The organism is Acetobacter oeni, assembly GCF_011516825.1.
GTDB lineage: Bacteria > Pseudomonadota > Alphaproteobacteria > Acetobacterales > Acetobacteraceae > Acetobacter > Acetobacter oeni.
Genome location: NZ_WOTA01000001.1, coordinates 173,015 through 230,685, shown reverse-complemented (window position 1 = coordinate 230,685; position 57,671 = coordinate 173,015). Strand labels below are relative to the sequence as shown.

Genomic DNA, 57,671 nt, shown 5'->3' with positions numbered 1-57,671 from the left:
GATATAAAATGGTTCTTTTTGCAATCCGGCCTGGAGCGCGACCCATCTTCCGGGGTGGATGGCGATGACGCGTCTGTTTGTCTGGACGACGCCCGGGCAGTCTGTGGTCCAGCCGATTTTATGCTGCACGGTTCCGTGGTGACATACGTAAAAATCAGCTTCATGGACCAGCGATATTGAATCGAGAATATCGAGGCCGCAGGCGGGAAATACTGATTTTTTACCTGGACGGACCGGTGAGGTTGCATACGATTTCAGAAATGTTCCGATAAATTCCTGATCGTTCCGCTCTGTTTTTTCGATGCCGCTGACACGATAATTTGGGTTACTCCTGAAATCGTGCGGATAAGAGACGCCGTCGAGCAGGATAACGGCCTTTCGATGTTTCCTGAAAATCGCATCACAAAACGCCCGCAGAAACTCCGTCTGATTTGTCGCCGTTCGGGAGGATGTTCTGATACTGACCCAGATTATCGGGTGTTTGCCGGAAAGACTGCTGATAAGTTTCCGTATCGGGGCGGACTGGCTCGTTTCAGCGACTTTTCTGACAGCTTTTTTTGCTTCGGGCGTGACCAGCATTCCGCCGGGACAGAATGTGACTGTTCCGGCCCGGTTGAGCGTTTCCAGTTCACCGATGTCGATCCACTCTGTGGGCCAGGACTGAATGGTCGGGCACAGAGCTTTTAACGGCCCCAGAGACTGATGAGTGAAGAACAGGGAAACGTCTTCCCTGCCCTTCCGGATCGTGGCCAGTTCCAGCAGAGCGCCGAGTTGATTCCACAGGTGATGGGCGAAATTTTCGTCGCCCGTCAGAAGCTGTATGGCCCGGGCGGGTTGGGGCGTTTCCAGGTTCTTTGCCCTGACGACTTCGAGATATCGCAGAACGTCCTCGACCTGAATGCCCCAGATACGCTCCTCAAGCTGCAACACGAATCCCAGGTCAAGCAGGACGAGCGCGACGATGGGGTAGCCGCGCCCGAGATTGGCCTGGGCAAGCAGGACGCGCGGTTCGGACGGGAAACGGAAAAAGACTTTTCGCTGTGCTGTGACGATTGAGTCGCCGGAGCGGATCATTTCGCCGGTGTACGGCGATGGAATGAGGAAGCTGCCGTCCGATGCGATGTCGCGCTGGAACCAGCGAAGGGTTGCTTCCGGCAGATGTGTGTAGCTGTCAGGGCTGGTGCGTTGCCGGTCTGTCAGGAAATCCAGCGTGTGGCGGGTATGGGGCGCTTCTTTTTCCAGCCCGGGGTGGAGCGCGCAGTTCAGATCGCTCTCGAATATCGTCTGGAAGGACGGCGCGACAGGACTGTTCTGCATTGTTAAAGTCCTGCTTTCAAATTTACGGGACGCATCTGAAGAACAGACGGCGGGGCGACGATGCGGTTCGTGCCGGCCATTTGTTCTTCGGCGCCGGTTTTTAAGTGGCGGTTTTTATAGCGAGGGGAGCCATGGCTGGAAAGTCTTACACCCGATCGAGGTAGCCCGGGTCTCCTGCGACTTTCAGATAAGCGGCGCGCCATTCGGCTGATTCGGTATTTCTCTGAATTTCTATCGGTTTTGCTGGTTTTCTAAAAAACAGTCCGAGCGGGATTTTGGCATAGCGGGCGATGTCCCGGATGGATTTCGCGGGGGCACGCATGAGCGTCTCATATTCGATGACAAGCGGCGTGAGTCCGTTACGGGCGAAATAGAGTTCCCATCTTTCCCGGTTGGTGGCGATTTCCCTGATACATCCGGTAATTTCGTCCGCATTGAAAACGGGGCGGCCTGTTGCCTCCACATGGGCGTGGTAGCTGCCGCTCTGCCGTGCGCGTGACAGGGAAATGGCCTGTCCGAGGATGTCCCGCCGGATGATCCGCACGAAGCAGGGATTGGGGAAGGCTTCCGCGAAGGTCATTTTGCCCTCCGCCCGCGCTTCCTGAAGTTTATCGAAATGCCAGGGATGGAGTTTGATGGCGAAACACCCGTTCGGTGTGGTGCCGGCTCTTTGAGCGACCGATATTCCGGCGGGCACGTCTTCGGGGTAATCCGGTACGAAACGCCGGAACCAGGGGGCATTCAGATATTCGGACGGGCGACCGAGGCGGCCGGTGGCGCACATGAGCTGGCAGAGCCATTCGCTGCCCGAGCGTTCTTCCGAGGCGACGATAATTGTCTTTTTCGGCGCAACGGTCCGGGGAAGCCCGGCAAGCCATGTTTCGAGATTTTTGTTGTTAAGGCTCTCGAAATGCGGATTCCATACAGTCGACACGTTTTGTTCCCCTGTTAGTCTGCTCTGAGTCTGTGTCGGGCGTGTGGTCCTCATTCTGAGACCGGGCGCCCCGCCCGATACGATGGCGATTCTGTTCGGCTGTGCTGGTGGGCAGGGCGAGCATCAGAACAGGTGGGCAGGTCTGCGGATCATCTTACCGGCAGGGTGGGAAGGTATCCGGCCCCGGGTGTATTGGCGATATATCCGCTGTCTGTTTAATGCTTTTGTTGCAAAAAAGAATACTGGAAAAGGATTTTTTTACACAAAGAAACGATCCGGACTAAAGAAGCGCGGATTTACGTCTCCTTCGCTTGTGATCGGCTGATTTTTACCTGCACGGGAATGAGTCAGAGCGGCAGGGAATGGCAAATCCCTGCCGCCCGATCTGTTATCGACAAACAGGTGTCCGGCGGCCTCCGGTCTTTGATGGGTTTCAGGGCAAAGTCCTGAGAAAAGCGACGACACCTGACGGGAACCGAGCCGGATGACGCGTTCAGGCGCCTGGTTTCATGGCTTCGAAGAGGCGGGCGATGGCTTCGGCGCCGGGGTCGGGAATGTTGTCGAGATGGCCTGACGGGACGTAGGAGGCGCGGCCGGCGGCGGCGGTTTTCATTTTCGCGGTTGCGTCGGCGCCTTTGCGGGCGGCTGTGACGACTGTGTTCCAGTCTTTTCCTTCGTCCAGCGCGTCGATGGCGGGAATCAGGGCATCAAGCATGGTGCGGTCCCCTGCCCTTGCGCCGCCGTAATCCTGCATGGCGGTGAGGCCATCCTTCAGAGCGGCCTGCCAGCGTTTCTGATCGCTGCGGCCTGCGGTGGAGAACATGATGGAAAGGAGCGCGCCACTGGAGCCGCCGGCGTGACGGGCGAGGAGGCGGCCGATGGTCTGCATCAGGGCTTTCGGGTCGTTGAGAGGCAGGCGGTCGAGGTGATCGCGGATAACGCGGGCGGTTTCGGCGAAGGTGGAACCGGCGTCGCCGTCACCGATTTTGGCGTCGAGGGCGTTGAGGGCATCTTCGTTTTCGAGCAGGACGGTGGCGCCCCGCTGCACGACGCCTTTGAGGATCGGGTTGGCGGAGGGGATGGCGGAGAAGACATCCGGGATGGCCGGGACCGGAACGGTGGCGGGTTCGTGCCACGGCGCCATGCCTGTCCAGGCGGTCGGGCCGACGGGGGACCGGAGGGCCGCTTCGATCTCGTCGGTGAGTTCAATGAGGGAGAGGGAGAAGCCGTTCATGTCGAGGGCGGTCAGGAAGTGTGACGGTCCGGCGACGAGCACGATTTTCGACGCGAGCTTTGTTTTCGAGAATGCTTCGAGCAGCAGGAGCATTTCCAGGATGGATGTCGTGCCGAGATTGTTGAGCATCAGGGCGTGTTTCGCGTCGCCGCTCTCTGGCAGGATTGCGGTGAGTTCGTCGGCAGCGAGGCGCATCAGTTTATTGGCGTCGGCCATTTCGATGCGTTTGGCGCCGGGTTCGCCGTGAATACCGAGGCCGAGTTCAACTTCGTCTTCGCCGAGCCTGGTCTCGAATTCCTCGTCATAGGTGTAGCAGTCGCTCAGGGAGAGGCCGATGGAGCGGATTTTACCGATGGCCTCGCGAGTGGTGCTGGTCACTTTTTCGAGATTCGCGCCGCTTTCGGCGAGGTGGCCGGCGATTTTATGGGCGAGCACGGTGCCGGCGACACCGCGGGCATGGCGGTGTTCGGGCAGGGAGATGTCGTCGCCCACGATGACCATTTCGACTTTCAGGCCGAGATCACGGGCCTGTTCAGCAGCGAGACCGAAATTGAGGCGATCGCCCGTGTAGTTTTTGACGACGAGCAGGCAGCCCGCCTTCCCCGTGACGGCGAGGATGCCGGCGAGGATGGCGTCCACGCCGGGCGAGGCGAAGAGGGAGCCGCAGACGGCGCCGGTGAGCATACCTTTGCCGACGAAGCCGGCATGAGCGGGTTCGTGGCCTGAGCCGCCGCCGGAGAGGACGGCGACTTTGCCGCAGTCTTTATCCCAGTCTTTTCTGATCAGGACGCGGATATCGGGGTAGCCGTCCAGGCGGCAGAGGCTGGCGCCCGCGGGGGAACGCAACAGGCCGTCGAGCGCCTCCGTGACCAGCGTTTCGCGACTGTTGAGAAACCGTTTCATGCGGCAAAATCCTCTGCGAGCTTCGAACTGGTCGGGGATTGCGCCCTCCCGGCCACGAAAAAGCAAGGCTTCGGGGTGAAGTTAATGAGCTTATCTGATGTCCGGAGCGCAGGAATTTCGACCGGAGGCCTGGTTCCGGACTCTCTGTGCGTGTCATAAAACGATCATGCTTCATTGATCGCAATAGCGGTCCTGCTGCCGTAAAGCCCGGACTGGTTAACAAAATATGGATCAGTCATGTCTCAGACGATCATGGGGTCTGTTCGGGAGACGCCACCGTCATCTCGTCCCGATATGGGAGGCGGCAACAAGCCCCTTCATGTTGCAATTTTTTTTGGCGTGCTGCTCGGCGCGCTTGGTTTTGCGGCGTTCAGCATTCTGCGTGACATGCATGCTGTTGACGAAGGCACGCTGGCGACCGGGACATTTGTCCTGCTGGGAATCGCGCTGCTGATTGCGCTCGGGTTCGAGTTCGTGAACGGCTTTCACGACACGGCGAATGCGGTTGCGACGGTGATCTACACCCGCAGCCTTCCGCCGCTGGTTGCCGTTATCTGGTCTGGCTTCTGGAATTTCCTTGGTGTTGCGACCTCCACGGGCGCGGTGGCTTACAGCATTGTGACGCTTTTGCCGGTGGAACTGATTCTTCAGGCGGGCAGTACGGCAGGGTACGCGATGATTTTCGCGCTGCTGCTCGCGGCCATTATCTGGAATCTGGTCACGTGGGCCTTCGGCATTCCCAACAGTTCGTCTCACGCTCTGGTGGGTTCGATCATGGGGGTGGGTCTGGCGAATCAGCTTCTGGCGCCGGATGGCGCGGCGACGCAGGGCGTGGACTGGGGCCAGGTGGAGAAGGTTTTCTCGGCGCTGCTGTTCAGCCCGATCTGCGGGTTCGTGATGGCCGGTCTTCTGCTTCTGGTGATGAAGTTTTTTATTAAAAACAGGTCTCTTTACAAGTCACCTGAAGGCGACAGGCCGCCGCCGCTCTGGATCCGCAGTCTGCTGATTTTCACGTGCACGGGCGTGTCTTTCTCGCATGGTGGTAATGACGGTCAGAAGGGCATGGGTCTGATCATGCTGATCCTGATCGGTGCGGCGCCGACGGCGTATGCTCTGAACCGGGCGATGCCGGAGAGTGCGATGCCGGCGTTCATTCAGTCGGCGGATCATGCGCGTCAGGTTTTCCAGGCTCATGCGGGCGATGTGCCTGTGACGATGAATGAGATGAAGGCGCGTGAGGCTGTGGGCGCTGCGCTGCGGGCGAAGTCGGTTTCGTCTCCGGACACGTTTGCGGCCCTGGCTGTTCTGAGCAGCGACATTTCCTCTTCGGTTCGCACCTATGGTTCGATGAAGTCGGTTCCGGCGGCGGCTGTGCCGAACGTTCGTACTGACATGTATCTGGTTGCGGATGCGATCCGGGTGATGGGCGAGAAGAACGAGAGCTTCAGTGCGGATGACAGGAAGACGGTGAAAGCTTTTCAGTCCGATCTCTATGCCGGCACGCGGTTTATTCCGCTGTGGGTCAAGATTTCGGTAGCGATTGCGCTGGGTCTGGGCACGATGGTTGGCTGGAAGCGGATTGTCGTGACGGTTGGCGAGAAGATCGGCAAGACGCACATGACTTACGCCGAAGGGGCTTCGGCTGAGATTGTGGCGATGACCACGATTGGTCTGGCGGAACGCTTCGGTCTGCCGGTTTCCACGACGCATATTCTGTCGAGTGGTGTTGCGGGGACGATGGCGGCGAACGGCTCCGGCATTCAGATGGCGACGCTCCGGTCCATGGCTCTGGCGTGGGTGACCACCCTCCCCGCTGCCATGGCGATTTCGGGTTGTCTCTACATTGTGTTCCGCCAGCTGTTCTGAATGTGATCAGCGACATCCCGATGATGCTTTACAGGCGCCATCGGGATGCGTATCTAATTGCGAATGGATCTCAATAACCGACAACCTCACAATCCTGATGATGTGCCGGTTTCCGGGGTCGCCACGGCTCCGGAGTTCCGGTTTTTTCTACGCTTGCTGATGGTGGCGGCTCCGGTCTGCCCTGCTGCGCTGGCAATTCTGGTGCTGATTCCGGCGATCCTCCAGATTTCTCATGTTGACGCGCTGTTTGTCGCTCAGGCGGAAGCGGTGGCGATCGTGCCGCTTGTCGTGCTGATTATTTTTGGCGGGCAAACATTACCGCGTGGCGTTCTGGCGGCCTTCAGCGCTGTCTTTGCAGCGATCATTCTGGTGTTGCCGTATCTGGCGTTTGGCGGGCCTTAGGTAATATGCCGCTTTTTTGTGGAACCGATATTTTTACTTCTGTTACTTTATCTGTCTGTAAGTATTTTTATCTGTTTTGACAGGTCAGCAACTATGGAAAAGCTGAACTCAGTTCGTGAAATCTGGTGATGCGAAGTTTCCGGCAGGCGTGATCGCCGGTTTCTTTATCATTCTGTGATCTGACCACAGAAACGGTGCCGCATGGGCACGGGTGGGGATCTTAAAGGTCTCGCGGGGACTGACCCCGCTGCTGTCCGCGAAGACACGATCAGTGCCAGCATCGGAAGATCCGCGAACCGTGCAGTTATTGTGGTAACGGCACGGATCTTTCATTCAGATGCAGACGGCCTCAGCTTTTAGGCGCGGGCGTAACGTCGTTTGCGGGTTTTTCCGTGCTGGTCAGGACCGAGGTGATTGTCGAGCGCAGGACCTGGACGCGCACGTTTGGTGCGATTTCAAGTTCGACTTCGTCAGAATCGGCATCTGTCTTGCGGACCAGGCCGATGATGCCGCCGGCTGTCAGCACGCGGTCGCCGCGGCGCAGTTTGCTGAGGCTTTCGCGCAGTTGCTTCTGCTTCTGCTGCTGGGGGCGGATCATCAGGAAATAGAAAATTCCGAAGACCAGAACATAGGGCAGGAACTGGACGTAACTGCCGAGCGCGCCTGCGGCGCCTCCGACGCTCTGGGCGTAAGCCGGGGAAATCAGGAAATCTGGCATCGTGCTCACTTTTTGAAGGACGGCTTGCGGGCTGTCCGGGCTGACTGATACGCCGGGACCATAGATTTCAGGCGGCGTGCGTCAACCTGTGCTGAAGGCCGGGAGGCGTATGTCGCGCTTTAGCACATTTCGTTCCGGAGATCCGACGATGACGACCGAGCTGCACCCCATTCTGGAACGGATCGCCTCCGCGCTGGAACGTCTGTCACCGCCGCCTGCCACGCTGGGTGGTCTGGACGCGGCCGATGCCTTTGTCTGGCAGCCGGAGCGGGGCCGGCTCGATCCGGTTGCTCACGTTGCTCATGTGCCGATCGGGCTGATCCGGGGGGTCGATTCGCAGCGGGATCAGTTGCTGGAGAACACCCGTCATTTCGGGCGGGGGCTGCCGGCGAACAATGCGATGCTGTGGGGCTCGCGGGGGATGGGCAAGTCGTCTCTGGTCAAGGCCTGTCATGCGGCGATTAATGCGGAGAGGCCTGCTTCTGGCCCTGTGGTGCTGATTGAGATCGAGCGCGAGGATCTGGCGACGCTGCCTGAGCTGCTGGCGCTGCTGCGCGGCTCTTCCCGACGGTTTATTGTGTTTTGCGACGATCTGTCGTTCGAGCGCGAGGACCGGGATTACAAGGCGTTGAAATCGGTACTGGATGGCGGGATCGCGGGGCGGCCGGAGAATGTTCTGTTTTATGCCACGTCGAACCGGCGGCATCTGATGCCAAGGGACATGATCGACAATGAACGGTCGACGGCGATCAATCCGGGGGAAGCGGTTGAGGAGAAGGTGTCACTGTCGGACCGGTTCGGGTTGTGGCTCGGCTTTCATGCCTGTTCGCAGGATGTCTATTTCGACATGGTGCGGGCTTACGCGAAGGAGCGCGGGCTTGAGATTGCCGATGATGAGCTGTGCCGGCGGGCGAATGCCTGGTCGATTTCGCGGGGAAACCGGTCGGGGCGTGTTGCTGTCCAGTTTACCGATGACCTGGCGGCGTCGCTTGAAACGAAATGAGAGAATCTGAAACGGGTTGTGCTGCGGTAAAGGCTTTTGTCGTGCGCAGGCCCGTTTACAATCCGCATTGATCCGTGTCAGGAACATTCCGCAGCAAGAGCACGCTATTTTCTGATCACTTAATAGGAACGATGCATGGCAGACGCTTCTCAGCAAACGGCGCCTACTCGCCGCCAGTTGCTGACCCGGATCGGACTTCTCGCGGGCAGCGCGGGTCTTTATCAGGCGATGACGAGCCTCGGGCATGCGATGGGGACGGATTTCAGGGGGCCGCCGAATCTTGCCGGGGCCCGGAAAGGCACGCGGGTTGTGGTTCTGGGCAGCGGGCTGGCGGGAATGCTGGCGGCCTATGAGCTGCGCAAGGCCGGTTATGCCGTTCAGGTGCTCGAATTTCAGAACCGTCCGGGCGGCCGCAATATCACGCTGCGTGGTGGCGATACGGTAACCGAGATGGGCGGGCACACGCAGAAGGTCGGGTTTGCGCCGGGGAACTATATCAATCCGGGTCCATGGCGGATTCCTTACCATCATCAGGGGCTGCTGCATTATTGCAACGCTTTTGGCGTGGCGCTGGAACCGTTTATCGAGCTGAATCATAATTCGTATCTGCATTCACCGGACGCGTTTGGTGGCAAGCCGGTGCGTTACCGCGAGTTTGCGAGCGATTTCTTCGGCTACACGGCGGAGCTGATTTCCAAATCGGTCGAACAGCACAAGCTTGACGATGTGATGTCGCCGGATGAGCGGGAGCATGTAAAGGCGGCCATGCAGGCCTGGGGCGGGCTCAGTGATGACGCGACCTGGACGAAGGGAAACCGGAGTTCGCTTCGCCGTGGCTTCGAGCGGGCGCAGGGGGGCGGCATTGACGGAGCGCCGATCCCGTCCGGTCTGATGTCGCGTGACGAAATCATGAGTTCGGGTCTGTGGCAGTATATTGCCTTTCATGAGCGTCTGGACATGCAGACGACGATGTTCCAGCCGGTTGGCGGCATGGACAACATCGGCAAGAGCTTTGCCCGGCAGGTGCATGATCTCATCACGCTGAACTGCAAGGTCACGTCGATCCATCAGGACGATCATGGCGTGAAGGTCACGTATAACGACATGGCGGCCGGAAATGCCGTGCGGACGGTGGATGCGGATTACTGCGTGTGCACGATCCCCCTGCCCGTTCTTTCGCAGCTCGATGTGCAGGTTGGCGCGCCGCTGAAGGCTGCGATTGCAGCGGTGCCTTATGGTTCGTCGGTAAAGCTCGGGCTGGAATTCAAACGTCGGTTCTGGGAGCAGGATGAGCAGATTTACGGGGGGATCAGCTTCACGTCGCAGCAGATCAGCCAGATTTCCTATCCGAGTTCGGGGATTTTCTCGAAGGGACCCGGGGTTCTGCTTGGTGGCTACATGTTCGGGCCGGCGGCGCTCGATTTTGCCGGGATGACGCCGGAGCAGCGCGTGGAAGAGGGTCTCCGCCAGGGGAGTCTGCTTCATCCGCAGTATCGAAAAGAATTTTCCAACGGCGTCGGTTTTGCGTGGAGCCGTGTGCCGTGGACGCTTGGCTGTTGCGGCGCATGGACGGAACAGGCTCGCAAGGAGCATTACAAAACGCTTGTCACCATGGATAACCGGATCGTTCTGGCGGGTGAACACGCTTCTTATGTCGGTTGCTGGCAGGAGGGCGCGATTCTGTCCTCGCTGGCGGCCATTACGACGCTGCACAAACGCGCTGTGGGAGGTGCGTGATGCGCTTCGGGACTTATTTTCTGGCGGTGGCGGCTGTGTCCGGCGCCATTGCGACACTGGCGGCGCCGGGTGTGGCGCGGGCTGACTCGGCGTCATCGGTCGCGGGTCCGATGCAGCCGCTGACGACGGGGGCCGCGATTTATCAGCATGTCTGTCAGGGCTGTCACATGGCTGACGGCAGAGGCGCTGCGGGGGCGAGTTCGGGATTTCCCGGTTTTGCGGGAAATACGAAATTGCAGACGGCGGATTTCCCGATTTATACCGTTCTCAACGGGCATGGTGGCATGCCATCATTCGCCGGGCTGCTGACTGACAAACAGGTTGCCGATGTGGTCAACTTTATCCGCACTCATTTTGGCAACCACTTCAGCGGTGCCGCCACGCCGACGGATGTCGCGCCGATGCGCCCTGAACTCACTAAGGAAGATGAATAGCCCATGAGCTTTTTCTCACGTCACGCATTTGTCGCGCTCGCCTGTGCCGGTGTGGCCGGGTTCTCCGGCGTCAGCGGCGCGTCGGCTGCGGATGCGGTCCTGCGTCATGTGGACCCGGCCAGTCATTTCCCGATTGCCGAGGCGATTGAGGTGCCGCCCGGTGCCACCACAATTTATCTGAGTGGCATGGGCGCGCCGCCGGTCGATAAAACGGCTGATGCGCATTCGCTTGCCGCTTATGGCGACACGGAAACGCAGACGCGCGGGGCGCTGGAGAAGATTCAGGATCAGTTGTCGAAGCTGAATCTGACCATGGGCAGCGTTATTCAGATGCACATGTACATGGCTGCGGACCCGAAGCTGGGAAAGATCGATTTTCCGGGCATGATGAAGGCCTACACGCAATTTTTTGGCACAAAAGCACAGCCGAATCTCCCTGTTCGTTCGGCTTTTGAAGTGGCACACCTCGCCAATCCGGGCTGGCTGATCGAGATTGAAGTCACCGCTGTCCGCACGACGCATCCGTAAAACAGACCGGATTGTGCGAAGAGAGTGCGGGGCTTGATCTGGCTCACTTCGACAGTCCGGAACGGATGGTATAGACGCTATGCGTCCATATTTTCGCCGCTTTGCCGGAGCAGGGGCGGAAACGGATGGAGGAAGCATGAGCAGGGACACGATGGACCAGTCACTTCAGAGCGAATTCCCGGCCCAGCCGGCCGGTATGTCACAGGAGATGGCGACAGAGCTGTCTGAAACCGGCGATAAGCCTGAGGGAGTGATGCCGGGTGTTGATCTCCGGCGGGTTCATTGTGATCCGAACTTCTGGTACCCGGTTGCCTGGTCGCGCGAGCTGAAGCCTGGCAAGACCATCGGGGTGCGTTACGCGGAGCATCCCATTGCGCTGATCCGTCCTGAAAAAGGCGAGGTTTTCGCGCTTGAGGACCGGTGTGCTCACCGTCAGGTTCCGCTCAGCAAGGGCCGGGTCTGCGGGCAGTCGGTTCAGTGCTGTTATCACGGGTGGGCTTACGGGCGCTCGGGGCGGTGCATTGATGTTCCGTATCTTGGCAAGGGCAAGCTGCCGAACGGGGTACGGACGTATCCGGTTCTGGAGCAGGACGGTCTGATTTTTGTTTTTCCGGGCGATCCTGAGAAGGCCGCGACGACGCATCTGCCGGCGGTTCTCGCCCGTGTTGACGATCCCGGCTACAAGACGCGCCGTTTTGGCCGGGTTGTGAACTGCCACTACAGTTTCATGCATGAGAATCTGATGGATATGAATCATCAGTTTATGCACATGAAACAGATGGGTCAGATGCGGCCGCGCTTCCTGGGTCAGAAGCGGGAGCCGGGGATGGTTGAGGCCCGGTATTCTTTCGCACGGACGAGCGGGAAGCAGCCTCTGGGCGAGGCGCTGATTTTCGGCGAGCGTCGTGATACGTCCTCGAAATATGCTGACCGTGATGTCATGACGATCCGGACGGTTTATCCTTATCAGACACTTCATATCCAGACTGGCGATGCCGAACCAGTCATGGATCTGTGGATTGCTTATACGCCGCAGGATGGCGAGCAGCTCACCAACCGCACATTTGGTCTTCTCTCCGTGAAAAAACCGGGGATTCCGGGTCTGCTCGATCTGGCCTGGCCGTTTCTGGTGGCCTTTACGGAGCGGATTTTCGCGGAAGATCGCGAGATCGTCGAGCTGGAACAGCAGGCCTGGCGGGATCTCGGGGGCGACCACAATCTGGAGGTTTTCCCGGTCATCAATCTGCTGCGGGGACTGCTGGCGGAGTCCGGCTTCGTGCCGGAGGACGAGGCCGGAAAAACGGAGACGCAGTCTGAGGCTGTTGTTGCGACTGAGAACCAGCCGCAGGCTGTTGATGAGAGCGCGAAAGTGACCGCTGCGGCTGATGACAGTTCCGGACGGAGCAGCGCGCCGGTAAAAACGGGCCGGACCGCCCGCAGAAAACGTAAGGCGGCGGTGGCGGCCGAACAGAAAGTCTGATTGCATTTTGCCCGGTAACGGAAACGTCGATACCCCGGTCCTGACGGTCGGGGCTTACACGCTGCGGGGCCTTCTCCCGGGAGACGCGAATGCCATTCATCGTCTGGTGAATGACTGGAACGTCATCCGGATGCTGAGCCGCCTGCCCTTCCCTTATCCGCATGATCTGGCTTCGGAATGGATTGCCGGCACGGCGCGGCAGGCGGCGGACGGGACGGCTTATCATTTCGCTGTCATCGATAATCAGACGGGGAGTCTGATTGGATGCGTGGGGCTGACACTCGATTCCAGGCAGGGCTTGCGTTCGGCGTCTCTTGGCTACTGGATTGGCCGGGCGCACTGGGGACGTGGCGTTGCGTCGCTGGCGGCGAATCGCGTCTGCCGGTGGGCGCTGGCGAATCTTCGTCTCGACAGGCTTGAGGCCACGGCGGCGCAGGACAATGCGGGTTCGGTTGCCGTGCTGAAACGTATCGGATTTCGCCAGACCGGCACGGCGACGCGACCGTTCATGGCACGTGGGGGCGAAATTCCGGTTTTTACATTTGAGGCCGAACGGTCGGATTTCGATGCCATTCGTGAGATGACCGGCTCGTCTGAGGGTGGTGCGGAGACTGTGCGGGAGCAACCGGAAGCTTTGGTTTCAGGTCGCAGGCTTGTGCTGGTCGTGGCTGTGGCGCTGATCGATTCAGACGGCAGGATTTTGCTGGCGCGTCGGCCGGAAGGCAAAACTCTGGCCGGATTGTGGGAGTTTCCCGGCGGCAAGGTCGATGCCGGGGAGACACCGGAGGCGGCGCTCATCCGGGAGCTTGATGAGGAGCTGGGCATTGATGTCAGCCGGGCGTGTCTGGCTCCATTTACGTTCGTGTCGCATGCTTATGAAAAATTCGATCTGCTGATGCCTTTATGGCTTTGCCGCCGCTGGCACGGGACGCCGCAAGGACGCGAGGGTCAGGCTCTGGCCTGGGTCAGGGCGGAGAATCTGGAGAAATATCCGATGCCGCCCGCTGATCTGCCGCTGATCCCGTTTCTGCGCGATCTGCTGTAAGCGTGGGGACGGATGCTCCGGTCTGGCGTTCCGTCATCATAGTCCCATAATGGCGACTGGTATCTGCCTCCCCGGCCCTGTCTGACTGGAGCGACTGACATGAATCCCACCTCTGCCCTTGTGGTGATCGGCAACGAAATTCTTTCGGGCCGGACGCAGGATGCGAATATCCGTTATCTCGCTGTTCATCTGGGGAGGATCGGAGCGCCTTTGCGTGAGGTTCGGGTGATCCCGGATATTGCTGAGACGATTGTGACGACGGTGACGGAGATGAAGGCCCGGTATGACCAGGTTTTCACGACCGGCGGGATTGGTCCGACGCATGATGACATTACGAGCGCCTGCATTGCCGAGGCGTTCGGGGTTCCGCTTGAGTTGCATGCCGGGACGGTGGCTCTGATGGAGGCGCATTACGGAAAGGACGAGTTTTCTCCGGCCCGGCAGCGCATGGCGATGCTGCCCCGGGGGGCGACGCCGATTACGAATGCGAAATCGGTCGCGCCGGGGTTCTCGATTGGCAATGTGCATGTGATGGCGGGTGTGCCTTCGATCATGCAGGCCATGTTTGAGTCGGTTGAGCCACGACTGAAGCATGGTGAGAGTGTGGAGTCGCGCACATGGTATGCTCTGAATCTGTACGAAAGCGTCATTGCCGCGCCGCTTGAGGCTGTGCAGAAGCGCTGGCCGGATCTGGATGTGGGGTCTTATCCGTTCCACCGGGATGACGGGCGGCGGGGACTGGCGCTTGTGGTCAAGGGGACGGATCACCGGGAACTGGCAGCGGCAGCCAGGGCGGTGCGTGATCTGATTGCGGCGGCGGGAGCGGAGCCTGTTGAAGGCGAGCCGCCTGTCTGAGGGGCGGCGATTTTAACTGTCTGGTTCTTTTTCTCAGGCTTTGCCCTGAAACCCGCCAAAGGCCGGGGCCTTTGGAAACAGGTTTGTTTATCGGCAAATCGGGGTGCGGGGGGTTCCGGCCCCTGCCGGGCTCGGGCAGAGCCCGGGCGATCACGTAAGCGCGGCGCGGCCCATGGCGAGGAATTTTTCGCGTCGCTGAGCGACGATTGAGGCCGGGCTGACGGTCAGCAGCGGCATCAGTTCTTCCGCGAGCGCCTGACCGAGATGTTCGATCATTGTTTTCGGATCGCGCTGGGCGCCGCCAACGGGTTCGTTGACGATGCGGTCGATCAGGCCGAATTTTTTCAGGTCCTGGGCGGTAAGGCGCAGAGCGTCCGCGGCGGAAGAGGCCTGTTTCGGATCACGCCAGAGAATCGAGGCGCAGGCTTCCGGCGAGATGACCGAGTAAATGGCATTTTCGAGCATCAGGACGCGGTCGGCGGATGCGAGTGCCACGGCGCCACCTGAACCGCCTTCGCCGATAACGGTCGCGATGAGCGGGACCGGGACGGACAGGCAGGTTTCGATGGAGCGGGCGATGGCTTCGGCCTGTCCACGGGCTTCGGCGTCGATTCCGGGCCAGGCACCGGAGGTATCGACGAAGGTAAGGATGGGCAGGCGGAACCGGCCGGCCAGCTTCATCAGGCGGATGGCTTTTCTGTAGCCTTCGGGGCGGGCCATGCCGAAATTATGGGCGAGCCGCGTTTCGAGGTCCGAGCCGCGTTCCGTGCCGATCACCATGACGGACTGGTTATTGAACCGACCGAGTCCGCCGACGATGGCCTTGTCGTCAGCAAACTGGCGGTCGCCTGCGAGCGGGGTGAAATCCGTGATCAGGGCATTGATGTAGTCGAGCGCGTGGGGTCGCTGCGCGTGGCGGGCGACCTGCACTTTCTGCCATGGGGTGAGTTTGGCGTAGAGCGCGCGAAGCTGCCTTTCCACCTTGTCCGTCAGCTTGCCGATCTCGTCGGCCATGCTGACATTCCCTGCCTCGCCCTCGTGGGAGGCGGCTGTATTCCGCAGATCGTCGATCCTGGTTTCAAGTTCGGCGATCGGCTTTTCGAAATCAAGAAACTGACGCATGGGCGATGCCGATAGCACAGTCACCGCCAAAACCAAGCCTTAGGGGACGTCAGGTTACAGATTCTTTTCATCTGTTGCGGCTGTGGCGGAGTCTTCGCTGCGGCTCTGAGGCTGACCGAGGGGGTGATGGGTCTGCACGATATCTCTGAGCCTGTCGGCCTGGACATGGGTGTAAATCTGGGTCGTCGAGATATCGGCATGACCGAGCAGGGTTTGCAGGGTGCGCAGGTCGGCGCCGTGGGCGAGCATATGGGTGGCGAAGGAATGGCGCAGGACGTGGGGCGAAAGGCGATCGGGCGGTACCCCTGCCCTGCCCCCGAGTTCGGCGAGGATTTTGTCGAACCCCTGTCTTGTCAGAGGTTTTTCCGGGGAACGGCCGGAGAAGAGCCATGGGCCGGGACGTGTTTTGTCTTCCTGGAGCAGAGCCTGGATGGCGATGCGGGCGGGTTCGGAGAGTGGCACGAGCCGTTCGCGGCCACCTTTGCCACGGATCAGGAGCATGCGGGTGTTTTCCCGAAAGGAGTCGCGGCGCAGGGCGAGCATTTCCGAGATACGAAGTCCGGTGGCGTAGAGCAGTTCGAGTGCGGCGCGGCCCAGAATGAAGCGGCGGCGTTCGGCGGGTTTTGCACCGGGCGGTGGCAGACCGGCTTCGATGAGGGCGACGACTTCTGCTTCGGTCAGGAATCCTGGCAGCGAGCGCTGTGGCGAAGGGGCATCCAGCTGCGCGGCGGGATTATCGGCGCGGCGGCCATCACGCAGGAGAAAGAGGAAGTATTGCCGGATGCATGAGATGCGGCGGGCGATGGTACGGCGGGCGGCACCGGAGGCGCTCATATCGCTGACCCACGCGCGGAGTCCTTCCGCGCTCGCTGTTCCGAGCGTTTCGCCCTGTTGGAGAAGAGCTGTTTCACAGTCGGTGAGGTCCGCCGTGTAGGCGGCCAGTGTGGCGGGAGCGGCGGCGCGTTCTGCCGCCAGCATTTCCAGGAACGGTTCTGTGCAGAACTGACTCAGGCGTCCGGTTCCTTTATCGGTGCTGGCGACAGAAGCGGGTCCCGGCGATCAGTGCGCCAGGGAGGCTGCCGGTGTGGCCGTGGCCGGCGTTGTCGTGGCCGGAGCGGGTGCCGGGGCGGCGGCAGGAGCCGGGGGGGCCGCGACGGCGGGTGCGGGGGCTGTGGCCGCTGGCAGCGGCGGCATGACGGGGAGTGTCGGAGCCGGTGCGGCCGCCGCGAACACGGCTGGCGGCAGATCCTTATGGACCATCTGTTGCGCGGGCGGCGTGGAGCCTGCGCCGAGCATTGCGATGCCCGCAAGAAGAAGGACTGCGACGGCTGCCGCAGCGATAATGACGATTCGGCGCATTACAGCCTCGATTCCCATGAGGCCGGGGTACATAGTGTTGTCCCTGCGGCCTCGCCTTGACGTGTGTTCGCTCGCTCTATGTTACGATGTGATCCATGTCACGCCCATACCCTTCTGAAGAGCCGGAAAATTCTCCGGCCACATTCGAACAGCACGCCCCGGATGGCGAATCATCATCTGTGTCTGGCTCTGATTTATCCCGGACGGACCCGTTCCCGCTTAATCTCGATGCGCTGAGGATCAGTACCGGCTTCGGGCCGCATGCTGGTCGCAGCATTGTTCTGATTGGCCTCATGGGGGCGGGCAAATCGACCATCGGACGGCGGCTGGCGCAAAGGCTGGGACTCGGTTTTGTGGATGCGGACGCTGAAATCGAGCGGGCTGCCGGGTGTTCCATCAACGATGTGTTCCGGATGTATGGCGAGGCGGCTTTCCGGGATGGCGAGCGGCGGGTCATCCGGCGGCTGCTTGACGGGCCATCGCGGGTGCTGGCGACGGGTGGCGGCGCTTTTATGAATGACGAAACGCGTTCGCTGATCCGGGAACGCGCGATTTCGGTATGGCTTCGCTGTTCGCTGGATATTCTGGTCCGCCGGGTTTCGGGGCGCAGTCACCGGCCGCTGCTTAACAACACCCGGCCGCGGGAGATTCTCGACCGGCTGATGACGGACCGGCATCCTGTGTATGCCGAGGCTGATATCATTGTACAATGTGGAGACGACAACGTGGATAATTCCACCACAAAGGTCATTGAAGCGCTGGCGCTGAACCGTCGTCCGCGACGTCTGCCGGTTGAACTGGGAAACGCATCTTATGATGTGGTGATCGGCGCGGGCCTTATTGAGCGGGCGGGCGCGCTGCTTGCGCCGGTTGTTCCGCAGAAGCGCGCTGTCGTCGTGACCGATGAGACGGTGGCGGGGCTTTATCTCCCTTCCCTGCTGGAATCTCTCGCTGATTCGGGCTTTCAGGTTCAGTCCGTTGTCGTGCCGCCTGGCGAGAAATCGAAATCCCTTGAGGAATTCGGTCGTGTCACGGATGCGATTCTTGAGCACGGAGTTGAACGCCGCACGACGGTTATTGCTCTCGGCGGCGGGATTGTCGGCGATCTGGCCGGTTTTGTCGCGGCGACCCTCATGAGGGGACTTCCGTTCGCGCAGATCCCCACGACTCTGCTTTCGCAGGTTGATTCGTCCGTTGGCGGCAAAACGGGGATCAACACGCCCTGGGGCAAGAACCTGATCGGCGCGTTTCATCAGCCGGCTGTTGTGCTGGCTGATATTTCGACTCTGGCGACTCTGCCTCCGCGCGAGGTTCGGGCCGGTTATGCCGAGATCGTCAAATCGGGTCTTATCGGTGATGAGGCGCTTTTTACGTGGTGCGAGAAGCATGGCGCGGCGGTTCTCTCTCAGGAGCCGGGGGCACTGGCGGAGGCTGTGGAGAAGGCCTGCGCCTTCAAGGCGGCTGTCGTCACGAAGGACGAGTTCGAGCGGAGTTCCGAGGGCGGGCGGGCGCTGCTGAACCTGGGGCACACGTTCGGGCATGCTCTGGAGGCGGAGCTTGGGTATGACGGGCGTCTGCTTCATGGCGAGGCCGTATCGATCGGTCTCCGGCTGGCGTTCCTTCTGTCGGTTCGTCTTGGTTACTGCTCCGGGGCGGATCTCGACCGGGTGACCAGGCATCTCGAGTCTAACGGAATGCCTGTGCGGATTTCCGATATCGGGGAACATTTCTCTGCTGAAACACTTCTTCACCACATGACACGCGACAAGAAAATGCGTGATGGCAGGCTGACATTTGTGCTGGTTCGTGGAATCGGCAAGGCGTTTACATGCCGTGATGTGCCGGTGGAGGCGGTGCGATCTGTCCTTATTGAAGATGGTTGTGCATCTGACGCGGTGCAGCCCCCGAATAACTGAAGGCCATAATGACCTGTGTCATTTCGGCAGCATGTAAAACGGCGGTTAACAGTCCTGAGTCAGTGTGCAACTGGCTTTATTGTTGCTATGAATACCATTCGATCACGCTGAGTTTTTTCAGAGACCGAAATGAACTGTTGCATATAAATCACGCTTATGGCGTCTAATGCCCGAAAGCATGGGAGTATGGGTTCCATTCACGGAACCCCTCGCTTTATAGGGCTTTTAGACATCTTGCAGGGGCGGAATTACCGATGGTAGGTGTCGGCCCCGACAGATGAAGAATGAGGACGAAAAAATGCGTCTCCGTACGGCGTTATTCGCTACAACCCTTATGGCAGCGGCCCCTGTGGCCGCATCTGCCACAACCATTACCGGACCGTATGTTGATATCGGTGGCGGTTATGACCTGACACAGAGCCAGCACGCTCATTTCGCCGGTGATGCCGGCGGATCGGGCGGTGGTTCCGCTACATACCGTCACCAGAACGGCTTTACGGGCTTCGGCTCGTTCGGCTGGGGCTTTGGTAACGGTCTGCGCGCTGAGGTCGAGGGTGTTTACAACTACTCCGAGATCAACCACGCCAGCAACGCTTCGGCGAACCGGACCCGCGGCAGCGACCAGTCCTATGGCGGCCTGGTCAATGTCCTGTATGACATTGATCTGAAGCAGTTCGGTATCGATGCTCCTGTGACACCGTTTGTCGGTGTTGGTGCCGGTTATCTCTGGCAGCATTACAACCCGACACAGTCCAACTATGCGAACGGCAACACCACCCGCCTCGGCGGCACGAACGGTGGCTTCGCTTATCAGGGCATCGTCGGTGCGGCTTATGACACGGGCATTCCGGGTCTGCAGGTCACGACCGAGTATCGCATGATCGGTCAGCCGGGTTCGTTCACGGACGGCGCTTACAGCGGCACGTCGATCACGAACGGTCATCGTTCCACGGGTAACGTGAACTTCGATCACCGCTTCAACCACCAGTTCATTCTGGGTCTGCGTTACGCGTTCGATACGGCTCCGCCGCCGCCGCCGCCGGCTCCGGTTGTTGCTCCGCCGGTTGTAACACCAGCCCGCACGTATCTCGTGTTCTTCGACTGGGATAAGTCGAACCTCACGGCACGTGCGCGCCAGATCGTTGCTGAGGCTGCTCAGGCTTCAACACACGTTCAGACGACCCGTATCGAAGTTAACGGTTACACCGATAACTCGTCGGCTCGTGGTGGTGCTTCGGGTGCGAAGTACAACATGGGTCTGTCCATCCGTCGCGCTGACAGCGTGAAGGCTGAACTGGTTCGTGATGGCGTTCCGGCCAGCGCGATCGACATCCATGGTTATGGTGAGCAGCATCCGCTGGTTCCGACGGGTCCGAACACCCGCGAGCCGCAGAACCGCCGCGTCGAGATCATCCTGCACTGATCCCGTTTTCGGTATCTTTCAGGATAATCAGGAAAGAGGGCGCCATACCGGCGCCCTTTTTTCATTCCGGACCGCGTGGTCTGCCTTAACCTTCCGGAAGAGCCTGCTCGTTTATTATGGCCAGTGCTTCTCACTCTCCTTCCGCCCCCGCAAAAGTATCTTCTGATGAACACTCGGGGTCAGTTCGTCGTCTGCTCAAATTCGGCGTTGTCGGAAGCGCCGGGTATCTGTGGGACACGGGAACGGTTTATGCCCTCATGCCGGTTCTCGGACTGGGAACGGCGACGCTGATCGCCTATTTTGTTGCGGCGACGCTCAACTGGGTGGCCAACCGGTTCTGGACGTTTGGCGATGCCGGGCGACATGAACATCCGGTGCTCCAGTGGCTGCGCTTTCTGACCGCGAACAGTCTCGGGTTTTTCCTGAACCGTGGCACTGTCTATGGGCTCTTCTATTTTGAGCCGTTATGCCGCGAGTATCCTTTTGCAGCCCTCGCCGCAGGTTCTTTTGCCGGGATGTTTGCGAATTTTACTCTGAGCCGACGGCTTGTGTTTCGTGAACGGCCTCCGAGTTCGGCGCTTGATCTGGCGGAAATCGCGACCGGTGTCGTGGACCCGGAGATCCCTGAAACAGAAGACGCGCCCTCTGCGGGTTCCGGGACGGGATCGCAGTAACGACACTTTCGGGACTGTTCCGTCTGCGCTACAGTTGAGCCTGCAAAACCACTGTCTTTATCTTTCTGGTCACCTGCTATTTTTCCGGGCTCTGTGACCGCTATCAGGACTTCTCCTCGCGCCATGCCATCAACAAACGAAATTCGCGCAGCTTTTCTCGATTACTTCGCGTCTCATGGTCATCAGATCGTACCGTCTTCGTCGCTTGTGCCGCGGAACGATCCGACGCTGCTCTTTACCAATGCCGGCATGGTGCAGTTCAAGAACGTGTTTACCGGCCAGGAAACGCGTCCTTATTCGCGCGCCACGACTGCGCAGAAAGTGGTGCGGGCCGGCGGGAAGCATAACGATCTGGACAATGTCGGCTACACGGCCCGTCATCATACGTTCTTTGAAATGATGGGGAATTTCTCGTTCGGCGACTACTTTAAGCCGCTGGCGATCGAACTGGCATGGAACCTGGTCACCAGGGATTTCGGGCTTCCGAAAGAGAAGCTGCTTGTTACGGTTTTTTCCGAGGATGAGGAGGCGGCTTCTCTCTGGAAACAGATTGCCGGTCTGACGGATGACCGGATCATTCGCATTCCGACGTCCGATAATTTCTGGCGGATGGGCGATGTGGGTCCGTGCGGCCCGTGTTCCGAGATTTTCTACGATCATGGACCGGATGTGCCGGGCGGACCTCCGGGTTCGCCGGACGAGGACGGGGACCGGTTTGTTGAGATCTGGAACCTGGTTTTCATGCAGTTTTTCGAAGATCCGCCGGGGGTTCGTTCTCCCCTGCCCCGGCCTTCGATCGACACCGGGCTTGGGCTGGAGCGTTTTGCCGCGATTTTGCAGGGGAAACGCGACAACTATGACACGGACACGTTCCGGGCGCTGATCATAGCGTCGGCGGATGCGACATCCCAGGCGCCGGATGGTCTGTTTAAGGCGAGCCACCGGATTATCGCGGATCATCTCCGGTCCACGGCGTTTCTGATTGCCGACGGCGTGCTGCCGTCCAAAGACGGGCGCGGCTATGTGCTGCGCCGGATCATGCGGCGGGCCATGCGGCATCTGCATATGATGGGAACGACGGAGCCGGTTTTCTACAAGCTTCTGCCAGCACTGATTCAGCAGATGGGCGCGGCTTATCCGGAGCTTGGACAGGCTGCGCCTCTGATCCGCGAGACGATGCGGGGCGAGGAAGAGCGGTTCAAGGTGATGCTGGGTCGTGGTCTTTCGCTGCTGGCGGACGAAACGGAGCAGCTTCCCGCCGGCGGGGCACTGCCGGGCGATGTGGCGTTCAGGCTTTATGACACGTTCGGTTTCCCGCTCGATCTGACCCAGGATGCTTTGCGGGGCAGCGGGCACACGGTCGATGTCGATGGTTTCGAGGCGTCGATGAAGGTGCAGCGGGACCGTGCCCGTGCAGCATGGTCGGGCTCGGGCGATGCGGCCATTGAGACCGTGTGGTTCGAGGCGCGGGATCGTTTCGGGGCGACAGAGTTCCTGGGTTACGGCACCGAGGATGTGGAAGCCGAGGTTCAGTTCATTGTCGTGGGCAATGCGGCTGTGTCCGAAGCAGGTGTCGGCGCTGAAGTGGCTGTTCTGCTGAACCAGACTCCGTTCTACGGCGAGAGCGGCGGACAGGTTGGCGATACCGGTGAGATCACTGCGCCGGGTGTGCGGATCGCGGTCTCTGACACGCAGAAGAAACTTGGCGATCTGCTCGTTCATTATGGAACGGTGACTGAGGGCACGCTGAAAACGGGTATGGCTGTTCGCGCAGTGGTCGATCACCGGCGGCGGTCGGCGATCCGGGCGCATCATTCCGCGACGCATCTGCTGCATGAAGCGCTTCGGCGGCGGCTGGGCGAGCATGTGACTCAGAAAGGCAGCCTGAATGCGCCGGATCGGCTACGTTTCGATGTCAGTCAGCCTCGTCCGATTACCCGCGAGGAACTCGACGAGATCGAGGCGGAGGTAAATGCGCGTATCCGTGCCAATACGCCGGTGACGACACGGATTATGGCGCCGGCAGACGCGTCTGCCGAAGGGGCGATGGCGCTGTTCGGCGAGAAGTATGGCGACGAGGTACGGGTCGTTTCGATGGGTGGCGCTGACGAGGCGGGCGGGAAGCCGGGCTGGTCGGTGGAACTCTGCGGGGGCACTCATGTCGGTCGCACGGGCGATATCGGGTTGTTCCGGATTGCCTCGGAAAGCGGTGTGTCGGCAGGTGTGCGACGGATCGAGGCTGTGGCCGGCGAAGCGGCGGAAGCGGTTGCGGTGGCCAATGAGCAGCGGCTGGTGCAGATGGCGGCGATGATGAAGGTCACGATTGCCGAGGTGCCGGAGCGGCTGGCGACGCTTCTGGAAGAGCGGCGCGTGATGGAGAAGCGGATTTCCGATCTTCAGCGCAAGGTGGCGATGGGCGGGACCGCTGAGACGGCTGCCGAGACGATTGCGGGTATTCCGTTTGTGGGCCGGAACGTGGGAGACACGTCGCCGCGTGAGCTCAAGGGACTGGCCGAGACGATCGGGAAACAGACTGGTCCGGGTGTTGTGGCGCTGGTCTCGACAGCGGACGGGAAAGGCAGCGTTGTGGTTTCGGTAAACCCGGCTCTGCCATCGTCTCTGGACGCGGTGACGCTTGTGCGGGCGGCCAGCGCGGCGCTCGGGGGCAAGGGCGGCGGTGGACGTCGCGATATGGCGCAGGCAGGCGGCCCGGATATCGGGGCGGCCGATGCGGCACTGAATGCTGTCAGAGCGGGGATTGAGGCGGCTGTTCAGGGGTAAAACCCTGACAGAGTTTCTGACCTCTGCTTTTTCCTGAGCGGAAGACTTCTCCGGCGCGTTTCTTTCGGAGCGGCGTCGCGTGAGGTTCTTCTGCCATCGCTGGCGGGAGCCGTAGTCTCGGGATTCAGCCTGTGAGGAGCGTCCGGGCGAGACGGTTATGCGTTTCGGTCAGGTGGCGTTCGTCTGTGCACAGCAATTCACCCTGTCTGACGACGATGCGACCGTTGACCATTGTCAGTGCGGTGCGTCCTGGTGTGCAGAACAGGAGGGCGGCGACCGGATCGGACTGAGCGCCGGCGTGGTCGAGGCCGCTGATATCGAAAGCGACAAGGTCGGCCGCCATGTCAGGGGCGAGGAAGCCGATATCGTCGCGTCCCAGGGTGGCGGCCCCGCCCCGGGTGGCCATGGCGAGCGTTTCCCGCGCGGTCATGAACTGGCGGGTTTGCGGATCGGACTCGAAAGCGGTCCGGACGCGGGCCAGGAGCATAGCCTGGCGGGCTTCCGCAAGCATGTGGCTGCTGTCATTGGACGCCGAGCCGTCCACGCCGAGACCGACACGAATGCCGGCTGACTGCATGGTTTGCACCGGGGCGATGCCGGAGCCGAGGCGCATGTTCGAGCAGGGGCAATGGGCGATGCCGGTGCGGGTGGCGCCGAAGCGGGCGATGCCGTCCGGGTCCAGTTTGACGCAGTGGGCGTGCCAGACATCCGGGCCGACCCAGCCGAGATCCCCGGCGTATTCGGCGGGGGTGCGGCCGAAGACTTCGCGACTGTAATCGACATCGCTGTCATTTTCGGCGAGATGAGTGTGCAGGGTGGTGCCGGTCGCGCGGGCGAGATGTGCCGCTTCCCGCATCAGATCCGTGCTGACGGAGAACGGGGAGCATGGCGCGACCACCACGCGGCGCATCGCGTAGCGGGACGGATCGTGCCAGCGTTCGATCCGCTTCTGTATGTCCCGGAGAATGGAGGCTTCGTCTTCGACAAGGCTGTCGGGAGGCAGACCGCCTTTGCTTTCTCCGACGCTCATGGCGCCGCGGGCGGCGTGAAAACGCATTCCCATTGTATCGGCGGCCTCGATCTGATCGTCGAGCGTGGAGCCGTTCGGGAACAGATAGAGATGGTCGCTTGTCGTGGTGCAGCCGGACAGGAGGAGTTCGGCCATTGCCGTGCGGGTCGAGACGCGGACCATGTCCGGGGTCAGGCGCGCCCAGATCGGATAGAGCGCCTTCAGCCACCCGAAGAGGGAGGCGTCCTGGGCGGCGGGCACAGCGCGGGTCAGCGTCTGGAACATGTGATGATGCGTGTTGACCAGACCCGGGATCAGCACATGGCCTGTCAGGTCGATGATCTCATCGGCGGACCCGGGATCGTCGTTTTTTTCGCCGAGGGCTTCGATACGGTTTCCGGAGATCCGCACCCAGCCGCCGGGAATTTCCCGGCGCTCGTCATTCATAGTGGCGATGTGGGCGTTGATGAGCAGTATCGTTGCCGGCATTATTTCCCACTCAGCTCAGAAGAATTTTGAAACCCGGGAGAGCGGTTCAGTGCGACACCGCCAGAGGTTTTGCCACGACGGCGCCCGCGCCTTTGCCATAATAAGTGATTGCGGATGTGGCTGTCGCGGTCCCGGGCTGAGGTGCCGGCGGGAAGACGGGAGGCAGAACCGACTGCGTGAAATACAGCACACCGTTGGACTGCGGCACGCCGGTGACCCACAGTTTATTCACGGCGCCGGCGGCGTTACTGAGCACCAGCTTGCCGGTTCCGGGTTCGGGAGAAACGGTCAGGACTGCGCCTGAGAGTGTTTGCAGGCCGATGGCGTGCGTTGGCTGTCGGGCGATCGCTTTCCGCAGGGCATCGGGGGACCATCTGCCCCTCACGATGGTGTATCCGAGAAGGGATTTCAGGTCCGGTGTGCTGACTGGCGGCGGGGCGCCTCTGGCAACGCGGGCTTCATACTGCTGGAGAGGACCGTTCGGGATGGCGAACACTGTAAACGGGCCGTTCCGCTGCAGAATACTGAACAGCCCGACCGTCTGAAGTGCGCGGGCATAATTGGCGAGTTCGATGACCGATCTCAGCGATTCAGCGATCGTGCGGTCGCAGTAAACCGGCGTTTCCGGGTCCGGGTAGGCTACGGCGCTGTCCGGTGCTTCCTTAGTGGTGCGGGGCGTATAATTACGTGTTCCCGAGACGGTGGGCGCCATGAAAGAACACACGCTCCCGACCTGTGCGTAGGCGTCCTGCCGGGCCGTGCTCTGACAACCGCCGAGTGACAGAGCCACCATTACCGCGGCTCCAGCCATTCCGTATCGTCCCGCCAAACCTGGCCGCATCCCAGTCTCCGATCCCGAGTTTCAGCGCTCACACCGGACAGAGGCGGACCGCACAGACAAATCTATGCCGTCCGGGTTTCACATCTGTAAATCCGCGACCGGCCCTGCGCGGATTATCGGCTCTTGCCCGCTGTCACAAGTCCCGGGGGCGGGAGCGCCCTGTCAGCACCCGTCTCCGCGCATGGTCCATCCGGTGACAAAGCCGCCCGCGAGTTCGAAGGTCGTCTGACATACCGAATTATAATAGCTGGGCGGGAAGCCGCCGCCCATTCCCCAGCCACCGCCGCCCCAGCCACCGCCGCCGCCCCAGCCGCCGCCGTAACCACCCCATCCGCCGCCCCAGCCGGGACCGCCGCCCCAGCCACCCCAGCCCCAGCCCATTCCCATGCTGCCGGGAGAGTAATTTGTCTCGTTATCGACATAGGCGAGGAAGACGTGCCCGTTGGTCTGATAAGTGCGGGTTGGCACACCATAGGCGCGGATGACATCGACTTCCGTTTTGCCGACCAGCGAATTGAGTTCTCTGCGCTGCTGTTTTGTCGGGCCTGTACAGCCGGCAACAACCAGAATGGCCAGCAGGGGCCAGATACGTTTTGAGACCATGACGACGCCCCTATCTTCTTTCGGCAAATCTGTGAGACCGGCGCCGGGTCGTCCGGAACAGCAGGTCTGGCTAAAGTGACGCGAAATTACCCAAGCCACAAGACGTCTCCCAGTCGGGGGGCGCCTGTTGCGAGCATCACGAGCCGGTCGAAGCCCAGCGCGATGCCCGATGCCGGTGGCATGGCTGATAACGCAGTGAGAAAGTCTTCGTCTATCGCCCAGGATTTTCTGTCCGGGTAAAATTCGGCTCTCCTTTTGCGGTCTGTTTCGAAGCGGCGGCGCTGCTCCGTGCTGTCGGTCAGTTCCTCGAAGGCATTGGCGAGTTCGACGCCACCGAGATAGAGCTCGAATCGGAGAGCAGCGCGCGGATCGGTCGGGCAGGTTCTGGCCAGGGCGGCCTGACTTGCGGGCCAGTGGGTCAGAAAAACGGGGCGCTCACGTCCTGTTGCAGGTTCGATCCGTTCGAGCAGGAGACGGAAGAACAGGTCTTCCCAGGTTTCCTTCTCACGCAGAGTGCTGCCGGCCTGGGCGGCGAGCGCTTCGGCGTTATCGGCGGTGGCGAGGACGTCGGCACCGACATAGCGGTGAAAGGCCTCCGCGACGGTCAGACGTTCGAAGGGTGTATCGACGGGGATCGTGTGGCCCTCGCGATGGATTTCGGGCGGGAGGAGGCGTCGGACGAAGGTTTCGGTCTCATCCATCAGGGAGGCGAGATCGGCGCCGGGGCGGTACCATTCGAGCATGGTGAATTCGGGGGCGTGAAGTGCGCTGCCTTCGCCGTTGCGCCAGACGCGGGCGAGCTGGAAGATCGGCAGGCCGGTGGCGGCGACGATCCGCTTCATGGCGAATTCGGGACTGGTGTGGAGGAAGAGAGCTTCACGCTCGCCGTCCGGCGAAATGCGTTCTGTTTCGAAGACGTGGAGGTGGACTTCCTCGCCGGGAGCGGGCACGGCGCAGGGGGTTTCGACTTCGAGATAGCCACGCTGGCCGAAGAAAGCGCGTGTGGCGTTCAGCATCAGGGCGCGTCGGCGCAGCAACGGGAGCCGTTCGGCGATGCGGGCGGGATCGGGTGCTGGATGCGGCATGGCGCGGTCGGCTGCTTTCATGAACTTCCTCTTCCCGATGGCTCCCTTTTCCGGTCGGAACGGAAATGCTGTTTGCTCCGGAGCGGGCCGGGCCATTAGAACCGCCTGATGACGTCCTCTGTTCCGCCCGTTCCGGCTTCCGTCCCGCGATCGCCCGATGCGTCCGGCGGCTCATCCCGCAAGGGAAGGAGCACGCTTCGTTCGCCCGGGCAACTGGTTGAGGCCGGTCTTATACCGGAAACGATGCGGCATGATGTCGAAGAGGTTGCGGCACGTTACGCGACGGCGATCCCGACAACATTTCTCTCGCTGATCGGGACGCCGGACGATCCGATCGGGCGGCAGGTGATTCCGCATCCGGATGAGCTGATTTCCGCGCCTTCCGAGCGGGCCGACCCGATCGGGGACGATGCTTTGTCTCCGGTGCCGGGCATTGTGCATCGCTATGCGGACCGGGCGCTGCTCAAGCCTTTGCTGATCTGCCCGCTTTATTGCCGGTTCTGTTTCCGGCGGGAGCATGTCGGGCCGGACGGGGGGCTGCTGGACGATGCGGCTCTGGCGACGGCGCTGGACTGGTTGGGGGAGCATGAGCAGATCCGGGAGGTCATTCTGACGGGAGGCGATCCGCTGATGCTCTCGGCGCGGCGGCTGGGGCATATCGTGCGGGCGCTGGATGAGATTCCGCATGTGACGACGATCCGGATTCATTCGCGGGTTCCGCTGGCCGATCCGGAGCGGATTACGGATGAGCTGGTTGCGGCGATGGAGACGGACCGTGCGATGTGGCTGGTGCTTCATGCCAATCATGAGCGGGAATTTACGGTGGAAGGCCGGGCGGCGCTGAAGCGCATGCAGCGGCGGGGGATTCCGTTGCTGGGGCAGTCGGTGCTGTTGCGGGGGGTGAATGACAGCGTACCGGTGCTTGAGGGGCTGTTCCGGGCGATGGTGGAGAACCGGGTCAAGCCTTATTATCTGCATCAGCTTGATCCGGCGCCGGGGACGGCACGGTTTCATGTGCCGGTCGAAGAGGGGCGGACGCTGCTTCAGGGGTTGCGCGGGCGTGTGACCGGGCTGGCCTGGCCGACTTATGTGCTGGATATTCCGGGTGGGTTCGGCAAGGTGCCGCTGGGGCCGGACTATGTGGATACCGGCGCTGATCGGGTGACCGATCCGCAGGGGCGACAGCATGTGCTTTCGGAGCTCTGACGTTTGCCGGGTTTCTGGTGGCGGAGCCGGGAGTCCGGGCTGAATGAAAGAGGCTTCAATGCCGGTTGAGGCATTTCAGGTGTGGGGAATTTCGTTCCGTGATCCGTCTGTTTTGCGACAGATCGCGAGACCGGATGGATAAAGAAAAGCTGAAGCGGGGCGATCCGGAGCGTAAATTACGGTTGTGCTGACATTGCTTCGATGTCGTGAGTGAGACGGAGGCAGTCGTGTTTGCAAGGCATATAAACGCCATAAAAAAGGCCGGCCCTGTTTTTTCAGGACCGGCCTTTTCGACGATCAGCGTTACCGCATTACATCTGGGTGTTGCTGCCGGACTGAGGCTGGGTTGCCGGAGCCTGGGCGCCGGGAGCCGTGCTGCCCTGTGCGGACGGGGTCATCGTGCCGGGCTCGGTCGAGTGTTCGACATCATACGCGGTCGCTTTTTCGGACCACGTTCCCTTTGAGCCGGGGTGTTCCTTGTCGTAGAGGGCAGCTTTCTCTTTGGCTTCCTTGCGGTATCTGTGACGCACATACATGCCGGTCACGCAGCCGCCGAGGGCGCCGAGAACGCCGTGATGGGCAACGTGGCCACCGACTGCGCCGGCGGCTCCGTATTTCACGCAACCTCCGGGTTCAGCCTGCGCGGCGGAGACTGAACCGACGGTCAGCGCTGCGGCCATGGTCGCACAGAGCAGTTTTTTCATAAATATATCCTGTTATATCCTGGCTCCGGGGAGCCGCTCGGGGGTATTCTGCCTGCAAAACATGGCAAAAACCAGCTAACGGCTGCATCCTGACCATAACGTAATGCTTTTGCGGTCAGGGTTCGGGGTTGACGCTCACGGTCATGTGCCGTCATGAGCCTGTCCGGATTGTCGACTGAGAACCATTCTTTTGCCGGAGACCGTGCCAATGTCAGCCACCCGCCGCGCCTTTCTCGCCGCCGCTCTTCCTGTCGCGCTGGCTCCTGGCCTGATCCGTCGGGCTGTTGCGGCGACCGACCCGCGCATGGCGCAACGTTCGATCGGGAAGGCGGATGCGAAAGTAACGGTTGAGGAGTGGTTTTCCCTCACCTGCCCTCACTGTGCTCAATTCGCGATCAACGTGCTGCCGGAGATCAAAACGAAGCTGATCGACACGGGCCGCATCCGGTATGTGTTCTGCGATTATCCGCTGGACCGGGTTTCGCTGATGGCGGCCGAGGTGGCGCGTTCGCTTCCTCCGGAGCGGTATGAGCCGTTTATCATGGCTCTGCTGGCCAATCAGGATCACTGGGCTTTTGTGCAGGACGGGACTCAGGAAGAGCAGCTTCGGAAGATGGCGGCACTTGCCGGGTTGTCGGCTGACAGTTTCGACCGCGCGGTCAACGACGCGCAGCTTCAGAATGAGATTCTCAGCGAGCAGAGCAAGGCCGAGACCGAGTACAAAATCACCGGCACGCCGAGCTTCCGTTTCAACGACACGATTTATCGTGACGGCGAACTGAGCTATGCCGAGTTTGAGAAGAAAGTTGTCGCCGCGGGCGGCTGATTTCTTCAGATCATGCTGGAAATATCGGATCTTTCGTTGGGGTCTTCGGATGTGAGAGGCGCCGGGATGGTGTCTTTCCGCGCGGGAGATGTGTGCCTGCGCCACGGATTGCCGGATGATTCGGGCGCGGCATGACGGCGCGTTTCGTTCAGCTGAGGATCGTGGGCTTCAAGAGCTTCGCGGACCCTGTCACCGTTGATATTCTGCCGGGCCTGACGGGGATTGTCGGGCCGAATGGCTGCGGCAAGTCGAATGTCGTCGAGGGGTTGCGATGGGCGATGGGCGAGACCTCCGCCCGGTCGTTGCGCGGCGGAGAGATGGACGATCTGATTTTCGCGGGGACGGCGAGCCGTCCGGCGCGCAATCTCGCGGAAGTCACGCTCACGCTGGAGAATGCGAAGGGGCTTGCGCCGGGGGCGTTTGCCGAACAGGACGATCTTCAGGTGACGCGGCGGGCCGAGCGGGGCGCGGGCAGCGACTACCGGCTGAACGGGAAACCGACACGCGCGCGCGATGTGCAAACGTTGTTTGCCGATCTGGCCTCCGGGGCGCGGTCCTCGGCGATGGTCAGTCAGGGGCGCGTGGCGATGCTGGTCGGGGCGCGACCGGAAGAGCGGCGGACCATTCTTGAGGAAGCCGCGGGGATTACCGGCCTGCATGCGCGGCGGCATGAAGCGGAGCTGAAGCTGCGGGCGACCGAGACCAATCTGACGCGGGCGGAGGATCTTCGCACGCAGCTTGAATCGCGTCTTGAGGGGCTGACGGGGCAATCCACACAGGCTTTGAAATATCGCGAACTATCGGCGGGGCTGCGGGAAGCGGAGACATCTCTGCTGGCGCTGCTTCATGCACGGGCGCGGCATCAGGTCGAGCGGGCGCAGCTGGCGACGATCGAGGCGCGGAAGGCGCTGGTTGCGGCGGAAGAGGCGGCTGAGACGGCTGTTCTGGCGGATTATGAGGCGGACAAGGCTCTGCCTCCGCTGCGGGAGGCGGCGGAGCTGGCCCGGACGGCGCTTGAGAGGCGGCGCGTGGCGGCGGAAGGGGTGGCGCGGGAAGAGCAGCGCGCGGCGGAGGCGGCGGAGGCGGCCTCGGGCCGGTTGCGGCAGTGTGAGACGGATCGGGATGCAGCGGCGTCACGTCTGAAGGATGCCAGTGAGACGCTGGCGCGGCTTCGGGACGAGGCTCTGGCGGTCGCAGAGAAGCAGGCGGCGCTTCCCGGGCTTCAGGCCGGGGCGGACGACGCGGTTCAGGCGGCGCAGGCTGCGGTGAACGAGGCGACGCTGGTTCTGGAGCAGCGCACGGCGGAAGCGACGGCGGCGAGAACGCGGGCGGAGCAGGCGCGGGCGGCCCTGGAGGTGGCGACCGCGCGGCATGAGCGGATTGAACAGGCGCGGGCAGCGCTTGACTCCGAGATGACGGCGCTGCGGGCTGATCTGCCTGACGAGGAGGCGCTGACGGCGGCTGAGGTCTCCGTGCGCGAAGCTTCGGAGGCGCTGGCACGCTGTCGCGAGGCTGAGGATACGGCGGTGCAGCGCCGGACGGCGGCGCTGCTGGCGCTGTCGATTGCGCGGAACACGGCGGAGTCGACGCGGGCGCGGCATCAGGACTGTCAGACGGCACTGACGGCGGCGAAAACACGGCTGGCGGCGCTGACGCGGGATTGCGAGGCTCTGTCCCGACGTCGGGATGAGGCACGGGGGCAGCTTGTTCCCGAGGAGAAGCGGGCGGCGCTGGTGACGGCGCTCGCGGAGGCGGAAGCCGGCCACGCGCAGGCAATCGTGGCGTTTGAGGCGGCAGAGTCCGGGCGGGCGGCGGCGGCGGCGGCGCTGCTGGAGGCGCGGGCACGGGTTCAGGAGGACAGTTCGACCCGGGCCGCGGCGTCCGAGGCTGTTCGCAAGGCGCGGGACACGCTGGGACGGGCGGAGAAGGAGGCGGCGACGCTGGGCCGCGAGCTGGAGGAAGCCGGGCGTCATGCTGTGCCGGACTCCGTGCTCGAAGAGGCGCAGACGGCGCGGGCGACGGAGGAGCGGCGTCTTGCGGAGGCGGAAGCGGCGCTGACGCGGGCGGAGGAAGAGCTTGCCGTCTGCTCGACGCGGGGCAGAGAGGCGGACGGTGCGCTCGGTGTGTTGCGGGCGGAACTGACGCGGCTGCGGGCCCAGGTGGACGGGCTGGCGCAGGCGCTGGGCGATGAACGGGACAGCGACGGCGAGGCTGCGGTGTCGCCGGTTTCGGATCAGCTTCGCGTGCCGGACGGGCTGGAGGTGGCGCTGGCGGCGGCGCTGGCAGACGGGCTGGATGCGCCGGAGGCGGCTTCGGCTCCCGGCGCGCCGCGGGCCTGGATTGCACTGCCATCGGGGGCTGAACAGGGATTGCCTGCCGGGGTGACGGCGCTGGGCCGTCTGGTTGAGGCACCGGAGGTGCTGGGGAGGGCGTTGTCTCAGGCGGGACTTGTTGATTCGGAGGCTGCGGGAGCGGCGCTGGTTCCGGCATTGCGTCCGGGTCAGTGTCTCGTGACCCGGGACGGCGCGCTGTGGCGGTGGGACGGGTATCGCGTGGCGGCCGGTCAGCCGAACGCGGCGGCGCAGCGACTGGCCCAGCGGCGGACGTTGCGCGAGGGGCAGGCGCGGCTGGATGCGCTGACGGAAGAACTGCCCGCGGCGGAACGGGCGGCTTCCGGGGCGGCTCAGGCGCTGACGATGGCGACCGAGGCGGTGCGCGTCGCGCGGGCCGGGAGGAGCAGGATTGAGGCGGCGCTCGGCAGGGCGCGTGCGGTGGAGGCGGAAACGTCGCGTCGTCATGCGGCGGCGCGGGCGCGGCTGGACGGGGTGCGTCCGCAGCATGAGCGGGCAGAGCAGGCGCTGGTCGCGGCGAAGCAGGGTCTGGCTGAGGCGATGGCCGCCGAAGAGGCGTTGCCGGATGCGGCGGCGCTTCGGGCGGCGCATGAGGCGGCGAAGACTCGGGAACAGCAGGCGACGCAAGCCGAGACGGTGGCGCGGGATGCTCGACGGAAGGCGGAGCAGCAGCTTGAGCGGGTGCGGCGGGAGAAGCAGGAGGCCGAGACCCGGCATGGCAATGTTGAGTCCCGGCTGGCGACACTTCTTCCCGATCTGGCGCGGCTGACGGAAGAGCGGGAAGCGGGTGAGCGGGCTGTTCAGACGGCGGACGCGGCGTTGCGGGAGGCATCCGACCCGGCGATGGCGGGGAAGGCTCTGACCGGGGCGGAAACGGAGGCAGAGGACTCCGCGACGGTGGCGACGGCGGCGCGGGCGGCTCTTGATGGCGCGGAAGCGGAAGTCGGTCGGCTGGATGCGGCGCTGCGGGCGATGCAGGAAAAATCGCTTGAGCGGAAAACGCGGCTTTCGGCGCTGGAGCCGCGCGAGACGGCGTTGCGGGATGAGCTTGCCGAGGCGGCGGAGACACTTGAGGCGGCGCGCGCCGGAGCGGCCACGGTCGATGATGATGCGGCGACGACTGATCCGGGGGCGTTGCGGGAGCGGCTGGCCGGGTTGAGGGCGGACGAGCAGGCGGCGCGGGAGACGCGGGCGGCGTTGCAGGCGGAGACCGGGACGCTGGTGGCGCGGGAGGCTTCGCTGCGGGCTTCGCTCGACGAGTGGGGCGGACGCGAGGCTCTGGCCCGGACTCAGTATGACGAAGCGGCGCAACGGCTGGCCGTGGTGATGGCGGAGCACGAGACGGTCTCGGCCCTGCCTGCTGAAGCGCAGCGGCTCCGGGAGACGAGCGCGACGGCGCTTGGCGAGGCAGAGGCGGCGTTTCTGGCGCATGATGCCGCGCGGGAGGCGGCTGAATTCCGGCAGCGTGAGGCTCAGGAGGCGCGACGGCAGACAGAGAGCGGCCTGGCGGCGGCGCGTGAGACGGTGTTGCGGAGCGAAGGGAAGAGCGAGCAGGCGCGGGCCATTCTCGATCAGTTGCTGGCGGAAACGCCGGAACCGCCGCTGGCGCCGGTCGGGGATCTGACGGAGGCGGCCGAGACCAGTTTGCGGCGGAAGATCGGGCGGCTGACGCGCGAGCGGGAAGAGCTTGGTCCGGTGAACCTTCGCGCCGATATTGAGGCGCAGGAGGCGGAACAGCAGATCGAGACGATCCGGCGCGAACATAATGAGCTGGAGACGGCTATCACGCGGCTCCGGGGCTCGATCGGGGCGCTGAACAAGGAGGGGCGCGAGCGTCTGATGGCTGTGTTCACGCAGGTGGATCATCACTTCCAGTCGCTGTTTTCACGCATGTTCGGTGGCGGGCGGGCACATCTGGGGCTTGTCGGCAGCGATGATCCGTTGCAGGCTGGTCTGGAGATCTATGCACAACCGCCTGGCAAGAAGCTGGCGACACTGTCACTTCTGTCGGGTGGCGAGCAGGCTCTTACGGCTCTTTCGTTGATTTTTGCTGTTTTCCGCTGTAACCCCGCCCCGATCTGCGTCCTGGACGAGGTCGACGCTCCCCTTGATGACGCCAATGTCGGCCGTTTCTGTTCCCTTCTGGGAGATATGGCCGGAGAAGCAGGAACACGTTTTCTCGTTGTGACCCATCATCAGCTAACCATGGCGCATATGGACCGTCTTTATGGCGTGACCATGCAGGAACGTGGCGTGAGCCGCGTTCTCTCTGTCGACCTTGAGCGGGCCTCTGAAATGGCCGGCGAACGGAAGAAGGAGGAGGCTCATGTCTGATCCTGATTATACCGCTCCCTCCGGGGCCGCTGAGACCGGGTCGGGCAGACGCCGCGCGGAGACGATTCTGACGCGCAAGTGCCGGCGCAACGCTTTTATCGGTGTCGCGATCATGGCGCTGGCGGGCGGTGTGTTCGGATGGCGCGAACACCAGTCCGATGCGCTTCTCACCCGGATTCATCACGGTCTGGTTGTATGCGCTTCCGGCGCGGCGGCGGTGGCGTCTCATCCGCTGTCGCTGGCTTCGGCGGCGCAGGCGGCGACGGATACCAGCGCTGTTCGTCCGCCTGATCGGGGAACCGATCCGGTGGTCGTCAATGCGCCTTCCATGGTGCAGCTTGATGTCACGGAGAATACGGACGGTCAGCTCCTGGTGCGCGAAGGTGCGCGCTCTCTGAGTGACGCGCTGATGGAATCGCGGCAGAACCGTGAACTGGTCATGCTTTCGCTGCATGATACGGTGGTGAAGAACGTAGTGAAAGTGATCCGGGCGACCGGGATGCGTCACCGGGTCATTCTGTCGGCGGCGAATGAGACAGGGACCGTGGATGCGCTGAAGGCGGACCGCTCGATTATCGTGGCGATTCCCGTGACTTCGGTCCATGACGAACATGAGGCGAAACGGCTGGCCGGGAGCCATCCTTTTGCGGCTTATCTGCCTTCGGACGCGTCCCCTGCCCTTTTTGCCCAGGCGCACCATGACGCGGCTGCCGTGATTGCGGACAGCCCCCGGTCTCTGGCTGATCCGGCACGGTTACAGGCGTTTCTGAATCAGCCCGTCGATATTGTCGTGACGGATAATCCGGACCGCTTTGTGAAGCTGCTTGACGGCGGCTGATCCGGAGCAGGGCCGGTCGCCGGATGATGGAATGGGCTGCAATGCTGTGTCGATGAGATGCGGCTGGTGGCGGGCTCGTTTCCTGCACCCGAAACGGTAACTGCCGGATGCGCCGGGCGGATTAACTTTTCTGTAAAACCTCAGTGTCAGCATGCGATTCGCTTTATTGAGTGATGACTGCTGAGGATCAGACGATGCCAGATGGCGCGCTTTCCTGTGTTTCGAGGGGCGGCTGGTGTGTTGAACGTGACGATGCCGGCTCTGATCTGCCGATGCCTTTCCGAATGGCATTGATCTGTCCGCATAACATCCGGTCGGATCGTTTTTTTGCAAATTGTAATACGCGGACAGTGACTCCTCGGAGTTTCTCCCTCCTGAGTGGCGATTCCGCGTCCCCTGCCCTCCTCTCCCGGTCCGGTAAGAGCACCCTGGCAGGGCATGTGAGCTACAGAAATATATTCCTTTGAGCCGTTTATTTGCCCTGCTTTTCTCTTTTCTGAGAGCGATGTCCTCCTTTGCCTGCAACATGGCGGCTCTGAGACAGCTACGCGCGGCACGGAGCGGAAGTGTCATTGCGATCGCGGCCGTTTCTCTTGTGCCGCTTATCATCGGGATCGCAGCCACAGTTGATCTCGGGATGATTATCAATACACGCAGCAAGCTTCAGGACATGGCGGACGCTGCTTCATTACTGGCGGCGAAAGCGGCCAGTACTTATCTGGTGGAAGAAAATACGTCTTCCACTTCCGCCGGGGCGCAATCAACGGCGCAGACCGCGGCTGTCGCCTCGATAACGACCAATGCGGCGAATGCGGGTGTGGCTGTTCCCACATCGCAGGTTACCTACACGGCCACGACGGCTTATTCCGGCACGGTGACGGTGGCGCTTTCCCAGACGACGAATCTGCTTTTTTCAGGATTTCTGTCATCCGGAGCCAATACGATTTCTGTCAGTTCGACTGCCACCACCACGGAAGGGAATGCCTATATCCAGGTTATTTTCGTGGTCGATATTTCCAATTCGATGGGCGTTGGCGGCACGGCGGCGGCCATCAGTTCGCTTGAAAGCGGAATCGGGCAATGCGCTTTTGCGTGTCACGACCCCAACGGATATTCCGTGGCCACGATCAGCTGCACGACGAAAACTTCATCGGGACGACATCAGTCGACACTGGCCCCGTGCGATATGAGAGCGGAAGCGAAGACGGAGGGCATTGATCTCAAGATCGATTATGTGAATGAGGCTATTCAGGATTTCATTACGCAACTGACCGAATATGCTCAGAATGACACGACTCACATCAAGGTGGGCATCGATACATTCGGCACGTCGTTTACGCAGATGCTCGCGCCGACCACGGATCTGAGCACGGCCGCGACGGACGCGGCCTCGATTGACCTGGAGGCGGCGACGCCTCTGGCGAACGCTCAGGACAACCCGAACAGCTCTTCAACAAATTACAGCACGTATAACTACGGATATACGAAAACCACTGCGGCGCTGACGCAGGCTATTGCCGGGCTCAGCGGGGTCGGAGACGGGTCTTCCGCTACCAGCATGAAGACGTATATCGTTTTTCTTTCGGATGGTGTGGAAGATATCTATGGCACAACGCCGTGGCACCGCAGCATTGATCTCAGCTATACTTCGCTCTGCACAACATTACAGAATATGGGTGTCAAGATTTTCTCGATCTGGGCGCCGTATTACGCCATTCCGAACGACAATCAGTATGATACGCTGATTGCGCCGATCGCGGGAACCGGGTCCGGAACCATGCAGGGGGCCATGCAGTCCTGCGCTACGAGTTCCGACACGTATTTTCAGGCGGATGACGGTCCGGCCATCCAGAGCGCTGTCGCATCGACATTCGACACGATCCTGGAAGACAGTTCCCTGCGGATCACGCAATAATCCAACCGGGGATTTTGGGCGGAGTTAAGTGCGACAGGCCCGCGGGGCGGGCATCCGGTCTGTTATCAGGGTCAGCTACGGGGCGCGAGCGTTTCTCCCAGCTTTATGACTCTGGCAACATTTCGGGCTGTGCGGCGCACGCTTTCCCGTGACTCACGCAGGGCATCCGCGAGGGTTCCGGGACGTTGCACCGTGCCAAAGACGGCATCGATTCCGGCATCGTAAACGGCATCGACACCTGTTCCGAGTGATCCTGCGATTGCGATCACCGGTTTACCCAGACGTTTTGCAACGCGGGCGACGCCGACGGGCGTTTTGCCGCGCACGGTTTGTCCGTCGATGCGCCCTTCTCCGGTGATGACGAGATCGGCGTCGGCGAGAGCGGATGCGACATCCAGCGCTTCCATAACGATATCCACGCCGGGGCGCAGTTTTGCGTCCGTGAAGGCCAGCAGGGCGGCGCCAAGACCACCTGCGGCGCCTGCTCCGGGCGTGTAAGCGATGTCGCGCCCGATATCGGTGGCAATCTGAGCGGCGTAACGGGACAGGGCGGAATCGAGCAGTTCGACATGAGTGATGCTTGCGCCCTTCTGCGGGCCGAAAACGGCGGATGCGCCTTCGGTGCCGAGCAGCGGGTTATCGACATCGCAGGCGACTTCCAGAGTAAGGCCTGTGAGACGGGGGTCGAGACCTGAGACGTCGATTGCTGCAAGTCGCGCCAGGGCCGCGCCGCCTGGGGGGAGTTCTCTGCCTTCAATGTCCTTCAGGAGGACGCCGAGCGCCTGTATGAAACCGGCGCCGCCATCGTTGGTGGCGCTGCCGCCGAGGCCGATGATGATATGGCGGCATCCTTCGTCCAGGGCAGCCTGCACCAGTTCGCCGACGCCGCGCGTGGTGGCGCCGAGCGGATCGCGGCTGTCTTCCGGGACCAGTTCAAGACCTGAAGAAGCGGCCATTTCGATGATGGCTGTTGTGCCGTCGCCGGTGATGCCGAAGAAGGCATCGACGGGCGTATTCAGCGGTCCGGTGACGATCCGGCGGATGAGACGCCCTCCCGTGCCGACGACAATAGCGCTGACTGTGCCTTCTCCGCCGTCGGCGGCGGGCAGTTTGATGAAATCCGCATCGGGAAAAATGTCGAGAAATCCGGCTTCGATCTCTTCCGCGACTTCCAGCGCTGAGAGACTTTCCTTGAAAGAGTCACAGACGATAGCGATTTTCACAGGTTTTCTCCGTGATACCCGGTGATGAGCGGATATTTCATGATCTGACTGAAGATTTGGGGCTCGAAAGCACGATACTGACGCCGCCGAGCATGATGGCGGCCAGCAGGATCAGGCCATAATCCGTGCTGCCGGTGGCCTGGCGAATCCATCCTACGATCCACGGACTGGCAAAACCGGCGATCTGTCCCATCGAGTTGATCAGCGCGAGGCCGCCGGCGGCAGCTTCGGCGCCAAGGAAGGACGAGGCCAGGGGCCAGAACATGGCCAGGCCTGTCAGGGCACCGGAAGCGCCGAGCGACAGGCCGAAAAGGGCGAGAGACGGATGCTGGCCGATTGTGCCGTTCAGGGACCCGGCGAAGAGGCCGGCGGCGGCCAGCAGCATCGGGCCGGCGAGATGCCACCTGCGTTCCCCGCTACGGTCGGCCAAGCGACCCGTGGCGAGCATCACGAGGGCGGCGACGACATAGGGGATGGCGCTCAGCCAGCCGATGGCCTGCATATCGGAGCCGAAATTCGTCTGGATAATGGTCGGAAGCCAGAAGTTGATTGCGTAAACGCCGCTCTGCACACAGAAATAGACGAGGCCCATGGCCCATATCCAGGGGCTTTGCAGGGCCTGACGAAACGTGGTTGCCGTGGTCTGGCGCGCGGTCCGGCTGTCGGCCACGAGGACTGCCTGCATGGCTTCCCGGTCCGGTTTTTGCAGCCAGGGCGCTGAGGCGATGTTCTCGCTAAGCAGAAAGACGACGGCGAGGCCGAGCAGAATGGTCGGGAGTCCCTGGAGCAGAAACAGCCACTGCCAGGGGGCGAGGCCGTGGATGGTTTCCCCGCCTTTCGTGGAGAAGGAGGAGAGAATCCAGCCTGAAAGCGGACCGCCGATGACGCCGGACAGGGGGATGGCGGCCATGAAGAGGGCCATGACTCGCCCGCGCTGCCGCGAGGGAAACCAGCGGGTCAGGTAGAGCATGAGGCCGGGGAAAAATCCGGCTTCGGCGGCGCCGGTCAGGAAACGCACGACGTAGAATGAGCTGGCGCCATGCACGAAGGCGAGGCCGGCGGACAGAGCGCCCCAGACCACCATGATGATTGCGATCCAGCGTCTTGCGCCGAATTTTTCGAGCATCAGATTGCTCGGGACACCGCAGGCCACATAGCCGAGGAAGAAAATGCCGGCGGCGAATCCGTACTGACGGTCATCAAGCCCCAGTGCACCGAGCATTTGCAGCTTTGCGAAACCGACATTGACGCGGTCGAGATAATTGAAGAGGTAACAGACGAAGATAAACGGCACGATGCGGAGCGTGGCCCGGCGAAAGAGGTCGCGCGTGCCGTCTTCCGGATCGTTGTCCGCAATGACGGCACTCATGACGCTGCCGGTTTCTGACATGGTTACTGTCCAGCTCTTATTATTTACCCCGAACCTTCTCATTCCGTCAGGTCGTTCGCAACCTCGTAAATCATTATTATGCGTTATTCGCATGAACGTGAGTCGAACGGGCGGCAGGTCGCGTTCGGAGAAGCCGGGTGCCTGAACGACAAACAGGACCCGAAGGCCCTGTCAGACGTAGCGGTCCGGTATGACAACCGGAACGAATGCCGGGTACGCCGGGAGGCTCTGTGAGTTCAGGCTTCCCGGCTGGTGACGGCAGGCGTTTCAGCCGGGCATCATCGTGCCTGTTTCGATAAAGCGCTCGTGCCAGGACAGGGCTTCCTTGAGCAGATGAGGCGTATGTTTGCCCCAGGAATCCTTTTTCGCGCGGTTCAGATAATCTTCCAGCATTGGTTTGTAGCTGGCGTGGGCGCAGTTTCTGATCACCTGTTCGGCGCGCTGCACCGGACCGAGACCGCGCATATCGGCGAGGCCGCATTCGGTGACGATGATCTGGCTGTCCTGCATGATGTGATCGACATGGGCCGCCATGGGGACGATGGCGGAGATCTTGCCGTCTTTCGCGGTTGATGTGGACAGGAAGATCGACAGGTAGGAGTTCCGGGCGAAGTCACCGGAGCCGCCGATGCCGTTCATCATTTTCGTGCCCATGACGCGGGTCGAGTTTACGTTTCCATAGATATCGGCTTCGAGCATGCCGTTCATGGCGATACAGCCGAGGCGACGGATGACTTCCTGGTTATTGCTGATGTCCTGCTGACGCAGGATGATCTTCTCGCGGAAGAAGGACATGCGCCGGTTGATTTCCTCGACGGCATCCGGGCTCAGCGAGAAGGATGTCGCGGAGGCGATTTTCATGCGCCCCGTGTCGAGCATTTTCAGCATGCCATCCTGAATGACTTCCGAGTAGCCCATCAGGTTTTCGAAGGGGCCTTCATTCAGACCCTCCAGCACGGCGTTGGCGACGTTGCCGACTCCGGACTGGAGCGGCAGGAGGTTGGCTGGCAGGCGACCTTTTTTGACTTCGTGCTCGAAGAATTCCAGCAGGTGGCCGGCGATGGCTTTTGCGTGCGCGTCCGGCGCGGCGAAGGGGGCGTTCCGGTCCGGGTCGTTTGTGCGGATGATGCCTGCGATCTTGCCCGGATCGACGCGGAGGAAGGTCTCGCCGATGCGCTCGTCCGCCGTGCGGATGGGGATGATGTCGCGGCCGGGCGTACCGCTGATATTGCCGCGCCAGACATCGTGCATGCCCTCCAGCCCTTCGGGCTGCCACTCATTGACCTCGATGATCACGCGCTTTGCGAGATCCATGAAGGTCTGGGAGTTGCCGACGGACGAACTCGGGACGATCCCGCCTTCTTCGGTGATGGCGGTAGCTTCGACGACGGCGAAATCGAATTCGCCATAATTGCCCTGGACGGAGCGGGGCGCGACCTGTCCGAGATGGGTGTCGAAATATTCGGTTTCGCCGGAATTGATGTTGCTGCGCATCGCCGCGTCCGTATTGAACGGTGAGCGGAATGAGACGCCGTGGACTTTGGCGAGCGCGCCGTCCATCTGCGGGCCTGTCGAGGCGCCGGTGACAAGGCGGATTTTGAAATCCTCACCTTTATTGTGTGCCGCGCCGATCCGCTCGGCGAGCGCCAGCGGGATGGCTTTGGGATAACCAGCCCCGGTAAATCCGCTGGTTCCCAGCGTTGCTCCGTTTCCGATGAGTTCGGCCGCGGCTGCGGCCGGCATTTCCTTAGCGCGCAACGCCTGGTTGCGGATGCGATCAGTCATGAAAAAACGGTCCTGTCCAACATCTTGTTTCCCGTCGCCTGCAGCTCATGGGAGAAGCATAATTCTCTCAGCGCGTCACGGCGTGATCCGGCGGAGACAATCGTGAGGGGAGCCGGAAATTCAGGCTCCCCTCACGATTGTTTTGTAGCCGTCGCGATCTTTACCGGCCCATCTACGCTCAATTTCCGGTCTCGTGCGCGTCACATGGTCGTGCACATGCCACGAAGACGGTCATTTGCGATAGAAATCACGTGAACGGGGGGGCACCAAAGAGGGGTGTCACGCGCTATACTGAAAAGAAAGCGCACTGCCGGCCCTCGCTCATTCGTGAGGACTCCCCATATAACAGTGTGATGACGTGGTGGGCTCACAATGTACGACGAGACAGACTTTCGACGCAGGGTTGCCGGTCGCCGCATTCGCGTTGTCGGGGACGTGCATGGTGACATTGAAGCTTTCCGGCATGCGGCCGCCACAGACCGGTTTATTGTACAGCTTGGCGATCTGGTTGATTACGGGCCGGACAGTGCCGGCGCATTACGGCTTATGGCGTCGATCCTCGATGAGGGGCGCGGGCTGTTTCTGCTTGGAAATCATGACCGGAAGCTCGGTCGTGCCCTGCTGGGCCGCAAGCTGCGCCGGGACGCGCCGCTGGAAGCCACGATCGGGCAACTGATCGAACCGGAGAATTCGGATGTTCTGGAGCGGGCTCTGCGTCTGCTTCAGGAGGCGCCGACCTGGCTGAAACTGGGCCGCCGGATTTTCGTTCATGCGGCCTTTCATACGGGGATGCTGGAGGAATCGTGCCATCCGGGGCTTGAGAGCGTGTCGCATCTTCTCTCACGGGCGCTGTTTGGTGAGGTGACCGGCCGGACGCAGGCTGACGGGTACCCGGAGCGTCGTCTCAACTGGGTGGACCATATTCCGGCGGGGCATACTGTTTATTGCGGGCATGACCGGCGTTCCGTGGACGGGCGGCCATGGGTGAAGCATGGCCGGGCCGGCGGGGTTGCGGTTTTTGTCGATACGGGTGCCGGGAAAGGCGGTCATCTTGCCTGGATAGATCTTCCGGATGAAGTTGATGATGTGCCGGATTATCCGGCTCAGCCTCTTTCCGACTGGCCGACGCCGTCCCCTGCCCTTTTCTGAAAACAGGGCGTGTTCATCCTGTGTCTGGCGGGTGAGGACGTTTTGACACGATTGTTCACGCCGTGGTGAATGAGTCATCTCTGTCTTTGCAGCATCCGGGCGCTGCAGAATGAGACCGGGCCGGAAGAACACAGAACAGGATGGAGCGGCGTGACGGCAGCCTCGCATAATGAAACGCAGACGATTCCCGCCGGTGAGGCTGATCCCGTCGCGGAACTTGGCGCATTACGGCAGAGTATCGACAATATCGATATGGCGCTGGTGGCGATGCTGGCGGAGCGCTTTCGCTGCACGCAGGCGGTTGGCGAACTGAAGGCGCGCTGCAACATGCCGCCGGCTGATCCGCAGCGGGAGGCGCGGCAGATTGCCCGTCTGCGCGAACTGGCGAAAAGCGCCCGTCTCGATCCAGATTTCGCGGAGAAATTTCTGAATTTCATTATTCGCGAAGTGATCCGCCATCATGAGGCCATTGCGCGAGAGGATGGCGCTGTCGCGGAAACCCGGCCGTGAAACCCGTTGCCCATCGGTTGCTCCTGCTGCGTCATGCCGAGGCGCAGCCGCCGGCGGGTGGTGATCTCAGCGCGACGGCCGATCTTGCGCGGCCTCTTACGGATGAAGGGCATCGGCTGGCCCGCCACCGGGGCGAGACGATGCGCCGGACCGGGATCGTGCCGGATCTGGTTCTGTGCAGTCCTGCTTTGAGAACGCGCCAGACTTATGCCGGTCTGTTGCCATTCGGGCAGAATGCGCGGCCTGAAATCCGGATCGAACCGACGCTTTATCTTGCGGCGCCCGATGAGTTGCTGGCGCGTCTGCGTGTGACACCTGATTCCGTGCATACGGTTTTACTGGTGGGTCACAATCCCGGCCTCCCTGCCCTTGCCCGCTATCTGAATGGTGTTGAAACGGCGCTCGAATCGGATTTCGGTCTCGGGACGCTCGCGTCTTTTCGTGTTGAGGTCGAAGAACAGGAATCGATTGCGCTGGCGTGGAAGGGGCTGGGGCCGAAAACGTCCTGGCTTGAGTCGTTCTCGCAAAATTGAGCCGGAAATGTCTCTGAACGGGCTGCCTCTCAACAAGGTGACGGGTTTGGGGGCCTTCCGTGGGTTTCGGAATAACGCCCGATCAGGGACAAACGTCGGTGACGCCACCGTCGCAGGATGTGTGGTCAGATTGTTGCAGGAGTAACGCCATGAGCGGGTCGCAGACAGCAGTGACGGGGAAATCCGCCAGCATCAAACTCGGGGACGGTTCGGCTGAACTTCCGGTTCTCAGAGGTACACTTGGTCCCGACGTTGTCGATATTCGTCGCATAACAGCCGATCTGGGCATTTTTACGTTCGATCCCGGCTATGGCGAGACGGCATCGTGTGAAAGCAAAATAACTTTTATCGACGGCGATAAGGGGGTTCTGCTGCATCGGGGTTATCCGATCGAGCAACTGGCGGAGCAGGCTTCCTATCCGGAAGTTATTTATCTGCTGCTGAACGGTGAGCTTCCGAACCGGTCCGAGTATGAGACCTTCGTAAAGTCGCTGACCAATCACACGCTGCTTCATGAGCAGATCCGGAATTTCTTCAACGGCTATCGTCGTGACGCTCATCCGATGGCGATCCTTTGCGGCACGGTTGGCGCGCTCTCCGCGTTTTATCCGGATGCGAATGACATTTCCCGCCAGGAAAGCCGCGATCTCTCCGCGATGCGGCTGATTGCGAAAATGCCGACGATCGCTGCCTGGGCCTATAAGTATACGATTGGCGAAGCTTTCGTTTATCCGCGCAACGATCTGAATTATGCCGAGAATTTCCTCTCGATGATGTTCGCGCGTCCGTCGGAGCCCTACAAGGTCAATCCGGTGCTGGCCCGGGCGATGAACCGGATTCTCATTCTTCATGCCGACCACGAGCAGAATGCGTCGACATCGACGGTTCGTCTGGCCGGATCAACGGGCGCCAATCCGTTTGCCTGCACGGCGGCGGGCATTGCGGCGCTCTGGGGACCTGCGCATGGCGGGGCCAACGAGGCTGTTCTGAAGATGCTGGCATCGATCGGATCGAAGGACAACATTCCGGACTTCATTTCCAAGGTAAAGGACAAGAACAGCGGCGTGAAGCTGATGGGCTTTGGTCACCGGGTTTATAAAAACTTTGATCCGCGCGCGAAGATTATGCAGGCGACGTGTCATGAGGTTCTGACGGAGCTCGGGATCAAGGACGATCCGCTGCTCGATCTTGCCGTTGAGCTTGAGAAGATCGCGCTGAATGACGATTATTTTGTGAAGCGTAAGCTTTATCCGAATGTCGACTTCTATTCGGGGATTATTCTGAAGGCGATGGGCATTCCGACCAGCATGTTCACTGTGCTGTTCGCGGTTGCCAGGACCACCGGCTGGGTGAGCCAGTGGAAGGAAATGATCGAGGAGCCCGGACAGCGTATCAGCCGTCCTCGTCAGCTTTATATGGGCCATGACAGGCGGGATATGGCGCCGCTTGATCGCCGGTCCTGAAATTGTTGCGTCAGGTGGCCCTGTTTCGGGGCGCCTGACCGCAATTTGCTGATGGCTATGTTTTTTGACTGGTCCGGGAGTGGCTGACCGGTTTTGCCGGATAGATCTGGCGACAACAGAACAGGCGTCCTGGAAGATTCCGGACGCCTGTTCTGTTGTCATCGATACGAGAAAGTACCCGGTCGGGTCAGGAAGGTCTCACAGGACTTTCCTGAGCGGTCCCGCGTTTCAGGGGCAGTCGCAGCCGCGTGTCGGGCCGGACTCTTTTTTCACCACATGATGGTCGATCCATTCAGACACGAGACGCCGCGCCTCGTTTACGGATGCTTCCGGGTGATGAATTCGATACAGAGTTGTGCAGGCATTGAAGGCGGAGACGTCATTCGTTCCGACCGTTCTGAGTTCCTGGTAGGCCGTAACGACAGCCCGTTCGCAATTTCGCGCAATCCGACTGGTTTCGACCACAGCGAGTTATCCTCAAAATAATAATCATTTGCAACTGAGGCGGAGTGTAGCGGGTGGGAGGTTATGCGTGCAAGGGGTGCAGTCCTGTTCCTGGCGCTCATCTGCACGGTTTTTCTGTCACGTCGGCGCTATCGCGCCTCTGCGTGGCAGAATTTAAAAATCGAATCTGGTTCTGAGCAATGTTGCGGCCCGGCTGGCTTCATCGAGCGGATCACGCGGCCAGGGTGAGAAATCGCTGTCGAAAACCCGGACATATCCGTTGGCGATCAGGGCGCGGGCCATACGATTATTGCGTCCGAAGCGTCCGGGTGCGCTGCCCAGAAAGACGGGCATATCCGCCGCGGCTGTCTCCGCGAGCGTGGCGGCCCGTCCGCCGTAGACAACGACGGTATCCGCGCAGCCGATAAAGCCCAGGGTCGGATTATCGTCGGGTTCGCCGTGCCGCCACACGAGTTTGTAGCAATCGCCGAGAGCGCCGATGAACGTATCCGCGATATCGGCCGGCACGCCTTCGGAGACTGACAGCAGAACCGAGCCGCGATAATCCTGCACCGTGAGACCGAGATGCCGGGCCGCGGCGTCGGCTTCCGCCGGAGTAAGGATTTCGCCCGCATCCAGCACGACGGCGATTCTGGGTTCGGGGAGATGTTCCAGGCGCTCTGTCCAGACACGGCGCGCGCGTTTGTAAAGTTCCGCCGATACAATCGTCAGCGGTCCCAGGACGGGGATGATGTGCGGACTGCGTCTTTCGGTGTGGTGCATCAGCGGGAGAATCACGGCGTCGAACGGGCGCCCTCCCGTGAGAGTCGCGGACAGGCGTCCGCTGCTGCAATGCACCACCGGCACGCCGGAACGTCGTCTTAATGCCAGACCGGCGAGACCGGCGCCGATGCCGGACGTCAGAACGAGTCGTGGCGGACGCCAGCCGGTTTCGGCATTCCGGAGATCCCGCATCCGGCGAAAGGAGCAGTCGAAGCGGCTCGCGAGGGCGTGTGCCGGCCCGATCCGGCCCGGAGCCGAGGATTCGATGACCCATAGCGGGGCATCGCAGGTTGTTTCCTGGACCATCATGAGTGTGACAGGCTGCACCAGCCCTGACTTTCTGAATCCCGTGCGAAATGTGTCCGGAACGACGGGTCGGGCTGTTGTAATCCGGCAGAGAATGGATTTTCTGCCGGTGTGCCGCTATGCCACGACATCGCCGGTGAACGCGCGCGAGGAGAAGGGAACATGGAACGCATGATCGGACAGGAATCGGTTCTCGGCAATGACGCATCGGCGTGGGACCGGGATGCGGCGCTCACAACCGCACGGCTGCTCCTTGAAATCAAGGCTGTCAATTTCCGTCCTGAAGATCCCTACACGCTGACATCGGGCTGGAAGTCTCCGGTTTACATTGATTGTCGCCGGATCATCTTCTTCCCGCGTGCCCGCAGGAAAATCGTGGAACTGGGTGTCGAGAAGATCGGGCGGCATGTCGGTTATGAAAGTATCGACGCCGTGGTTGGCGGCGAGACGGCCGGTATTCCGTTTGCAGCGTGGTTTGCTGACCGGATGATGACGCCGATGGCGTATGTGCGGAAAAAGCCGAAAGGTTTTGGCCGGAACGCACAGATTGAGGGCGATGTTCCGGAGGGCATGCGGACGCTGCTCGTGGAAGATCTGACGACAGATGGCGCTTCCAAGATTGGATTTGCAAAGGCTCTGCGCGATGCCGGGGTGATTGTCGATCACACATTCGTGGTATTTTTCTACGGTGTGTTTCCGGGCGCGCACCGGACACTGACCGATATGGGAATCAGCCTGCATTCGCTGTGCACCTGGTGGGATGTGCTGGAGGCCTGTGCCGAGCGTCCTTATTTCTCGGAGGAAGCGGCTGCTGAGGTGCGCAGGTTCCTTGAAGATCCCTGTGGCTGGTCGAAGCGGCATGGCGGCGTTGGCAGCCTTGAAGAGGCACTGGCGCTCAAGACAGCCCGCGATTCCTGATTTTCGTGGTTCGGGAAAACGGTCAGGCGGCCGCGGGAAAGGCGCCCCGGATTCTTGCATTTGATTCCGGCATTGGCGGGATGGGAATTGTTGGCGCGTTACGGACGGAACTGCCTGGCGCGGTGATTGATTATCTCGCTGATACGGCTGTTTATCCCTATGGCGAGCAGGATGACGGATTCCTGACGGCGCGGATTGTTTCGCTGATTCAGGATGCGGTGATCCGCCTCGACTCCGATGTTGTCGTCGTGGCCTGCAATACGGCGAGCACGCTGGCGCTTGAGGCTTTGCGCGATGTGTGTCCGGTTCCGGTGGTGGGGTGTGTGCCGCCTATCCGCTGGGCGGCGCGTGTAAGCAGGACGAGGGTTATCGGCCTGCTGGCCACGAAAGCGACGGTCGGACGGCCTTATGTGGCGTCATTACAGGCTCAGTTTGCGCCTGACTGCACGCTGATCGCGCACGGGGCACGCCATCTGGCGGATTGTGCGGAGGGCGTTTTCAGGGGGCGGAAAGCGGACCCGGCGCTTATCAGGCGCGAGCTTTCCGGCTTATTCGGACATCCGGATGGCGGGAAAATCGATGCGGTGGCGCTGGGCTGCACGCATTACACATTTCTTATCGATGCTTTTCGCGAAGTCTCGCCGGTGGATGTTGTCTGGCTGGACCCGGCCGTGGCGGTCGCGCGGCAGACTGCGGCCGTGCTGGGCTGCGCGCCTGCGATATGGGCGACCGAAGGAAGTGGACGCGTGTGGTTTACGGCACCTCCGCATGAGGCGGCTGGTCTGGAATCAGGTCTTCGCGGCTTTGGTTATGCCGCTCCTGAGCTGTGGCAGTTTCCGTTCCCGGCGGGCGTCCCGGCCTAAAGCGAAGCGGACGGGTCAGCGCGCACGGTCGGCGGTATAACGGGCGACGTCCGTCAGGATCTGCATCAGCGGTGCCGTATGCGCGGTCTCCTTTTTCAGGGTCCGCGAGACTTTATCGAGGGATTTGCAGGCGGCATCCGCATATTCGCGGGCCTGTGCCATCGTGACCTCGATGGCATTGGTCGCGGCGATCAGTTGAAGGGCGCGTTCGAGGTCGGCCTCTTCCTGGTGCTCGTTATTTTCGATTGTCCGGAGCCAGAACGCCCGCTCCTCCTCGTTTCCGGCGTGATAGGCGGCCAGAACAGGCAGGGTAACTTTTCCTTCGTAGAAATCGTCCCCGACGGTCTTGCCCAGAACGGCCTGATCGGCGGCGTAATCGAGGGCGTCATCGACGAGCTGGAAGGCCATGCCCAGATTAGCGCCGTACTGACGGAGGGCTTCGCGAGTCTCATCATCGGCTTCGGCGACGACGGCGCCTGTTTCGCAGGCGGCGGCGAAGAGTGCGGCGGTTTTTCCGTAAATGACCTGAAGATACCGGTCGACTGAGGTCGAGAGATCGTTCTGCGTGGTCATCTGCATGACCTCGCCTTCTGCCAGGGTCGCCGAGGCGGCGGAGAGAATCGCCATTACAGGGAGCGAACCGTCCGCGGTGAGGATCTGGAAGGCACGGGCAAAAAGAAAATCGCCGACGAGGACGGAGGCCTTGTTACCGAAGACAGCATTGGCGCTGGCAAGGCCGCGACGGAGCTGGCTGTTATCGACGACATCATCGTGCAGCAAGGTCGCGGTGTGAATAAATTCGACGCAGGAAGCGACGCCGATATGGCGCATGGCCTCGCCCTGCTCCTCGTATCCGGCGAGTCGGGCGGCGGCGAGAACAAGGAGGGGACGCAGGCGTTTTCCGCCGGCTGCCACGAGATGCGCCGCGAGTTGGGGGATGAGCGGTACATCACTTTGCATGCGGGCGATGATTTCCCGGTTGCAAGCCATCATATCGTCAGCGAGATAGTCTGCGAGCGCTTTCAGCGCCGACTCACTGTTCTGATTGGCGGAACCCGGATTTGTCACCGCATGATTCCCGGAGTCCGTAATTTCTGACCGGACATGTGTATCCGGACTTGCGGTACCCTCTGTCTCCGGCAGATTGACTGCAACGCGCAAACGATTTTCTCCCGATGCAGGAAACCCTGTAGTGCAACCATATGAGCGGCGGTCAATGGACGGTCAAGCTGCACGGCCTGCAACTCCGGCTCCTGCCGGTGGCCACGACGCGACCGAAGGCACTCTTCTCGGAGGCACGGTAAGGTATCGTCAGTTTCGATCCGGTTATCGCACCGGTCTGGAACCCGTGCTGATGGCGGCGCTGGTTCCGGCCCGGCGCGGTGAACGTGTCGTTGAGGCGGGATGCGGCGCGGGGGCCGGGTTGCTCTGTCTGATGCAGCGCGTCGCCGGGCTGGAGGGGGTCGGGATTGAGCTCGACCCTGATACGGCCTGGCTGGCGGGCGAGAATTTCCGGTCCAATGGCCGGGACGACCTGACGGTTCTTAACGCTGATATTACCGGCTGCGCGCTGCGCGGGCTGTTGTCCGACTCTGCTGCCCCCTGCGGGTGTCCGCCGGGCATCTGCCGGCCGGGGCCGTTGCCACTGGACTACCGATTCGATCATGCTTTCGCCAATCCGCCATGGCACCGGGTCAATACGACGCCATCGCCGGAGGGACGCCGTGACAAGGCGCGACGGGCTCTGCCGGACACCATACCGGCCTGGATTTCGGCGCTGGCGGCCCTTCTGCGTCCGAAAGGTTCGCTGACGCTGGCCTTGCCGGCGGATCTTGCCGCGCCGGCGCTGGCGGCCTGTGAAAAGAGCGACATTGGCAGCGCGGAGATTGTGCCGCTCTGGCCGGAACCGGGGCGGGAAGCGCGCATCCTTCTGATCAGGGGGCGGCTGCACGGGCGAGCCGGGTCCCGTCTTTTGCCGGGGCTGGTTCTGCATCATGCGGGCGGAAGGTTCACGCCCGAGGCGGAAGCGGTTCTGCGGGACGGTCAGGCTCTTTTTCCGGAAACCTTTCGCGCAACCCATCGCAGGACCCGCGCGTTCCCATCCTGCTGAGTTCCGTGCACGCCGGAGTCCCGGCGGATTACAGTCAGGTGAAAATTTCTCATCAGGTTGACAGAAGGCGATGTTCGGCGCCTGCCTTTGCGCTGCGGTATTCGATGACCGCATATTTTGTGTATTCCGTGCCTCAGTTCCGCGGCGTCAACCGGACGCTTTGCGGACAGGAGGCCAGACCACGTTGATGGAACAGAACCAATGACGAAGTCACCTTCTCCCAAAGCAAATGCAGCACGTTCGGCGCAGGTGCATCATTTTCTCGGCACACCCAGCGATCTGCCCAAAGAGGGTGTGGAAAACATTTCTGCGGCACTTCGCGCGCTTCTGGCCGATGTGTTTGCGCTCTACCTCAAGACGAAGAATTTTCACTGGCATCTCAGCGGGCGTCACTTCCGCGACTATCATCTGATGCTCGATGACCAGGGCGCGGAGCTTTTCGCCATGACCGATCCGATGGCAGAGCGGGCGCGTCGCATTGGCGGCACGACGCTGCATTCGATTGGCGAAATTTCAAAACTGCAGCGCATCAAAGACAACGATGCGGAGTATGTTGATGCCGCAGACATGCTGGCTGAGCTCTGCGAGGACAACAAGCAGCTCGTTGCCGAGATGCGTCAGGTGCATGGTCTGACAGATGAGGTCGGTGACTGTGCGACGACCAGCCTGCTTGAGAACTGGATCGATGAAAGTGAGAAGCGCACATGGTTCCTCTTTGAGGCATCGCGCAACACGTTTGGCGCTAACAGCTGATCTGAATACGGGCCTGTTTCTGTCGGCAGACGGATTCAGGCCCGGTTCTGTCGTTTGAGAGTTTGCAACGCGATCGGGCGAAATGTCTGATCGCGTTTGTTTTTTCAGGGAACGGAACAGCTTCCTGACCGGTCTCCATGCATCCTTTTATCGTCACGGTCGTTTAGATCTTCGTGGCCTGGAAAGGATGTTTTGATGCTCAGACTACTTGCAACAACTCTGGCCGGGCTTGGGATCGGCGCGGCGCAAATGGCCGGAAAGCGATACAGTCCGACCTCCGTTCATCCGGCGACACGGGAATGGTATCGATCTCTGCACAAGCCATGGTACACGCCGCCCGGGCTGGTTTTTGGCGTTGTATGGAGCATTCTGGACGCAGTTCTGTTGCAGACAGGAAGCCGCATTGTCAGTGCGCCGCCTTCCCGCAGCCGCAGCCAAGCGATTCTGGCGTGGATTGCGACCGTGACGGGTACCTGGCTGTTTCCCAAAGTCATGTTTGGCTGGCGGCGGCCCGGTCTTGCTTTTGGCGTAACGGCGGGAACACTGGTGGCGGGAACGGCTCTGACGGCTGCGACGGCCGCAGCAACGGACACAAAGACGGCGACGCGGACCCTGCCGCTCTGGGGCTGGCTGGTTTTTGCCTGCCTGTTGCAACGCAGGGTATGGCTGAACAACCGTTCGCACGATCTTATTTGATCAGTTCTATCAGTATTCAGAACACCCGGACGGAACGCTTCCGGTATATGGAGCGTTACAAGACTGTATTGCATTAATGATTTATCAGGAGCGGCGTCATGCGTTTCTTAAAACTGTTTGCTGTGCCCGGTGTTATGGTGGCTCTGCTGGCTCCTGCCTTTGCACAGTCAGCGACCGATGCGGCAAGCAATCCGGCGCCCACGGCAGACAGTGCTGCGAAACAGGTTGGGAAGACACCTAAATCAGCGATCTGGCATGGGAAAAAAGTTCAGCCGTCGGAGAGGCTGCCAAGCTCCGATCAGGTGAAACGTGAACAGCCGGGCACAGTGCCGCCCCAGCCTGGGGGTCGCGCAACGACGACCGCACCTGATGACAGTAATGCGACCAAAGAAAACGGGCCGGCTGTTCAGTCGCCGTCACAGCTCAGTCCGAACTGATTTTCGGGCAGGAAAACGAAAAAATTGATGTGCTGTTCACGGACTCTTCTGTGGACAGCATTTTTTTGTGTGGTGTCATGCACGCTGCGTGTTGCGAAGACTCACGATCCGGAATTGTCGGCGCGGGAGGCTGATGAGACTTCATTCTGAATAATCTGTTTCCCCTGCTCCGCACCCGGTCGCATCCGGCGGGGGAAATCCGGAAATATATACGTGAAATACAGCAGTCGCAGCCGTTTATTAAATACAGCCTCTTTATTGTGGGTTTGCCCTCATTTCGTTGGCGTGCCGGCTAAACTGGGGTAACAGGCCTGATCAGGTATTCGTGCATCTTATGTTTCTGCATGATTCCAACCGGAACGAGGTGCCTTTGAGGGGTGCCGGCCAGCACAGTGAGAGGCTTTCATGAGGTTTTGTATCGTTGGCGCGGGGTTTAGCGGCGCTGTGATGGCCCGTCATCTTGCGGAACAGGGTCATAAGATCCTTCTCATTGATGAGCGGACTCATCCGGGGGGCAACTGCCATACCGGGCGCGACGAAAAAACCGGCGTCATGATTCATCATTACGGACCGCATATTTTTCATACAGCCGATCAGCGGGTCTGGGATTACGTTCGCAGCTTTGGCACATTCCGGCCTTATGTGAACCGGGTTAAGGCGATTTCAAAAGGTCATGTTTACACGCTGCCGGTCAATCTCCTCACGATCAATCAGTTTTTCGGGACGACGATGGGGCCAGCCGAGGCGCGGGCATTCATTGAAAGCAAGGCTGACCGCTCACTGACCGAGCCTGCGAATTTTGAAGAGCAGGCGATGTCCATGATCGGGCCGGAGTTGTATCGCGCGTTTTTCTATGGATACACGCGTAAACAGTGGGGTCTGGAACCTGCGGAACTGCCGGCGTCCATTCTGAAGCGCCTGCCTCTTCGCTTTAATTACGATGACAACTATTTCAGCCATCCTTATCAGGGGATGCCGGAAAACGGTTATACGTCTGTCGTCGAAAATATCCTGGCGACGGATGGCATTGAACTTCGTCTCGGCACCAGCTTTGAAAATATCGATGAAGAATTCGACCACGTTTTCTATACGGGGCCGATTGACCGGTATTTTGATTTCCGCCTTGGCCGGCTGGGATACCGGACGCTCGACTTTGAGCGTTTCGACGGAGAAGGAGACTATCAGGGCACGGCCGTCATCAACTATTGCGATGAAGAGATTCCCTATACCCGGATCTCCGAGCATAAACATTTCGCGCCCTGGGAAGAGGCGAAAATGAAAGGGACCGTGTGTTTTCGCGAGTATAGCCGCCTCGCTCAGCCACAGGATATTCCTTATTACCCGATCCGGCTTGTGCACGAAAAGCGCATGCTTGAAAGCTACATTGATCTGGCCCGTACGACACCGGGCGTATCGTTTATGGGGCGTCTCGGAACCTATCGTTACCTCGACATGGATGTCACGATTGCCGAGGCTCTCTCAGCCTGCGACCGGATCGATGAACTTCTGGCTGAAGGACAGAAGATTCCGGCTTTCTTTGTCGATCCTGCCTGAAGCCGGTTCGGTGCGTGACGGGGTCTGGTTTGTGCCGGGGTTTGTTTAATTCCGGTACACCCCGTGAGGATGAGCCGGCCACCTGTGATTTGCTCTGACTTTTTCTTTCCGGTCCTGCGGAGAGGCGGTCAGTCACAGGAAAACAGGCTGACGGATTAAGTCGGCTGACCGAAGGCTTTCAGGCGGAGCTTCTCCAGCCGCTTATCCGCGCCGGGAAGTCTGGGATCGAGAGTCATGGCGTGTTGCCATGCTCTGAGAGCCGCCTGGCTGTCTGATCGCGCTTCTTCCGCATCGGTAAGAGTCTGCCAGTTTAAGGCATCGTCCGGATCGCGCTGGATGGCAATTCCGAGATCGCTGACGGCGCCGTCCGTATCGCCACCGGCAAGACGGGCCTGCGCGCGGAGACGCCAGAGGGCGGGCACATCATTCTGTAAGGCGAGTGCGGCGCCGAGATCTTCGATTGCGTCCCCGGCCTTCTGCTCACTGAGTTCGCGTGTTGCACGCCGGAGCAGCAACATCGTCGCCGGACGCAATGGCTTCGTTCTCAGTTCTTCAAGCCCGGACCGTATCTCCCCGGCTTCAGCATCGCTGCGCGCCTTTGCGAGTTTTGCCACGAGGTCTTTTTCGCGCGACTGCCGGGCGGTCTCCTGGGAGACATGAGGGGGAGCTGTCACCGGCGCGGGGGGAGCGGCACAGGCTGGCATTACCGGAACAGACAGGGCCGTGACGGCGATGAAGGCGGCGAGCCGGAACGGTTTCATGGCTTTCAAAAGCAAAGACCTGTCTTCCGGCCATTCAGGACAGCCAGAGAGACAGGTCTGAAACATTAAAGAACCTGACAATGATGAACCGGTTCTCAGCCCTGACGGGCTTTCATCCGGGGGTTCTTCTTATTGATGACGTAGACGCGACCACGACGACGCACGACGCGGCAGTCTTTATCGCGAATTTTTGCCGATTTGAGGCTGTTTCTGATCTTCATAACCCGTCTCTTTGTTCGTCTGCCAAGCAGACTGCCTGCATGAAAAGCTGCTGCGACATACGCAGATGCACCCGGGAAGTCAATGCAAACGCCGGTTTTTTGCTTCTGGACGGTCTGTAGCAAACAGTGCTGAGACGTATCCTGCATCAGGCAGGAGCTGAATTTAACAGGACCTTCGGATACCAGAACGTTTCTGTGTCAGGCATCTGTCTGCGGCAACAGCGCGTCTCCGGAAGGAGCAAGCTGTCCCAGCACTGTCGCAAGTGCCCGAAATTCAGCGCTGCGCGGAGATTTCTGGCGCCACCCCAGCCCTATCGTGCGCCACATCGGGCCTCCGGTGACAGGACGGGTGACGACATTGCAGCCCGCGAGGATTCCGGAATCCACCGCGAGTTGCGGCAGTAGTCCGACGCCCAGCCCCTGCGCCGTCATCTGCACCAGAGTATGGAGCGAGGAAGCGGTATGGTTTATATCCGGCTCACTGCCGGTCCAGCCGTTGCCCTGCCGGCAGATATCGACGGTCTGATCCCGCAGGCAGTGTCCGTCTTCGAGCAGGACCATCTGCTCGTCCACGAGTTTTTCCAGTGGCACTTCCGGCCAGCTGGCCAGGGGATGGCCGGCCGGCAGCACGAGAATGAACGGATCGCGCCAGACGGGAATTGTTTCGAGGCCTTCGCAATCGCACGGCATGGCCAGCAGCAGGACATCCAGTCGTCCGGTCGTCAGCTTTTCCATCAGCCGTTCGGTCATATCCTCGGTGAGCGAAAGCCTGATCCGGGGAAAGGTTTCGCGGATCAGAGAGACAAGCCGGGGCAGAATAAAGGGGCCGATTGTGGGGATGACGCCGAGGCGCATCGGTCCTGTCATCGGTTCGCGGGCTGCCTGGGCGACCTGGTGGAGGGCTTCCAGCGCCTCCAGCGCCGTTCTGGACCGACGGACGATTTCTTCACCCAGGGGTGTGAAGACCACGCGTTTTCCGACTTTGCGATCCAGGAGGGGTGTGTCGAGCTGTCTTTCGAGGGCCAGAATACCGGCTGACAGGGTCGACTGCGTGACGGAGCAGGCTATTGCGGCCCGTCCAAAATGCTTCAGGTCGGCCAGAGTAATGAGATAGCGGAGTTGCTGGGAAGAGGGCAGCGCGACCATGGGGGAAACCTCGGCTGGAATAGATATCGTTCTGCGCGACGCTGATGGTGGTGCGTTTTTCAGGTGTCTGTCGCTGTTTCTGCTGTCTAGTCAGCGCGGGGCGGGTTCTGCCGGGGCCGGTGCGGGGGCTGGTCCCGGAGACATTCCGTTATCCGGCACATGCTCATGTTTTTCCGGGCGTTCAATGTAGAGGATCAGATTCCGATATGAGAGCCAGGCCACGGCATGACGCAGGAAATCGGCGCCGAGCAGCGCTGTATCGGTTTCCAGCGGCGCGACCTGCAACGAGATATTGTGATATTTTTTCGGTCCGATCTCCAGAGTATCAAACCGGTGACGGTGCCACATGATGCTGTCGTCGCTGATGCCCCGTGAATAGCCCGCACGGTCTTCGGTGAGCATGTCTCTTGTGACGCCGGCCCTGCGCGCCTGCGAGGGCCTGATTACGGTGTAGTCCGCTCCGCTGTCCAGAATGGCGTCGAGAGTTTTCCCGTTGAGTTTGAACGGAACCATCACCTTACCGGTTTCACCGCGTTCAAGCGGCACGGCGTCGACAGGCACGGGCCAGACAATGTCTTTCGAACTGCATCCTCTCATCCGGTAAAGGGTAATTTTTCCGTGGGGCAGATCGAATTTCACGTCGTAATTCGCGAGAAAATCGGCGCCGAGCAGGCCGACGATCGGGAGTCCGTCG

50 protein-coding genes and 1 pseudogene (2 of these 51 running past the window's edge) are annotated in these 57,671 nt (G+C 61.0%); 29 read left to right on the top strand and 22 right to left on the bottom strand.

The genetic code is table 11. From position 1 onward, the window contains the following. The 3 genes from GOB90_RS00980 to GOB90_RS00970 form a co-directional block, all read right to left on the bottom strand. Positions 1–1,317 carry the 5' portion of a hypothetical protein gene (locus tag GOB90_RS00980; protein WP_146891385.1) on the bottom strand. 213 nt of this gene lie to the left of the window's left edge, so only the first 1,317 of its 1,530 coding nucleotides appear in the window; its start codon is at positions 1,315–1,317; the stop codon falls past the left edge of the window. A gap of 145 nt (positions 1,318–1,462) precedes the next feature. Continuing rightward, a complete protein-coding gene (locus GOB90_RS00975) occupies positions 1,463–2,251 on the bottom strand; it encodes a Stf0 family sulfotransferase (RefSeq protein WP_173571865.1) in 789 nt (262 codons plus the stop codon). Between the two features lie 493 nt (positions 2,252–2,744). Next, positions 2,745–4,388 (bottom strand): dihydroxyacetone kinase subunit DhaK, encoded by a 1,644-nt coding sequence (locus GOB90_RS00970; protein WP_146891379.1) that lies wholly within the window; start codon positions 4,386–4,388, stop codon positions 2,745–2,747. A gap of 249 nt (positions 4,389–4,637) precedes the next feature. Here GOB90_RS00970 and GOB90_RS00965 point away from each other — a divergent pair, with 249 nt between their 5' ends. Together GOB90_RS00965 and GOB90_RS00960 are read left to right on the top strand one after the other, a co-directional pair. Continuing rightward, on the top strand, positions 4,638–6,254 hold the full coding sequence (locus tag GOB90_RS00965; RefSeq protein ID WP_373322031.1) for an inorganic phosphate transporter: 1,617 nt from the start codon (positions 4,638–4,640) through the stop codon (positions 6,252–6,254). Positions 6,255–6,317: 63 nt separating this feature from the next. Continuing rightward, entirely contained in the window at positions 6,318–6,656 is a 339-nt protein-coding gene (locus GOB90_RS00960) for a hypothetical protein (protein ID WP_146891373.1), read from the top strand. A gap of 349 nt (positions 6,657–7,005) precedes the next feature. Here GOB90_RS00960 and yajC read toward each other — a convergent pair whose 3' ends face one another. Continuing rightward, the gene (gene yajC, locus GOB90_RS00955; RefSeq protein ID WP_146891370.1) at positions 7,006–7,374 is read right to left on the bottom strand and encodes a preprotein translocase subunit YajC; all 369 of its coding nucleotides are present in this window, start codon (positions 7,372–7,374) and stop codon (positions 7,006–7,008) included. A 148-nt stretch (positions 7,375–7,522) separates the two neighbouring features. Between yajC and GOB90_RS00950 the strand changes: the two genes are divergently transcribed. The 7 genes and pseudogenes from GOB90_RS00950 to GOB90_RS00920 all read left to right on the top strand — a co-directional run bounded on the left by GOB90_RS00950 (position 7,523) and on the right by GOB90_RS00920 (position 14,456). Next, positions 7,523–8,377: an ATP-binding protein gene (locus GOB90_RS00950; RefSeq protein ID WP_146891367.1), complete on the top strand. Its 855-nt coding sequence runs from the start codon at positions 7,523–7,525 to the stop codon at positions 8,375–8,377. A gap of 135 nt (positions 8,378–8,512) precedes the next feature. Continuing rightward, positions 8,513–10,114, top strand: coding sequence for a flavin monoamine oxidase family protein (locus GOB90_RS00945; RefSeq protein ID WP_146891363.1), 1,602 nt, complete (start codon positions 8,513–8,515; stop codon positions 10,112–10,114). Further along, a complete protein-coding gene (locus GOB90_RS00940; protein ID WP_146891359.1) occupies positions 10,114–10,548 on the top strand; it encodes a c-type cytochrome in 435 nt (144 codons plus the stop codon). The genes GOB90_RS00945 and GOB90_RS00940 overlap by 1 nt, the downstream gene beginning before the upstream one ends. A gap of 3 nt (positions 10,549–10,551) precedes the next feature. Beyond that, complete coding sequence (locus tag GOB90_RS00935) at positions 10,552–11,076, top strand: RidA family protein (protein WP_146891356.1); 525 nt, start codon at positions 10,552–10,554, stop codon at positions 11,074–11,076. A gap of 208 nt (positions 11,077–11,284) precedes the next feature. Continuing rightward, positions 11,285–12,361: pseudogene (locus GOB90_RS00930) on the top strand (Rieske 2Fe-2S domain-containing protein); the annotation flags it as partial. Between the two features lie 202 nt (positions 12,362–12,563). Continuing rightward, positions 12,564–13,601: an 8-oxo-dGTP diphosphatase MutT gene (mutT, locus tag GOB90_RS00925; protein ID WP_373322030.1), complete on the top strand. Its 1,038-nt coding sequence runs from the start codon at positions 12,564–12,566 to the stop codon at positions 13,599–13,601. Between the two features lie 99 nt (positions 13,602–13,700). After that, positions 13,701–14,456 carry a competence/damage-inducible protein A gene (locus tag GOB90_RS00920; RefSeq protein ID WP_146891353.1) on the top strand — a complete coding sequence of 252 codons (756 nt, stop codon included), beginning with the start codon at positions 13,701–13,703 and terminating at the stop codon, positions 14,454–14,456. A 150-nt stretch (positions 14,457–14,606) separates the two neighbouring features. Here the strand turns inward: GOB90_RS00920 and GOB90_RS00915 are convergent, their stop codons facing one another. From GOB90_RS00915 to GOB90_RS00905, 3 genes are read right to left on the bottom strand one after another with little or no spacing between them, the layout of a single operon-like run. Next, positions 14,607–15,578 carry an acetyl-CoA carboxylase carboxyltransferase subunit alpha gene (locus GOB90_RS00915; RefSeq protein ID WP_146891350.1) on the bottom strand — a complete coding sequence of 324 codons (972 nt, stop codon included), beginning with the start codon at positions 15,576–15,578 and terminating at the stop codon, positions 14,607–14,609. Positions 15,579–15,632: 54 nt separating this feature from the next. Further along, positions 15,633–16,589, bottom strand: a complete 957-nt coding sequence (locus GOB90_RS00910) for a tyrosine recombinase (protein WP_260175898.1) — start codon at positions 16,587–16,589, stop codon at positions 15,633–15,635. Positions 16,590–16,637: 48 nt separating this feature from the next. After that, the gene (locus GOB90_RS00905; RefSeq protein ID WP_183187336.1) at positions 16,638–16,970 is read right to left on the bottom strand and encodes a hypothetical protein; all 333 of its coding nucleotides are present in this window, start codon (positions 16,968–16,970) and stop codon (positions 16,638–16,640) included. 62 nt (positions 16,971–17,032) lie between these two features. Here GOB90_RS00905 and aroB point away from each other — a divergent pair, with 62 nt between their 5' ends. The 4 genes from aroB to alaS all read left to right on the top strand — a co-directional run bounded on the left by aroB (position 17,033) and on the right by alaS (position 23,731). After that, positions 17,033–18,853, top strand: coding sequence for a 3-dehydroquinate synthase (aroB, locus tag GOB90_RS00900; protein ID WP_146892879.1), 1,821 nt, complete (start codon positions 17,033–17,035; stop codon positions 18,851–18,853). A gap of 298 nt (positions 18,854–19,151) precedes the next feature. After that, positions 19,152–20,276, top strand: coding sequence for an OmpA family protein (locus GOB90_RS00895; protein ID WP_146892877.1), 1,125 nt, complete (start codon positions 19,152–19,154; stop codon positions 20,274–20,276). Positions 20,277–20,392: 116 nt separating this feature from the next. Then, entirely contained in the window at positions 20,393–20,950 is a 558-nt protein-coding gene (locus GOB90_RS00890; RefSeq protein WP_146892875.1) for a GtrA family protein, read from the top strand. Between the two features lie 123 nt (positions 20,951–21,073). Next, positions 21,074–23,731, top strand: a complete 2,658-nt coding sequence (gene alaS, locus GOB90_RS00885; protein ID WP_146892873.1) for an alanine--tRNA ligase — start codon at positions 21,074–21,076, stop codon at positions 23,729–23,731. A 124-nt stretch (positions 23,732–23,855) separates the two neighbouring features. On the opposite strand, the gene GOB90_RS00880 is transcribed toward alaS, so the two are convergent. The 4 genes from GOB90_RS00880 to epmA form a co-directional block, all read right to left on the bottom strand. After that, on the bottom strand, positions 23,856–25,229 hold the full coding sequence (locus tag GOB90_RS00880) for an 8-oxoguanine deaminase (RefSeq protein WP_146892871.1): 1,374 nt from the start codon (positions 25,227–25,229) through the stop codon (positions 23,856–23,858). A gap of 46 nt (positions 25,230–25,275) precedes the next feature. Further along, positions 25,276–26,040 carry a fasciclin domain-containing protein gene (locus GOB90_RS00875; RefSeq protein WP_242011707.1) on the bottom strand — a complete coding sequence of 255 codons (765 nt, stop codon included), beginning with the start codon at positions 26,038–26,040 and terminating at the stop codon, positions 25,276–25,278. A 192-nt stretch (positions 26,041–26,232) separates the two neighbouring features. Beyond that, positions 26,233–26,673: a hypothetical protein gene (locus GOB90_RS00870; RefSeq protein ID WP_173571864.1), complete on the bottom strand. Its 441-nt coding sequence runs from the start codon at positions 26,671–26,673 to the stop codon at positions 26,233–26,235. Positions 26,674–26,759: 86 nt separating this feature from the next. Beyond that, positions 26,760–27,779, bottom strand: coding sequence for an EF-P lysine aminoacylase EpmA (epmA, locus tag GOB90_RS00865; protein WP_242011706.1), 1,020 nt, complete (start codon positions 27,777–27,779; stop codon positions 26,760–26,762). Between the two features lie 87 nt (positions 27,780–27,866). Here epmA and GOB90_RS00860 point away from each other — a divergent pair, with 87 nt between their 5' ends. Then, on the top strand, positions 27,867–28,964 hold the full coding sequence (locus tag GOB90_RS00860; RefSeq protein WP_146893023.1) for a lysine-2,3-aminomutase-like protein: 1,098 nt from the start codon (positions 27,867–27,869) through the stop codon (positions 28,962–28,964). Positions 28,965–29,275: 311 nt separating this feature from the next. On the opposite strand, the gene GOB90_RS00855 is transcribed toward GOB90_RS00860, so the two are convergent. Continuing rightward, on the bottom strand, positions 29,276–29,668 hold the full coding sequence (locus GOB90_RS00855) for a hypothetical protein (protein WP_146893025.1): 393 nt from the start codon (positions 29,666–29,668) through the stop codon (positions 29,276–29,278). Positions 29,669–29,876: 208 nt separating this feature from the next. Here GOB90_RS00855 and GOB90_RS00850 point away from each other — a divergent pair, with 208 nt between their 5' ends. From GOB90_RS00850 to GOB90_RS00835, 4 genes are all read left to right on the top strand, one after another. Beyond that, a complete protein-coding gene (locus GOB90_RS00850) occupies positions 29,877–30,494 on the top strand; it encodes a DsbA family protein (protein WP_146893027.1) in 618 nt (205 codons plus the stop codon). A gap of 131 nt (positions 30,495–30,625) precedes the next feature. Next, positions 30,626–35,179, top strand: coding sequence for an AAA family ATPase (locus tag GOB90_RS00845; protein WP_173571863.1), 4,554 nt, complete (start codon positions 30,626–30,628; stop codon positions 35,177–35,179). Continuing rightward, on the top strand, positions 35,172–36,017 hold the full coding sequence (locus tag GOB90_RS00840) for a PI-PLC domain-containing protein (protein ID WP_146885420.1): 846 nt from the start codon (positions 35,172–35,174) through the stop codon (positions 36,015–36,017). The genes GOB90_RS00845 and GOB90_RS00840 overlap by 8 nt, the downstream gene beginning before the upstream one ends. A gap of 463 nt (positions 36,018–36,480) precedes the next feature. Next, positions 36,481–37,932, top strand: a complete 1,452-nt coding sequence (locus tag GOB90_RS00835) for a TadE/TadG family type IV pilus assembly protein (RefSeq protein WP_146885418.1) — start codon at positions 36,481–36,483, stop codon at positions 37,930–37,932. A gap of 71 nt (positions 37,933–38,003) precedes the next feature. On the opposite strand, the gene GOB90_RS00830 is transcribed toward GOB90_RS00835, so the two are convergent. The 3 genes from GOB90_RS00830 to GOB90_RS00820 form a co-directional block, all read right to left on the bottom strand. Then, complete coding sequence (locus tag GOB90_RS00830) at positions 38,004–39,155, bottom strand: glycerate kinase (RefSeq protein ID WP_146885416.1); 1,152 nt, start codon at positions 39,153–39,155, stop codon at positions 38,004–38,006. Positions 39,156–39,192: 37 nt separating this feature from the next. After that, the gene (locus GOB90_RS00825) at positions 39,193–40,545 is read right to left on the bottom strand and encodes an MFS transporter (protein ID WP_173571862.1); all 1,353 of its coding nucleotides are present in this window, start codon (positions 40,543–40,545) and stop codon (positions 39,193–39,195) included. Between the two features lie 267 nt (positions 40,546–40,812). Then, on the bottom strand, positions 40,813–42,330 hold the full coding sequence (locus GOB90_RS00820) for a succinate CoA transferase (protein ID WP_146885414.1): 1,518 nt from the start codon (positions 42,328–42,330) through the stop codon (positions 40,813–40,815). A 372-nt stretch (positions 42,331–42,702) separates the two neighbouring features. Between GOB90_RS00820 and GOB90_RS00815 the strand changes: the two genes are divergently transcribed. From GOB90_RS00815 to gltA, 4 genes are all read left to right on the top strand, one after another. Then, on the top strand, positions 42,703–43,479 hold the full coding sequence (locus tag GOB90_RS00815; protein WP_146885412.1) for a metallophosphoesterase: 777 nt from the start codon (positions 42,703–42,705) through the stop codon (positions 43,477–43,479). 183 nt (positions 43,480–43,662) lie between these two features. Next, positions 43,663–43,989: a chorismate mutase gene (locus tag GOB90_RS00810; RefSeq protein ID WP_261765905.1), complete on the top strand. Its 327-nt coding sequence runs from the start codon at positions 43,663–43,665 to the stop codon at positions 43,987–43,989. After that, on the top strand, positions 43,986–44,522 hold the full coding sequence (locus GOB90_RS00805; RefSeq protein WP_261765902.1) for a SixA phosphatase family protein: 537 nt from the start codon (positions 43,986–43,988) through the stop codon (positions 44,520–44,522). Before GOB90_RS00810 ends, GOB90_RS00805 begins: the two co-directional genes overlap by 4 nt. Before the next feature lie 149 nt (positions 44,523–44,671). Next, a complete protein-coding gene (gene gltA / locus GOB90_RS00800; RefSeq protein ID WP_146885406.1) occupies positions 44,672–45,985 on the top strand; it encodes a citrate synthase in 1,314 nt (437 codons plus the stop codon). 228 nt (positions 45,986–46,213) lie between these two features. Here the strand turns inward: gltA and GOB90_RS00795 are convergent, their stop codons facing one another. Beyond that, entirely contained in the window at positions 46,214–46,450 is a 237-nt protein-coding gene (locus GOB90_RS00795) for a hypothetical protein (RefSeq protein ID WP_146885404.1), read from the bottom strand. Positions 46,451–46,603: 153 nt separating this feature from the next. After that, positions 46,604–47,539, bottom strand: coding sequence for a mitochondrial fission ELM1 family protein (locus GOB90_RS00790; protein WP_264812779.1), 936 nt, complete (start codon positions 47,537–47,539; stop codon positions 46,604–46,606). Between the two features lie 141 nt (positions 47,540–47,680). On the opposite strand from GOB90_RS00790, the gene GOB90_RS00785 reads away from it, so the two are divergent. Together GOB90_RS00785 and GOB90_RS00780 are read left to right on the top strand one after the other, a co-directional pair. Further along, positions 47,681–48,436 carry an orotate phosphoribosyltransferase gene (locus GOB90_RS00785; RefSeq protein ID WP_146885402.1) on the top strand — a complete coding sequence of 252 codons (756 nt, stop codon included), beginning with the start codon at positions 47,681–47,683 and terminating at the stop codon, positions 48,434–48,436. A gap of 80 nt (positions 48,437–48,516) precedes the next feature. Continuing rightward, the gene (locus tag GOB90_RS00780) at positions 48,517–49,299 is read left to right on the top strand and encodes a glutamate racemase (protein WP_146885399.1); all 783 of its coding nucleotides are present in this window, start codon (positions 48,517–48,519) and stop codon (positions 49,297–49,299) included. A gap of 15 nt (positions 49,300–49,314) precedes the next feature. On the opposite strand, the gene GOB90_RS00775 is transcribed toward GOB90_RS00780, so the two are convergent. Further along, on the bottom strand, positions 49,315–50,460 hold the full coding sequence (locus GOB90_RS00775) for a polyprenyl synthetase family protein (RefSeq protein WP_146885397.1): 1,146 nt from the start codon (positions 50,458–50,460) through the stop codon (positions 49,315–49,317). 55 nt (positions 50,461–50,515) lie between these two features. Between GOB90_RS00775 and GOB90_RS00770 the strand changes: the two genes are divergently transcribed. From GOB90_RS00770 to glf, 5 genes are all read left to right on the top strand, one after another. Beyond that, positions 50,516–51,409, top strand: coding sequence for a tRNA1(Val) (adenine(37)-N6)-methyltransferase (locus GOB90_RS00770; RefSeq protein WP_173571861.1), 894 nt, complete (start codon positions 50,516–50,518; stop codon positions 51,407–51,409). Positions 51,410–51,610: 201 nt separating this feature from the next. After that, positions 51,611–52,162: a Dps family protein gene (locus tag GOB90_RS00765; RefSeq protein WP_146885394.1), complete on the top strand. Its 552-nt coding sequence runs from the start codon at positions 51,611–51,613 to the stop codon at positions 52,160–52,162. A 195-nt stretch (positions 52,163–52,357) separates the two neighbouring features. Further along, entirely contained in the window at positions 52,358–52,858 is a 501-nt protein-coding gene (locus GOB90_RS00760; RefSeq protein WP_146885392.1) for a TspO/MBR family protein, read from the top strand. Positions 52,859–52,956: 98 nt separating this feature from the next. After that, positions 52,957–53,295, top strand: coding sequence for a hypothetical protein (locus GOB90_RS00755; RefSeq protein WP_146885390.1), 339 nt, complete (start codon positions 52,957–52,959; stop codon positions 53,293–53,295). Between the two features lie 405 nt (positions 53,296–53,700). Next, a complete protein-coding gene (gene glf, locus GOB90_RS00750) occupies positions 53,701–54,849 on the top strand; it encodes a UDP-galactopyranose mutase (RefSeq protein ID WP_146885388.1) in 1,149 nt (382 codons plus the stop codon). Positions 54,850–55,004: 155 nt separating this feature from the next. Here glf and GOB90_RS00745 read toward each other — a convergent pair whose 3' ends face one another. The 4 genes from GOB90_RS00745 to GOB90_RS00730 form a co-directional block, all read right to left on the bottom strand. Further along, positions 55,005–55,610, bottom strand: coding sequence for a tetratricopeptide repeat protein (locus GOB90_RS00745; RefSeq protein WP_146885467.1), 606 nt, complete (start codon positions 55,608–55,610; stop codon positions 55,005–55,007). A gap of 95 nt (positions 55,611–55,705) precedes the next feature. Further along, entirely contained in the window at positions 55,706–55,831 is a 126-nt protein-coding gene (gene ykgO / locus GOB90_RS00740; protein WP_025886195.1) for a type B 50S ribosomal protein L36, read from the bottom strand. Positions 55,832–56,029: 198 nt separating this feature from the next. After that, complete coding sequence (locus GOB90_RS00735) at positions 56,030–56,977, bottom strand: hydrogen peroxide-inducible genes activator (RefSeq protein ID WP_146885386.1); 948 nt, start codon at positions 56,975–56,977, stop codon at positions 56,030–56,032. A 90-nt stretch (positions 56,978–57,067) separates the two neighbouring features. Continuing rightward, positions 57,068–57,671 carry the 3' portion of an aspartyl protease family protein gene (locus GOB90_RS00730; RefSeq protein WP_146885384.1) on the bottom strand. The gene runs 452 nt beyond the window's last position, so 604 of the gene's 1,056 nt are visible here — the last part of the coding sequence; its start codon lies off the right edge, out of view; its stop codon occupies positions 57,068–57,070.

Excerpts from the sequence above, each read along its gene's own strand:
- GOB90_RS00970 (WP_146891379.1), bottom strand. The coding sequence starts at position 4,388 with ATGAAACGGTTTCTCAACAGTCGCGAAACGCTGGTCACGGAGGCGCTC.
- GOB90_RS00960 (WP_146891373.1), top strand. The coding sequence starts at position 6,318 with ATGGATCTCAATAACCGACAACCTCACAATCCTGATGATGTGCCGGTT.
- yajC (WP_146891370.1), bottom strand. The coding sequence starts at position 7,374 with ATGCCAGATTTCCTGATTTCCCCGGCTTACGCCCAGAGCGTCGGAGGC.
- GOB90_RS00950 (WP_146891367.1), top strand. The coding sequence starts at position 7,523 with ATGACGACCGAGCTGCACCCCATTCTGGAACGGATCGCCTCCGCGCTG.
- GOB90_RS00945 (WP_146891363.1), top strand. The coding sequence starts at position 8,513 with ATGGCAGACGCTTCTCAGCAAACGGCGCCTACTCGCCGCCAGTTGCTG.
- GOB90_RS00940 (WP_146891359.1), top strand. The coding sequence starts at position 10,114 with ATGCGCTTCGGGACTTATTTTCTGGCGGTGGCGGCTGTGTCCGGCGCC.
- GOB90_RS00935 (WP_146891356.1), top strand. The coding sequence starts at position 10,552 with ATGAGCTTTTTCTCACGTCACGCATTTGTCGCGCTCGCCTGTGCCGGT.
- GOB90_RS00920 (WP_146891353.1), top strand. The coding sequence starts at position 13,701 with ATGAATCCCACCTCTGCCCTTGTGGTGATCGGCAACGAAATTCTTTCG.
- GOB90_RS00915 (WP_146891350.1), bottom strand. The coding sequence starts at position 15,578 with ATGCGTCAGTTTCTTGATTTCGAAAAGCCGATCGCCGAACTTGAAACC.
- GOB90_RS00905 (WP_183187336.1), bottom strand. The coding sequence starts at position 16,970 with ATGTACCCCGGCCTCATGGGAATCGAGGCTGTAATGCGCCGAATCGTC.
- aroB (WP_146892879.1), top strand. The coding sequence starts at position 17,033 with ATGTCACGCCCATACCCTTCTGAAGAGCCGGAAAATTCTCCGGCCACA.
- GOB90_RS00895 (WP_146892877.1), top strand. The coding sequence starts at position 19,152 with ATGCGTCTCCGTACGGCGTTATTCGCTACAACCCTTATGGCAGCGGCC.
- GOB90_RS00890 (WP_146892875.1), top strand. The coding sequence starts at position 20,393 with ATGGCCAGTGCTTCTCACTCTCCTTCCGCCCCCGCAAAAGTATCTTCT.
- alaS (WP_146892873.1), top strand. The coding sequence starts at position 21,074 with ATGCCATCAACAAACGAAATTCGCGCAGCTTTTCTCGATTACTTCGCG.
- GOB90_RS00880 (WP_146892871.1), bottom strand. The coding sequence starts at position 25,229 with ATGCCGGCAACGATACTGCTCATCAACGCCCACATCGCCACTATGAAT.
- GOB90_RS00875 (WP_242011707.1), bottom strand. The coding sequence starts at position 26,040 with ATGGCTGGAGCCGCGGTAATGGTGGCTCTGTCACTCGGCGGTTGTCAG.
- GOB90_RS00870 (WP_173571864.1), bottom strand. The coding sequence starts at position 26,673 with ATGGTCTCAAAACGTATCTGGCCCCTGCTGGCCATTCTGGTTGTTGCC.
- epmA (WP_242011706.1), bottom strand. The coding sequence starts at position 27,779 with ATGAAAGCAGCCGACCGCGCCATGCCGCATCCAGCACCCGATCCCGCC.
- GOB90_RS00860 (WP_146893023.1), top strand. The coding sequence starts at position 27,867 with ATGACGTCCTCTGTTCCGCCCGTTCCGGCTTCCGTCCCGCGATCGCCC.
- GOB90_RS00855 (WP_146893025.1), bottom strand. The coding sequence starts at position 29,668 with ATGAAAAAACTGCTCTGTGCGACCATGGCCGCAGCGCTGACCGTCGGT.
- GOB90_RS00850 (WP_146893027.1), top strand. The coding sequence starts at position 29,877 with ATGTCAGCCACCCGCCGCGCCTTTCTCGCCGCCGCTCTTCCTGTCGCG.
- GOB90_RS00845 (WP_173571863.1), top strand. The coding sequence starts at position 30,626 with ATGACGGCGCGTTTCGTTCAGCTGAGGATCGTGGGCTTCAAGAGCTTC.
- GOB90_RS00840 (WP_146885420.1), top strand. The coding sequence starts at position 35,172 with ATGTCTGATCCTGATTATACCGCTCCCTCCGGGGCCGCTGAGACCGGG.
- GOB90_RS00825 (WP_173571862.1), bottom strand. The coding sequence starts at position 40,545 with ATGTCAGAAACCGGCAGCGTCATGAGTGCCGTCATTGCGGACAACGAT.
- GOB90_RS00820 (WP_146885414.1), bottom strand. The coding sequence starts at position 42,330 with ATGACTGATCGCATCCGCAACCAGGCGTTGCGCGCTAAGGAAATGCCG.
- GOB90_RS00815 (WP_146885412.1), top strand. The coding sequence starts at position 42,703 with ATGTACGACGAGACAGACTTTCGACGCAGGGTTGCCGGTCGCCGCATT.
- gltA (WP_146885406.1), top strand. The coding sequence starts at position 44,672 with ATGAGCGGGTCGCAGACAGCAGTGACGGGGAAATCCGCCAGCATCAAA.
- GOB90_RS00785 (WP_146885402.1), top strand. The coding sequence starts at position 47,681 with ATGGAACGCATGATCGGACAGGAATCGGTTCTCGGCAATGACGCATCG.
- GOB90_RS00780 (WP_146885399.1), top strand. The coding sequence starts at position 48,517 with ATGGGAATTGTTGGCGCGTTACGGACGGAACTGCCTGGCGCGGTGATT.
- GOB90_RS00770 (WP_173571861.1), top strand. The coding sequence starts at position 50,516 with ATGGACGGTCAAGCTGCACGGCCTGCAACTCCGGCTCCTGCCGGTGGC.
- GOB90_RS00765 (WP_146885394.1), top strand. The coding sequence starts at position 51,611 with ATGACGAAGTCACCTTCTCCCAAAGCAAATGCAGCACGTTCGGCGCAG.
- GOB90_RS00760 (WP_146885392.1), top strand. The coding sequence starts at position 52,358 with ATGCTCAGACTACTTGCAACAACTCTGGCCGGGCTTGGGATCGGCGCG.
- GOB90_RS00755 (WP_146885390.1), top strand. The coding sequence starts at position 52,957 with ATGCGTTTCTTAAAACTGTTTGCTGTGCCCGGTGTTATGGTGGCTCTG.
- glf (WP_146885388.1), top strand. The coding sequence starts at position 53,701 with ATGAGGTTTTGTATCGTTGGCGCGGGGTTTAGCGGCGCTGTGATGGCC.
- GOB90_RS00745 (WP_146885467.1), bottom strand. The coding sequence starts at position 55,610 with ATGAAACCGTTCCGGCTCGCCGCCTTCATCGCCGTCACGGCCCTGTCT.
- ykgO (WP_025886195.1), bottom strand. The coding sequence starts at position 55,831 with ATGAAGATCAGAAACAGCCTCAAATCGGCAAAAATTCGCGATAAAGAC.
- GOB90_RS00735 (WP_146885386.1), bottom strand. The coding sequence starts at position 56,977 with ATGGTCGCGCTGCCCTCTTCCCAGCAACTCCGCTATCTCATTACTCTG.